This is a genomic window from Anaerofustis butyriciformans (assembly GCF_036289385.1).
Taxonomy (GTDB): Bacteria; Bacillota; Clostridia; order Eubacteriales; family Anaerofustaceae; genus Anaerofustis; species Anaerofustis butyriciformans.
Map to the genome: position 1 here is coordinate 518,200 of NZ_JAYFFH010000001.1, position 57,671 is coordinate 575,870.

Consider the following 57,671-nt stretch of genomic DNA (forward strand, 5'->3'; position numbering starts at 1 on the left):
CTGCATTATGAAATATATATCTTCAGGAGGATTATCATCTTCAAATACTTTTTTCATAATATCAGCAGTTATGTTAAATGGAATATTTGCACATACTTTATATGGTTCTTTTACTGATATTTTATATTTTAAAAAATCCATCTCTATTATTTGAACTTTTTTAGATTCTTTATACCTTTCAGATAAAGTTTTCGCTAATTTTGCATCTAACTCTATTGCTATAACTTTCTTGCTTTTTTTTGCAAGTTCATTGGTAATAATTCCTTTTCCAGGACCTATCTCAATTACAATATCGTCGTTACAAATATTACTCTTTGATAACAAGGTCGCTACAAGTTGTTTACTATGTAAATAATTTTGCGAATGTTCTATTCCCATAAATACCTCCTTTACAAATTACTATTTGTTAGTCAGTTTTTATATAAATAATTATACCATTTTTATTTAAAAATTTCTATCTTTTATAAAAAATATATAAATATGTATAAAGGTTACTTCTTAATTTTAGAAATAACCTTTTTTGTTTTTATTAATAATAATACAAACCCTAAAAATAATTTAATCAAACCTAATACCATTACTCTGCCTTAAAATAATTAAATTGTGAAGTCTTGCTAACTTCATAAGCATTCCACATTATAGTTTGACTAGAAGCCGGATCAACTATCATTACATTTATTGAATCAACTCCAGTTACTGCAACCCAATGCTGATTACCGGGAGTTGCTCCCTTTACTTCTGTCGTAATAAAATATCCTTGATTAAAATATTGTGTTATTAAGGCTAATTTTTCACTTCGTGTTTTTCCTCTTAAATTGACATTTCCAACATAACTAAATCCTGGAACTGCCTTATTGACTGCTACATATTGAAGATTACCTCCACTATCAAATCCATTATTTTTATTTAATGCTTCTACAAATGTGCCAGGATTAAACGGGCTTATTGTAGTATTAGCGCCTGACTTTTCAATAAGAATTGCTATTGAAGTAACCAAGCACCCTATCTTACCTATTGTACTATTAGTGTTACCTATTTTTATATTAGCCCAACTAGGGTCTGTTTGCCTCCAATTAACATATTCCCCAGAATTATTTACTCCATAAATTACTCCACTCCACAAATTAGCATATTTATCACTTGATAATTCTGCTAATTGTTTATTTTGTGCAGCATTAAAATTATATTGTAATTTCATATCTTCTACTGTTTTAGAAGTTATTTTTATGTGCAAAACTTTCTTTTGTACCTCTTTTGGCTCTTCATTAACATTTACACCTTGTTCTATTACTTTTTCAACTTTTACTTCAGAAGATAGACTATTCATATCCCAAAATATTTTTTTAAGAATACTTTTTTTATTATTGTCCATTGTGACAACATCAGTTGCATTTAGTCCATTTGATTGTTTAACCGTATAAATAAGTAATATATCTTTCCAAGAAGCCATACTACCATCTAAAACATAATCTTCGTGTGGGTTTGTATCCTGAATTGATTGGATTTTATCTGCAAACTCTTGATTACACTCTGCAACTACTTCATTCATAGTTACTGCATTAGCACTTGTTTTCTGATTAGAAAAAAATATTCCAAATATAGAATTAACTAATAATCCAACCAAACAAATAACTACTATTATTATTATTGCAACCCAGCCACCTGCAATTAATGCAGTAATTAAAGCCTTCGTTCCTGCAATTATTGCCTTTATTGCTGAAATAGTTGCCTTTGTTGCAATTCTAATACCTTGAGCAGTCTTTCTTGCAGATTCTCTCGCTAATTTTACTGCTCTTTGACTATTTTTTAATGCTTCTTGTGCTGTTTTCTTCGTGTTTTTTGCAACTTGTTTACTTGTTTTTATTGTATTTTTAGTATTTTTAATAGTAGATTTAACATTGCCTTTTTTCATTTTCTCTTTAAAGGCTTTAATCTTTACTTTTGTCTTTTGATAATTTTCTTTTGTTTTCATCATGGATTTTTGCCCTTGCTTATTAAATTGATGAATGCCCTCATCAACTGTTCTGTTAGTTGCAAATTTAATTTTATTACTAGCATATTCTACACTATTAATATCATCACTTACACTTTCTTCGGCTTTTTCTTTTGTTCTTACAATGGTATCTTTAAATCTTTCTGTTTGAATTGCTGCTTTGTTTAGTGTTTTTATACCTTTTTGGGCTACATCTTTGACTTTAATATTTGCCAAGATAAACACCTCCTATTCTCTAATTACCTTCTCCAGGTTTAGTTGTCATTAATTTATATAATTCGGTATTCGTAGGAAATTTGTTTATAAATGGAACAAGTGAACTACCTACTTTTAATAATCCTTGCCCTGCACCTACATTTGTTATATATCCCATCTGTAAATCAGATATATTTAATAATTTAGCAAGTTCCAATCTATCTGTACTTGCTTGATTAAGCATAACTATAAACTCTGAATTTGCTAACATTGTTCTAGCAGTATGACTTTGTAGTAAATCATCTACATTTTGTGTTATTCCGGTACAATATGCACCATATTTACGAACTCTTTTCCATAAAGTAAATAGAAAATTAGCAGAGTATTCGTGTTGGAATAACAAATATATTTCATCAATAAAAATAAAGGTATTTCTACCTTTACTTCTATTCATAGTTATTCTATTTAAAATACTATCAAGAACTACTAACATACCAATAGGAAGTAATTGCTTTCCTAAATCCAAAATATCATAACATAGTAATCTATTATTTGTATCTACATTTGTATTTTTAGCAAAAGTATTTAAACTTCCATCAGTGAACAATTCAATAGCAAGTGCAATTTCTTTTGCTTCTGGCTCATTTTGTTTTAAAAGTTCTTCTCTAAAATCTTGTAATGTCGGAGGTGTTCCTTGATAATTCCCTTGTTGAAAATGTCTATAAACCGAAGCAGTACATCTATCTATAATAGATTTCTGTTTTGGACCTAGATTACTTCCTCCAATAAGTTGCTCACATAAAGACAATATAAACTCTGATTTTAATATTACAGGATTTGCACCATCTCCATACTCGCTATTTAAATCCATAGCATTAATGTGATTATTACTTGTTGCTGATATATGGATTACTTCTCCACCTAAAGCATTTATTAATTGTGAATATTCTCTTTCTGGATCAATGATTATGACATCTGCATTTGGATCACGTAAAATTACAGATACTATTTCATTTTTACCTGTAAAAGACTTGCCACTACCAGAAACTCCAAGTATAAATGAATTACCATTTAGTAATTGTCTTCTATCAGCAATAATCATATTTTTACTTATAACATTTTGTCCATAATAAATACCATTTTCGTGATTTATTTCTTGAACTCTAAAAGGCATAAATACTGCAAGCGATTCGGTAGTAAGAGTTCTTAAAGTATCAATTTTTCTTACTCCAAAAGGCATTGCAGTATTTAATCCATCCATTTGTTGATATTTTAATATAGAGAATTGACATAAGTGTTTTCTTGCAGTAGTTAATAAACTTTCTGTATCGTTATCTAATTGTTCTTTACTATCAGCAGTATGCACCATAGTTAAAACGCATATAAACATTCTTTGGTCACGAGTAGTCAAATCATCTAAAAATTCTTTTAATTCTATTCGTTGTTGTTCCATATCGTATGGTATAACAGCACTAAAATTATTATTAGAATTTTGTCTTCGTTGCCAATTAGTTATGTTTGTTTCTACACCTAATCTTCTATTTTCTACCTCTCTTACGGCTTCATCCATAGGAACAGGAATTACATCAATACTCATCATCATATTTCTATTTAAGTCAGTTAGTTCTGCCACCATATTGTCTTTAATATAACTTGCATATTCTTTTAAAAATATAACTCTGCCATATTTGTTTCCCATTTTAAAATAATCTTTTTCAAATTCAAAATTATCTGGACATATAAAATCTTTAAAACTATGTCCTTTTCTCATATTTTGTATCATATCAAAAGTAAAAGCATTTTCCTCGCCTTGTCTATAAAAATCGTGTATCAAACGTAGTCTATCTTGTGCTTCTAATTCAATACATTTTGAACCTAATTGTGAAAAATGATTTATCAAATCAGCACTAATTCTTGTAAAATAGTTTCTTGCTTCTTCTACACTTTTTTTTATTAACAGATATTGTTAAAAACTTTTCTTGGGTAATTCCATTTGCTCCAGTTGCTTTATCTAAAAGCATTTTGTTGTATTCTTTTCTATATTCATCCAATTTATCATTTGCTAATGGTAGTAATATATTTTTTTCAAAGTCAATTTTATTTAATCTTCTATTTAATATAGTTATTTTTGTAGTGGCTCCTGTATCAAATGAATTAAGCAATTCTGAATATTCTAAAAACATACCCTCTTTGTCACTTCTACTTGCTACTGCATAATTTATATCTGTAAAACGATAACATTTTGAATATTTATTTTTTCCTACTTGAAATATACCATCTTGCCATATTCTTGTAATTGGAATAACATCTTGCACACCTTTTGGAACTATAAATGCTTCCTTGTCTTGCTTAAATAGTGTTTTTAATGTCTTCATTCTTTAAATCCTCCTTTTCTAACTTATCTTTTAATAATTCATAATAAAAATTAACTGGTTTAAAAGTTAATTTTTTTGGTATTAAAAATTCTGATTTTATATATGCATATATGAACTTCTCTGCCGGCATTCCATTATAAGTAATAAAACCTATTGCAGCGAACGGACTTGCTCCTAAAATACATACCCAAGATAAAGTTTCTATACCAAAATTATTTTTTAACAAAAAATAAAGTAATACTGCTACTCCACAAGCAAGTATAGAAAAAACGAACTGTCTTAATGACAGTCCGAAAAATATACTTTCTGTGTAATTTCGTATTTCTCTATTTATTTTAACTTCCATACTATTACCTACCTTTCTTTATCTTTTTTATTTTGTATAAATGTGTCTGCAAGATTTCCACCAGATATTACTTCTTTAAAATCTTCTTTTGCTTTTGTTAAATCATTATCATAGTAATAACCATAAGCCCAATCTATTTTATTGTCTGTAATTTTATAGTAAAATGCAATTACATATTCTTTATTGTCATCACTTTTTCTTTCAACTAAAGCAATAGGCTCATTTCTTCTATAACCAACATCAAGAACAATAGCATTTTCTAATTCTCTTGTTTTTTTAGAATCCATACTAACTCCCGTAAACTTTTCATATTCTTCATTGATTTTGTCTTTATTTTCAATTACCCATTCTTCAAGCATTTCATAGGCTGAATACTTTTCATTTTTATATTGCTCACTTTTTAAGAACTCCCCTGCAACCATACTACAAAAATCATAACTTATATCATTTTCTGGTGTTGAGGATTTTGAAAGCATATCGTTTAATAAATCATAACCTAAAACAAAAGTAAAATAGGATTTTTCACTTTCTACAACTGATTTATCAACATAAAATTCATCAATATAATCTCTTACATTTTGTTTTAGTCCTATTGTTTTTAAAGATACAGTTTCTATTTCTTCCCCGTTAATATAATCTTGTTGATTTTCGTAAATATGCACCAAATTCTCGTTGTCATTATCAAGATTTTTATCATCTGCCTCTATGACATATCCTTTATATTCCATAGTTTTATATAATGGTATTCCTTCAAAATATTTCATAACATCAGGTGTATCAAATCCTGTTTTATTATCCAAATATTCCTTTGTTATTCCATTATCTGCACAATATTGCAAATATTTTTGAACTCCATCTTTATATTCAATATCATTTGGATATAATTCATTGATAGAATTCCAAATACTATAATGAACATTGTCTGTCATATAAATAATTTTTTTACCTTCTTCTAAATAATTATAAATATAATTATCAAAGTTGTAATCCCATTCTGGAACATTTACATATCCACCTGTATATTCTTTTGAATATGACGTAAATTCTATTGCTTCATCTACACCATCACTTGCTAATATATAAGTTTCATTTTTTTCTGAATCAATTAATATATAATCAATTTTCTTATTTTGATGTTCCATTGATTCCATTAAAAAAGTTTCAATATTTTCTTTTATTTTTTGTATTCTTTCGTCCATTTGACACCTCCTATAATCCCATCATTTCACGAACGACTCTATCTGATAATTTTATTGTTCCTACAAGCACTAACATATTAAAGACTAACTCTCCAATATATTTCCATACTTGAGTAACTGCTGCTGCATTTGCGTCAACCACTGGTGGCGAACTTGCAAACAGTGAAAATATAATACAAGAAAGAACAATAATTGCTCCCTCTAAACAAACAGCACAGTAAGACTTGATAAAACTTTTACCAACGCTTTGTGTAGGCTCACCTGCAAATGTTGATAATGGTATTGGTGCAATCGCAGTATATAAATATAATTTAAAGAATCTACCATATACTGTTAATATCATTATGAAAGATAATACTGTTATAAATAGGCCACCTATCAGTGTTACTGCCCATAATGGAATAGACTCAAAAAAGCCACAATCTTCAACTGCTGTTATTATTGTTTGTGGCAATGTTGTACTTGTAGTTCCTCCTAAACCAGAAGCAGTAATTATAGTTGAAATTACACCTTGAACTATTTTGAATAATGAAAGCATTAAATCAAGTCCATAAGTTACAACTATTTTTGCTATTGCAAATCTAATAAATAGTTTTAATGCGTGTTCTGGCTTTTTTACTTCTGCAAACGAGCCACAAGTCTTCATAACACCTACTACAAAAAACAATACTAATAACGCAAGACCAATCGCTTGTAATGCTCCGTGAATATTCAGAATTACTTGCCATATAGTCCCACCTTTAAAAGTTTCTGGAGTTTGTGTCACTAATTGCCATATTTCACTTAATTTTGAATTCCAAGTATCTAGTGCATTTTGTAAATTTTGCACTACCCAATTATCACTCAATAACAACACCTCCTTGTATAAATAAGATGAGGGCAAGTAATAATACTCGCCCTTTGATAATTGTTATCCTGCAATCATATTTAATATTTCTTTTGCAAATGTGATTATTATTCCACCTGCAACAGTCAAAAATCCATTTGCTCTTTGGCTCGGATCGTGACTCTTTAAAGATAATCCTACTTGAACTATACCAAACCCAAGCAAAATCATTCCTATTGCTCTAATTAAGCCAAAAATAAAATCAGATAAATTATTAACAACTGACATTGGATCATCGGCTGCTAAAACATTCATACTTGTTCCAATAGTTAGAGCAAATATACATACACCTAAAACATAGGCTTTAAATATTTTTTTAACTTTATTACTCATTTTTAAACTTTCTTTTTTCTTTTTCATTATTTCTAATCTCCTTTTCTTTTAAAAAAATCTTCTATTTCTTCAGAAGTAATTAATTCATATTGTTCTGTTATTTCTTCAGTTTCATCAAAAGTATAATTATCTAAATTATCATCAATAATAATTGAAGCAATAGCATTTTCAGTTCCTCCGTGTAAATAAGGTTTTTCTTTTCCATCAGTAGTAAATGCAACATTTGGATGTTTTAAAATATCGTATTTAAAATCCATAATAGGTCTTTCGCCTCTAATAAACAAAATTGCATATTTATTATCAAGTAACCTTACTTCATCAGGAGTAAGTAATTCTCTACCACTAATCTGATAATTAGTTGAGTAATTCCCACCTCTACCACTACTTTTACCATAAGTATTGGTATCAATAGTTTCTTTACCTAATAACTCTGATACATATTTGTGCGTCGATTGTTCATTGCCACCAAGATACAAAAATTCATCACAATTTCCAACTATACTTTCCCATTGCTTTTCAAATAATGCTTTTAATTGTGCTAAGTTTTGTAAAATAATTGATACTGATACTTCTCTTGAACGCATAACTGATAAAATTTTATCAAAGTCATCTGGTAAACTTACATTAGCAAACTCATCCATAACAAAGTGGACGTGTACTGGAAGACTACCTCCATATTTGTGGTCTGCTAAAAAAAACAACTGCTGAAACAGTTGTGTGTATAAAATACTAACTAAAAAATTAAAACTTGTATCATTATCAGGAATCAAAGCAAATAATGCAGTTTTCTTTTCTCCTAAAGATGGTAAATCTAATTCATCTGTTGCAGTTAATGAAGCAAGACTTTCAAGATTGAATTTCTCTAATCTTGCTGCAAGTGTAATCTGAATAGATTTAAGCGTTTTTGCAGAGCCACTATGATAATCTCTATAATATTTAACTGCTATATTCTCTGGCTCTCTTTCTTCTAATCTATTAAATAATACATCAAGAGGACTAACATAACTATCATCATCTTCGTGTACTTCTCCTGCTCTTAACAATTCCATAACCATAGGGAAATTTTGTTCTTCTTCTGGTGCTTCATATTTCAAATAAAAAACCAATGCTAATAACAACATACTTGCAGCAGTATCCCAAAAAGGATCGTTGCTCTGGCTTCCTTTCGGTGTTGTTGATTTAAAAAGATTCGTTACTAATTTTTGAACATCGTTATCATCTTTTAAATAGACAAAAGGATTATAGCAATGGCTTTTTTCCATATTTATTAAATCTAAAAATTTTACTTCATATCCTTTTTTCTTTAATAATGCACCAACATCTCTTGCTATTTCTCCTTTTGGATCAAGAATAACCATAGAAGTATTACATTGCATAACATTTGGCTTACAATAAAATCGTGTTTTACCGGCACCACTACCTCCACAAACTAAAACATTTAGATTTCTTCTATGTTTTTTACCATTTAATCCTATAACTACATTTTGTGTTAATATTTTATTGTTTTCTATTGGGGTTTGCTTGTATTTTTTATTTATTTCGGTTGCATTACCCCATTTTGCAGAGCCGTGTTCTTCTCTCCTACGATAATTTTTTTTAGTAGATATATATAGTGTAATTGCCATTACATAAACAACAATAAACACTAGAATGACCTTTAAAGAATCATCACACCAAGTAAAATGAAAAGGATTACTTATAATATTGGAAAAATCCTTTATTATTTGTGGTAATCCTCCATTTATTGATGGTGCAATTAAAATTGCCAACCATATCGTAGGTATTAAACCTATACAATAAACCCACTTTGGATAGTTAGAATCTGTATTCATCTCTCCTCAAACACCTTGTGAGAACTTTTTTTTTAACTGGGGCATCTATTGCTCTTAATAAAACTTCATCTACATATTCTGTATCTTTGCCCTCTTGAATCAATTTATTTCTAAATGCATTTAAAGCATTGATAAGAATACCTAGTTCATATTTGTCAAGTTCTAAAACTTTAATTTCCTCTTTCATAAATTCCTCCTATCTTTCGTGTTCCTTATTTTTTTGAGTTTTAGAAATTGTTTCAAAATAAGCACTCATTCTTGTATTTATATCTTCCATAACACTACGCATAGAAGTCAATTCATTTCTTACTTCACTAGAACTCATATTTTTAAATGAATCTGGAATTGAAATGTTTATATTGGATACATCAATTCCATATTTTTTACAAAGCATATAGGCTGTAGAATTACACTTAAAGTTATCTAATTCTACATTACCACTTTCTTCAAGTCCTACTCTTGTTAATTCTCTGGCTAATTGTTTAAATATTTCTGGTGTTTCTCCACCTCTTTGGACATATAAAGCATTATCACTTTTATTCCATTCTACAACACTGTTATTACCATTTTGAATATCATCTACTGCTTTTATATCAACAGGACAATCTCTTAATAATGCAGTTAATTTAACTTTGTCATCATAATTAATTGATTTTGGTTTTTGATTAGAAGTTGTTTGTGAAATGTCAAACATCTTTTTTACATTATAAGAAATTCCAGAAGTACCATCTGCTCTTGTAAAAGAATCTCCTGGCTCTAATATTTTAATTCCATTTTCTCCTTTTTTTATAAAAGCACCTGCTTCTTTCCAATCATTAAATTCTTTTAATTGTGTTGCAGTAGGAAGTGTTGCAGTAATTACGAGTGCATTGCCAACAGAGTATTTATCTAATCTGCCTTGAACATCTAAATACTGTTTATATTTATTAACATCTGATTTAATTTCATTTGCCATTTTATCCATTAAATCGTATACTTCTTGTCTTTCTTGTTGTTTTTTTTCTATCCAAGCATTTTTATCAAATGGCTTTTTATTTTGAGTAGTTTTACTACCATTGGCTTTTGCCATTATTTCATCCAAATCATTCATATTTTATTACCCTCTTTCTTTTGATTTTTTCTTTTTTGATTTTGGTTGTTTATGTTTAGTTGTCTTATTTTTTTCAGTTTTTTCATTTTTAAGTTCAGACTTATCTAAATCTCTTTCTTTCTTCTGTTCTTCTTTAATTGATTTTATTTCTTCTCTAACAGAAGGTTTATCAGATTTAGTACCCTTGTCTAACTTGTTTTTGTTGTTTAAGGTAGGCTCTAACGGAGGGTTTTTTTCCGTTTTTGCCAATTGGGGGTTTGACATTTCATTTTCCTCCTTATTAATTGGTTTAGATAAAATGTCATCTACAAGTCTTTCTTCTACACTTTTTATAACAACTCCCTTGTCTTTGCTATCTTTTGTCTTTTGAATTTCACTTTTAATAGAAGCCTTATCATAAGTAGAAAGATTAAATCTATCAACAATACGATTTATTTTACTTGCATCTTCTGCACGTACCATAATATCTACCATACCATCTACACTTTTACCTTTACTCTTTAAAGCACAGAATAATACTCCATATCTTTTGGCTTCTTCAGTAAACTTTTTTAAATCTTCTTCTTTTACAGTAAATACTTTAAGTTCTTTCCCGGATTTAAGCATATTAGTAAGTCTTGTTTTTCCCTTTGTTTGTTGTTTGTCTTTTAATATTGCCACTAATAATGCTGCAATATTTTTTGCACCACTTCCACTTAATCTTACTGCTACTTCAAATCCTTGCAAACTCATTCTTACAATAGATTCAGCAGCGTCACCTGATGTGTTCATTTTTTTCTACCTCCTTTACTTTTATATTTCCATCAGATAATTCTTGAAGATTTTTTTCTATCTTCTTACTTCTCTCTAATATATCTTTACATAGCACCACCTCCTTTCGTAATGGAGTAATTTCTTTATTTAATTCATTAATTTGTTCCCTTATTTCATCTTTTTCTTGTTTAGATTTTGATTTTTTATGTTTGTACCAAAGTTTACTTCTTTGATCCATCAAATCATTAAGTTGTTTTTCCTTTTCTTCTTTAAACAAAAAAAACTGCTCATCAGTTTTTAAATTATTTCTGACAAGCAGTTTAGTTTCATTTGATATATCTTCCATCTTCCTAACATCAGCACGAATAGCAGGAGATAATTTTTGATAAGGATATTTTTTGGGAAAGACTTTTAAGAGATAACAATAATGAATATATAAAGCATAAAATCCCTTTGGTTTTCGCTTTTTATAATAATTAGCATTAATCTTTTTATTAATTCCATATTCTTCAACAAATGGAACTTTCTTAATGTGTTCTTCTTCAATTCTTTGCGTAATTCTTTCAATAGAATATTCACTACCAAAATATCTTTCAATGCGAATATTTTTTTTATATGGACTTCTTTTTATACTTAATTTATTGGCTCTATAAATAAGTTCATAATCCATTGCTTTCATTAAATCTTCAAAGTCATAATAAGAAGTAGCCATACCTATTGCCCTATCTAAATCTTCTTTTGCAATAGAATAATAATTAACTTTATTATTTAAATCTTTTTGATAATTAGCAAAATTTATTTTACTATTTCTACAGGGCTTTTCTTGTATAACTGATAATCCATATTCTTCACACAACGAATCAGATAATCTTCTTAATTCTGCATAAGTTTCTCTTTTATCATAATATCTTTTTCCATCTTTAAACGATACAGAATTTATAACAAAGTGATTATGATAATGATTTGTATTAAGATGTGTACTAACAACAACTTCAAATCTATCTCCCCACATTTCTTCAGCAAGTCTTACTCCAATAGTATGGCATAATTCTGGGGTAACTTCCCCCTCTGCAAAAGATTGAAATGCGTGAAATCCAAGTATTCCGTCTGTCTTTCCATATTGTTCTTTTGTAATACTCATTTCTTCAAGTGCTGTTTTAGGACTACAATTAATTCCTGATACCAAAAGTTGTTCCTCTGTTTTATAATCTGATTCTACATATTCAATCACATTGTGTAAATCGTAATAATTATTATTTTCATTATGTTTTGTCTTTTCTACATTTGTAGTATAATCTAATACATTATCTAATCTTTTTTCTATTTTCCATATACCTGTTGTTGCCATAATCACTCCTTTATTATATATATTTTTCTATGATAAATAAGTACATCACATACTTTATTATCTTCTTCAAAAACTCTATATCTGTGTCCCCAGAAATTAATCCAAAGTTTTCTTAATTTTTTCATTTTACCTCCCATAAAAAAAGAGCCTATCATTTCTGATAAGCCCATAAATTGTCTGCTTAATAAATTGTAATTTTAGTGAATAGTAACTTAATTTTCTTTTTTATTAAACATATGGCGTACTTTATCTATTCGATTATTTGGTCTACGTGATTGAATAACTGGTTCACAAGTAGCAATTTGATAATCTTTTAATTCTGTCAAAAAAACTGCTTGCCCATTTGTATATAGAGTTAAAGTATTACGATATTCATTAATACAACGTACAGGAATATGTCCTGTAAAAATAACTTCATCATTTTTTGATTGACTTGTTTCAATTATTGCACAATGTTTTTGTGCATCTTTATATGCACGAGAAAAGTATCCCTCTGGTGTAAAAAGTATAAACGAAAGATATGGCTCTAATAATTGCGTTCCCGCTTTTTTCAATGTTTGTTCAAGTACAATTGGGGCAAGAAAGCGAAAATCCGAGGGAGTACTAACAGGGCTATAATAAACACCATATTCAAAACATATTTTACAATCTGTCACTTTCCAACCATACAATCCTTGCTCCAGTCCATAATTAATACCTTCTCTTACTGCATTTTGAAAACTTTGATTTAAATAACCGAGTGAAACTTTGCTTTCGTACTGTATTCCAGTGCCAATTGGAAGTGGAGTTATTGATAATCCAATTGATGCCCAAAATGGATTTGGTGGTACTTCAATATGAATAGTATAATCTGCCTTTTGTAATGGCTTTTCCAAATAAATTACGGTTGGATCTTCGATTCTTATGTTTATGTGATATTTTTCAATCAACAGAGAACAGATAACTTCTAACTGCACTGTTCCTAAAAAAGAAATGATGATTTCATGTGTTATCGTATCAACATAATAACGTAAAAGAGGATCAGTATCTGCAATTTCTGTAAGAGCATCCAATAATTTTTCTCTCTCTTCTATTTTTATCGGTTCAATTCTTGTTCGTAGTATTGGTACAGTCTTGTCATTCCATACATTGCATGGCAAAATCTTTTCATTTCCTATAATATCGTTCAATCTTAATGTATTGTTAGGTATAATAAAAATATCTCCAGAACAAACTATTTTTGTCTGTATCATTTCCCCATTTGAAGGAATATATATTTCTGTAAGTTTCATTTTCTTTTTTTCTGGCAACATAATTGTATCTCGTAAGTGTAATGTTCCACTATAAAGACGCAAATAAACTAATCTTTGCTTATGGTCTGTATATTCAATTTTAAAAACTCTTCCACATAGTTCTGAATCATTCTCATTCATTTCAGAACAAAAAAGATTTGAAATAGCTTCGATAAGTTGTTGAGTCCCTATATTATTTCTAGCACTTCCATGGTATATAGGAAACAACGAACCTTTTTTAACACACCTATATTCTTCATACATTAATTCTTGTATAGTCAATTTTTCTCCTACAATATATTTTTCTAAAAGTTTATCATTTTTGGAAATTACAGGATCCCAATCATCTAAATCAATGATATTTTTAATTGATATTTCTGGAGTTAATGTTACATTTTGCATAACAATAATATCATTTGAAAGTTTTTCTTTGATATTTTGATAAATATTATTTAAGTTAATTCCATCCTGATCTATTTTATTTATAAAAATAATTGTTGGTATATTCATTTTTTGAAGTGCATGGAATAGTATTCGGGTTTGTGCTTGTACACCATCTTTAGCAGAAATTACTAAAATTGCTCCATCAAGAACAGATAAGGAACGATACACTTCTGTTATAAAATCTGTATGTCCAGGAGTATCTACAATATTGATTTTGTAGTCATTCCAATTAAAAGAAGTAACTGCTGCCTGAATTGTGATTCCACGCTGACGTTCTAAAAACATAGTATCTGTCCTTGTTGTTCCCTTATCTACACTGCCTAATTCTAAAATTGCTCCACTTGTATAAAGCAGACTTTCCGTTAAGGTCGTCTTTCCTGCATCTACATGAGCAAGAATACCAATGTTGATTATTTTCATGGAATTTCCCTCCCTACAAATTTATCTTTTAACTTAAAATCAATATTTGCTAATTTTGTTCTTTTAAACTATTCTCAAAATCAATTATCCACTTTTCTAATGTTTCTACTAATGCTAATTGTTGTTTGAACATTTGTTTTCCAACATTAGGAATATGTTGTCTATGAGAACGTCTTTCATTTAGTAATTCTTTTAATTCTAATATCTTTGATTTTATATTAGAAACAAGAATCTGTTTTTGTTCATCATCTACTAAATCTAAATTCGTGATAATAACATTAAAATCCAAATATAGACTAACATCAGAATTTGAAATATCATTCATAAGTTTATTAAAATAATCATTACCTTTGTTAGTAATAGTATATATTGCTTTATCTGGCATATTTCCCTCTTTCTCTTTATGGCTAACAATATATTCTTTTGATTCTAATTGTAATACTTTCTTATAAATAGACTGTTCACTAATTTTTACCCATCTTGGTATATTACGATATTCTATATTTTTTTTAATATCATAAGCACTTTGTGATTTTTGTTTAATAAGTCCTAATAATACCAAATCTATATTTGACATAATCTCTACTCCTTACTTAATATAATCTGTAACGCCAAGTCTATTTCCAAATGGATCTTCAAACTCGACTGCATTACCAGTTCCAATTTTAAAAGGCTCACTCAAAAATTTTATATCATTATTCAACATTTCTTTATAGAAGATTGCAACATCTTCTACTTCAAACCATATTGTAGGCTTTAAATTCTCAAATTTATTTTTGTCTTTTAAAATTATTGCAGGTTCTTCATTTCCAATATTATAAGCAACCATTCCCTTATCAGAGAAATCAAATTTCTTTTTTAACCCCAATATTTCCTCATAGTATCTTTTTGCTTCTTCCATATTATCTACAGGAAGAAAATAATTGTCATAATTTTTCATATATTTAATGTCCTCTTTTCTACTATAAACTACACTACTATATTTTATAGTAGTTATCGTTAAAAGTCAATATATAATAAAAAAATAGATTAGTTGCACTGAACTAATTTATTTGTATAACTGCCTGTCGTACAAAAAAGACTGTCATTACTGACAATCTTTTTGGTAAATTACTATTTATCATCTTAATTTCACCAGTAATTTTATAATAATATTATATCATTTTATTTTATTTTTTTATATAGTTCTACAAAAATTATTTTTATTTATCTGGACGGAGATATTTGTTTTTCATATCAACTATTAGTTCATCTAATTTATCTATTTCTTTTTTTAGATGAGGAACATCAATAACTTTTTTTGCATTAGCCATTCTTGCAATTTGATTTATATTGTTTCCTATTTTACGAATACCTTTCATATCTTCATAAAATTGTTCTGGTGGTTTTTCTTTTGGCTTATAACCTACAATTAAATGTCTAATATAATCAGAGGCATTCATTCCAACTGCCTCTGAATTACATTTCATTATATAATCTTCTTCTTCGCTAAGCCATATCTGTTTTTTTATTCTACGACTTCGCATTTTACTACCTCCGGTTCTTCTTCTATTTCATCTTTTAAAACTATTTGTCTTTCTAATTCATTTATACGATTTATTTGTAAGCAACACATCAAAGTAGTCATTCCAAGACCTCCTATTATAAAACCTAAAATAAAAAATAATAATTGACTCATAATTAATCATCTTCCTTTCTTTTTAATATCATTTTTCTAACAAGGGGATTGGGGATTTCCCCACAACCGAATTCGTACGGGAGTATGAATTCAGTGCTGGCTAGACAATAAATTTACTCCCCATAGGTACATTCGCCACAATAAGGGCAATAATATATACAACTTTCACAAGGACATTCTGAAGAAGATTCTTCATCTATTTCTTCTTCTATTTCATCTGAATTTTCTTCTTCTTCATCAAAAATTTCTACAACATCTACAACAATTTCTTGGCTAGAATCTAACTCAATAATTCCATTTTCTATCACAAATTTTGTAACAATAATTGCTGCTTCTCTTGGATTTTTTGCCATTATTTCAAAATAATCTTCATTGACATTTTTAATTTTAACCTCATATTTTTTTTCTTGTTCTTCTTCTAAAAGACCAACAGTTTCTAATAAAAAATTAACATCTAATCCTAATTCATTGCACATTTTTACGAATGGAATAAAATAAAAACTAGGCTTTAATCCATTCTCAAATCTAGATATTTCTGCGTGACTTACACCTATTTTTTCGGCAAGTTTTCTTGTAGAAATACCCACTTCGTTCCTCCTTGTTTTAATAATATTTGCTAATTTTAAATAATCAAATTTCATAATATCTCACCTTTCTTTTTCATATCTTTTTTTATAATTAATTCCTTTTTTAGCACACAAAAAGTCATTGAAATCCTTTCCTATTAGTGGTGGATCATCAATGACTTCATATTTTTTTGGAAGAATAGTTTTGAGTGCCATTGTTGCTATTCTTCCTGCACTATCATTATCAAAATGAAGATATATTTTTTCAATATCTTGATTCTGATTTAAATAATAATTTAATGCTAGTGGTATCTTACTTTCATCAATTTTTTTTGCAGGTTGATATACTCCTGCAAGAGATAAAAGGTTATCATTATACCACTCTTTATTTTCCATTTTCTTTAATGTTGCATACGATAATAAATCAATCGCACTTTCAAACAAATGAACTGAATCTGTTTTTTCTGTTGATTCTAGTTTAAAAGAAAATGCCTTATGACTACCATAAGCATCTTTCATATATCTACTACTATTTGTACCTCTAATTCCTGCATATCTTGGAACATTATTTTTATCATATCCAACAAAAACAACATTGTGATTTGGTAAATCTTCATAAATTAATCTATTATCTATACACTCATTTATTATGTCTTTGTCAATTCCACGACTAGACAAATAACTAATTATCTTATCAGTTGATTTAGACCTTTTTGGTAAAATAAGTCTAATATTTTGAACTTTTTTGGGCTGTTGATACATAGTTGGTGGTTTTACATTAGAATAACCTAAAATAGTTTCTACTGCTTGTATAAAAGTATAATCTCTAACTTTAATTAAATATTCCAATGCAGTTTTTCCTCCTATTCCTCTTGAAAACCAATACCACATTCCATTACTTATTTTTAAACTATCGTGTGTTCGAGTCATATAAGTTCCTCTACTAAAATATACTAATTCTTCTGGCTCATAGTTTTTTAAATAAGTATATAAATCCATTTCCTTTGCTCTTTGTATTTCTTCTGGTTGATAATATGCCATACTATTACCTACCTTTCTTTATCTTTTTTCTTTGATTGCTTTTCTCTATATTCATCTGCTAAATCAGACACAGTATCTCTAACACTATCTTCTAGTATTTGATTTATATTTAAGTCAGAATCCATCCATCCTTGATACAGAGTTTCTAATGAATTTTTTTCATTTTTTAATGCTTTAAGTTCGTCTATCTCAAATTGTTTTGACTCTGGATAAAAAAGATAAATGACTTCTTCTTTAACAGTTGTTTCATAAGATTTATCAATTATCTCCTTTGTAGTTAAAGTAGATAATTCCTGTTTATAAGAAGTAAGTTCTTGTTCTAATTTTTCATACAATTCTTGTCTTATTTTTTCTTCCATAATATCAATTCCTTTCTTAAAAATTTAAAAGAGCGATAATAGTTTTTATCTAAAATCGCTCTAATATAATAATAAAATTATCTTTCATAATCTTTATTAGGTGTATGATTATCACTAATTTCTTCGCCACCATCGTCAACAATTTCTTTATCTTTTTCATTAAGATTTAATTTAATATTAAGTTCATCTAATCGTTTAGATTTGGCTTTTAATTCTTCCTCTTGTGGAAATGGTTTTTTTATTTCTAATTTTGCATTTTCATAATTTTTTTTGGTATCTTCAAGATTGCTTTCTGCATTAGAAAGTTTATTTTCAATGCTATTTAATACATTGTCAATACGGGTTATATTTCCACTTGGATCACTTCCTAATTCTACTTTATATGATAAATTATTTTTCATTCCCATATAAAATTTCCTATCAAAAGTATCAAATGATAACATCATTTTAAACCCCTTATATTCTCCTATTTCTATTGGCTCTGGATTAGTCATTGATTTACATATTTCTATTATTTTTTCTCCTGCTTCTTTTCTTTCTATAAAGTCTTCGCCTCTAATAGTCATCTTCTGAAATGAATTATCTTCTGCATTATTAAATTTAAAATACTCTAAATCTTCTTTCATATCTTCAATTCTATTTTCTAATCTTTTTATTTCATTAGGATAATATTTAATAACTTTATCTTCTAATGCATATATTTCACTTAAATGAGTTTGTTTTAATAACTTTAATTTTACGACTTGTGTATCTAGTTCTGTCTTTTCAATTATATCTGGATTTCCTGCTGCAAGTGCTTTAATTTCTGCATAAGATAATGCTGTTTCATCAATATCTTCGGCAAATCTTACAGGAGTCTTTGAAGTCATTATTTGAGAAATAAATCTTTGTTTATTTTCTACTAACTGATATAAATATGCATCAAAAGTTCCCTCCGTTACATATCTATAAATATCTACTTCTGGATTTTTATTTCCCTGTCTAATTATTCTTCCACTCCTTTGAATTAAATCACTTGGTCGCCACGGACAGTCTAAATCGTGCAATGCAATTAATCTATCTTGACAGTTAGTTCCTGCACCCATTTTTTGAGTGCTGCCCATCAAAACTCTTACTTGTCCTCGCCTAACTTTATTAAATAATTCTTGCTTTCTTGCATCTGTATTTGCATCGTGAATAAATGCAATTTCTTCCTCTGGTATTCCTCTATCAATAAGTTTCTTTTTTAAGTCATCATATACATTAAACTTTCCATCATTATGTGGAGTTGATAAATCACAAAATACAAGTTGAGCAGATTTATTAGGACTTGTTTTGTTCCAAATATCATAGATATTATCTGCACAAGTTGCAACTTTACTTTTATCAAAATCGTCTAACATTTCATTAGATAATCTTTGGTCAAGTGCTAATTTCCTTCCATCATTAGTTATTTTTAACATATTATCAATAGAAGAATCTACCATTCTATTTCTTATTCTTTCTGCTCTTTCAGATAGTTCTTTTACAAGTTCTTTTTGAATCTCACTAGGCTCTATGACTATATTATGATAGTTTGCTTTTGGTACCGGAAGATTAAGCATATCAGAAGTTTGTATATCAGCAACTTCCTTAAACATTGCCATAAGTTCTGGTAAATTAAAGAACTTTGCAAATCTAGTTTTTGCTCTATAACCTGTACCTTCGGGAACGAGTTTGTCAAGATGATTTTTGTAAGTTTTCTAAATTCAAATATTTATCCGCTGAAAAATCTCCTAACATCTCGTGTCTGCATATCTCTTGAAACACCGTATTCAAAGGCTTCTTCGCACTTTCCGATTGCTTCACATTTACAATAAAAGTTGTTTTGCCTATTCGTGTTGTATAAGATAAAATATTCTCTTTCATATAATCATTTTCTCCTTTTCATAAATTGATTGTGGGGCATTCCGTTTGGAACACCCCACAAATACAGCCTGTTTCATCGGAACATATCAAGAAGTCATTAAGTCGTGAGTATAATGGAAAAGGTTATCTTTCCATACCTCGCTTGCTCTTTCGTGCCTTGATACGCTCCTGTCTTTCTTTTTCCCTTGCTTCTTTTTCGGCTCGTTCCTGTGCTTCCTTAAAAGAAAAAAGTTGCTTCACTTTTTCGGTAAAAAGTTTGGCAACTTCGGGGAAATGTTCCAACGCTTCAAGAAAAGGTCTGCACTTTTCTTTCAGTTCGTTGTATTTGGTTTTCATTCGTTCCAATGCGTTTGCACTGTCCATATACTTCTGTCGGTAAAAATTTGCACTCTGCTCAAATTTTTTGATTTCCGCACGACTTGTGATACCCTCTTTGGCAAGGGCAGTCAGCTCAGAATAGTCCTTTTGGGAAATTGCCATTTTGCCTGTGAATGTTTTCTGTCCCATACTGTCAATCTCGTTTAAGGTTTTGGAAATATGACGGGCAGGCTCATACTTAACCTGTTCCTTTTGAATACGCTTCTGCAACTTCTCCAATCGCTCTTTGTCCTGTTGGATTTGATATTGCAGGGAAGTCAAATGCTCTGCTGTACTTCCGTATTCGCCACGCTGAAAGCCTTTGAACCCTTGTTCCGTCATATAGTGAAACAATTCATCTTGCAGTATGCTGTACGAAGCTCGGAACATCGGTTTCCCGTTCTTTCTTAGCAACGGATTTCCTTTTTCATCGGTCATCGGAATATCCGATTTCCATTTCTTTGAATGGCTAATCTGATTAACCACTTCCTTAACTGTTCCTCGCAATTTCTCGTCTTTGCAACGCTTACTCCACAAGATTTCTTTCTCCACCACAGGCAGAACCATAGCGTGAAGATGATAGTGGTAAACCTCTTTTCCAAGTTCTTCGCTTGCGGCTACATTGATTTCATCAGCGTGCATTACCGCCGATATAACATTGTCCGCACCGAATTTTTCTTCAATAAAATGATAGGCTTCTTCATAAAACTGCTTTGCGTATTCATAACCGCCGTTACGCTCGAAGTACATCGTGTTCACATCAATCACAATCTCATTAAACAGCGTTGCGTCTTTCCTTAACCCACGAAGCGACACCTGACCGTCTGTTTCCATCTGCTTTAACTGTTCCATATAAGTCGGGGCAGTCGGCTTTTTGAAATGCACATTAAAGGGTATTCGCTCCGCAATCACATTCATATTTTCATAAGTTTCATTCTTGCGTTCGTTGTGCCTTTCCGCCTTGCTCACATCAGAAGCGGTGTACTGTTTTACCCTTGCACAACTCATATCCGCCTTATTGGTTTTTGCCATTTTACTCTCCTTTCTCAGCAGGGGGCGAAGCCATTACACAACATTCTTTGAATGTGTGTAACCCACTATGACACTTTCAGACTTCGTCTGCAAAGATGTCGTGGGCAAGGGAGTTCCCCCTTGACCTCCTTAGATACCTCCATCATAAAAACAGACTGTCCTACCATCAGACAGCCTGCATTTATTCTCTCGGTATATCGCCCATCGGCAAAGACCAGTACCACAGAAAGCCTCGTTTTCGGGAGATAACTCCTGCTTTCTTCTTTGCCTTTTTGATGGTCGATTTCTTGAACCCTGCGGCTTCAAGTCTTTCTTCGCAATCCGAAGAAAGCATTTCTCCGTCTTTCAGAATTTCCAAAAGAAATTCCTTCGCCTTGATTTCCTTTTCGTTCGGTCTGCCCATTTTAGGGGCAAGGGATTGGAACGCTTCTTCTGCGGTCATTTCCATTTCAGAAATAAAGTCCACTCCCTTTTCTGCCACCTCAAAAAGAATTGCCGAGCCTGTCGGGGCAAGGTTGGATTTCACTTGCACCATATATCGTTCCGCTGGTGCTTCTTTGTTCGGTGTGCGTGTGATTGCAAGAATACTTCTTGCAGCACCCGCAATATCAATCGAACCGTTGGTGCGATAAAGAGGATTTATATCTCTCATCTTGTTCATATGGGCGATAATCACGATGGCACAGCCAGTATTTTTTGCAACTGCAATCAAGTGATTAAACTCTGCCCTTGTTTCGTTGGCATTGTTCATTGAACAGTTCTCTCCGATATAGGAACTCATCGGGTCAAGAATTAAAAGTTTTGCGTGATACTTTTCGATTGCTTCAGCAATACGGTTATCTCCAAAGGATAAAGACTTTTCATCTTCCTTGATGAAGATAAGATTTTCTCCATTCCCACCGGCAGAGTTAAATCGGGGTACTACCGTATCGTCTGCATCATCTTCCGTTGTCTGATAGATGATAGTCATAGGTTCTATTTCTTCATCGGTAAAGGGTAAGGCTTCTCCCTTTGAAAGCAGGGCGGCAATGGAAAGCATTAACTTGCTTTTTCCATCGCCCGGATCGCCCTGCAACAGCGTAACCTTGCCGAATGGAATATACGGATACCACAACCATTTCACTTCTTTCGGTTCGATTTCACTTGCCTTGATAACTTCAAGAGGTACATTTACATTCATTTCATTTTCCGTCTGCTTCATTGTTCTTCGTTCTCCTTTTCGATAAATACTTCGGGCAAAGCACTACGATACAGCGGAAACTCTGCTTGCAGTCATTACTGCACTTTCTGCAAAGTTCGTTGTAGGTAATGCGATTTCTTTCATTCAGAAACAACGCCCACTCCTGTTTCCGTTTCTTGCTCATTCTCGGCATATCAATCCACCTTTCCGTCTGAAAATAAAAAACCACAGGGAAGATACTTACTGCCTTGTTTCTGTCATTTCTCGGGGGCGAAAATCGGGTAAAAAACCCTTGCTAAGCCTATCAAAAAATCACGCAAGGTATTTGTACTAACCTGTGGTTATGTATGAAATTGTGGGGTTTTGGGTAACAAAAAACACCGTATTTCTACGATGTTTTCTGTCACATATATTCTATTTAAGATACTGACAAACTGGGATTTTATTTATTCAGCAAGTCTTGTAATTCATCCAAAAAACGGCAAACATGAAAGCCGTCACAAACGGCATGATGCACTTGAATCGATAAGGGAATATAGTATTTTCCGCCCTCCTCATAATACTTCCCAAACGTAAATATCGGCAGTAGATAGTCATATCCTTTTTTTAGATTTAAGTTAAAGCCTTCAAAGCTTGTCCACGGTATCATAGAAACAGGGAAAGTGTTTTCCGGAGGATTAGGCTTTGCGGACATTCCCATTCGTTCACCAAAAGCGTCTATATCCTTTTGATAGTTCTGAAGAAACTCAGTATAGTCTGCTGTAAACTCAGTCCAAATACTCGAAAAGGTTTCAGTTTCCTTATGAAAAACTGTGTAGCAAGGCAGCATTTCTGAAAAAACGCCTACCTGTCCGTTTTCATCTAATGCGGTCCTGAACTCTTCATGTCGATTGATGATCGTTGTAACTCCATATAAAAGAGTTGGGTATAACTTTTTTCCATCCTTTTTCAACTTAGAAATATCGAGTTTTACCGTCATACTATATGTGCAGGGCGTATTGCCAAAATAGTGGTCGAAATACTCTTTTCGTGTCCAATTATTTATATCAATCTTTGTGAATTGCATCATTTATCCTCCGTAAATTAGGATTTAACTATCTAATCCTCAAAAACCATTGATTTTTCAAGGCTTCACGCCTGTTTTTCATTCAAACCTTATCTGTTTGCCCTTGTTTTTGCCCTTACGAGCCGAAACAAGGGCAACTTTTTATTCCCCGCCGACCACCTTATCCAGCAGCCTTGCGGAAGTGCGCTTCGCTTCCCTTGTAGAGTGAGCGTAGATGTTCATTGTGGTACTGACATCGGAGTGTCCGAGAAGTTCCTGCACATCTTTCGGCTTTGCGCCGCCGGAAAGCAGATTGCTTGTGTAGGTGTGACGGAGCGTGTGGAAATGGAAATCTTCAAGCCCTTTCACTTTCTTCTTTGCCGCCCTGCACATAATCCCTACCGTACTCGGCGCTTCATACGCCCCGTCTGCTCTCAGGCAGACAAAGGAGATTTCCTTGTAATCCTCCGGGACTTCCTCTGTCCTTTGCAGGCTGTAAACCTCATAATAGGTGCGCCCTTTTTCCTTTACTTCTTTGTAGTAGTTCAGGTGATAAAACTCCCCGTAGCGGAAACGGTTTTTGCGCTGTTCTGTTCTCGCCGCCCGCAGGATTGCCGCCAGCGTGTCGCAGAAATCAACGGTGCGGACTTTGCTCCGTTTTGTCGTTCCCACTTCGGTTGTGTGCCTTGTTCCGTTATAGCGCATGCTTCGGCGTACCGTGAGATATTGTTCCTCAAGGTTAATATCCTGCCAAGTCAAGCCGCATACTTCCCCGATACGAAGCCCCGTGTAGTACGCTATCTGCACAGGCAGCAAGGCGGGATTATCTTTTGCCTTGAGAAATTCCTCCAGCTTTTGGAACTGTTCATGGGTGATAGTAGGAATACTGGAAGTATCTTCCTCACTGTCCGAGAAAATATCCGTTTCCTGCTTCCTGCCCCTCAGCTTCACATACTGCATAGGGTTAAAGGTAATCAGTTTTTTCGGGAAAACCGCAAAGCGGAAGGAATTTTGCAACACCGCCGAGAACAGGAGCATATATCCTTTGCTCATGGGCTTTGAAGTTGTCCCGTCCGGGTTTGTCCCACCGTAGCTCAGAAAATCAATGAACGCCTGCAAATGGTCGGCGGTCACGGTTTTCAGCTTGCGTTTGCCAATGGGATATTGCTTGATACGGTTGACCGTTCCCTGATAGGACATGACCGTCCCGTTGCTTAAGTAGCCGGGTTTCAGTTCTTCCTCTACCCACATATCCAGCATATCGCCTACCGTGATGTTTTCCGCTTTCCCGACAAACTGCTTTTCCTCATAGTCCGCTATCGCTTTGCGGAGCATGGCTTCTGTTTCCGCCTTGCTCTCTGTGCCTGCAAACTCTTTCTGCACTTTTCTGCCGCTTTCATCTTCAATATAAAAGCGTCCGTACCACTTTTTGCCTTTCTTTCTTACAGAACCTTTTGCCATAGATAAAAAACTCCTTTCTATCCGTGGCAATCGGGACTGTGACATATGGTGTGCGTAAAGTAATTGTGTCACTTCCGCCAGTGAAAGTCAACTGGCGTCTTTACTTGTCAAGGTGCCACGGAATTTTCTTTTTCGGAAAGCCTTTCTTCGGCTTCCTCCACTATCCCGAAAAGTGCGCCCATCGACATTCTTGTGCGCCCCTCATCGTGGATATGTAAAATCCCGTCTAAAAACCGTTTCATATCCTCAATCGGTACTTCCATCTTCTTGCGGTATACCTGTTCCATGATTGCCCCGGACTCTATGGCGTACCGTCCAAGAGACTCTTTCAGCCCTTTGTCCTCCGCCACACGGTCAACTTCCTCCATAGCATCAGCAAAGTAGCAGGTCATAACCGTATACAGGTCAACCATCTTGCCGAGAAATGTCGTGAGAAGCTGCTGGTGCGGCTCGCCCTTTACTGTATAGGAAACTGTGTCCAGATATTTCCTGATGTGTTCCTCAATATCCCGCTGGCAAAGAGTATAGGTGTCATATTCCTTATCATCGGAAAGACCTGTCAGCCATTCGGGAGTTGTGAGCAACGCTTCCGCAAGACCGTTGATAACCATTGTGCGCTTCGGATCAACTCCGTCCGCTTCATACCGCTGAATGGTGGATTTGTTCACGCCTACACGCCTGCCAAGTTCCGGCATGGTAATGTTTAACTCTGTGCGGCGTTCCTTAATCCTCCTACCGACCTGTTTTGCGGTGAATGTGGTTTCTTTTTTCAAGGTGTTCACCTCCTGACTGGTATCAGTATAACACGCCGATACTTATTTTGCAACCTTTATCTCAATGAAAGTTGTAAATAAACTATGAATGGTTGCAAAATAGGTTGACAAGAGATGGCAGAATAAGTATAATGATAAAACAGTAGTTGCAAAATGAGTATTCTAAAAGGAGGTTGATAGAATGAGCGCAGTCAAAATGGGACTTACCATAGAGGAAGCCGCAGAATGTACGGGTATCGGCAGGAACACCATGCGGAAGCTGGTGGAATGGGGAAAGCTGCCCGTCCTCAAAGTGGGGCGCAAGACCATTATCCGCAGGGACACGCTGGAACGGTTTCTGACGGTCAATCAGGGAAGAAATCTTCTGAAGCCCGATGATGTCCGCAGAGTGGAATGACCATCCATTCTCTTTTCGGAAAGTAACCCTAAGCCCTCGGCGTTTGAGAGCGAAATACACCCCTCGCACAAATCTTCGATTTGTACTCTGGGTATTTCGCCCTTGCAGGGGGCTATGTATCACAGCTTCGGACAATGCACCGCCGCTATGATACAGAAGAAAACAGCACACTGTTTTCTTCGCTGTCCGTCTGCTTACGCCGCCGAAACAGCGGCAACCGATTTCTCGGTTGCAAAAAGAGTATGCCCGTCACGGGAGGAAGGAGTATATGGCAAGACATTCATTTATACAGATGTCGAAGCTACCCAATGTCAAGGGAAGAATATCCTATATCACAAGCCACGCAAGACAGGAAAATCTCTATGCCACCTACCGCACCGCCGACAATGAATTTTGGAGTAACCTTGCAAGGGAAAGCCAGCAGGAATTTAAGCGAAGCGGTACAGAGGGCAAATGTATTGAAGCAAGGGAATTAATTATCGCCCTGCCTGAAGTATATATAAGATATGAGCCGCAGGAAGTCCTTGAAGATTTTACGGAGGAGTTCCACAGGCGGTATGGTGTGGAGTGCGTGTCAGCCCTCCACCACAACAAACGCAAGACAAACTATCATATCCACCTTATCTTCAGCGAAAGAAAACTGCTTCCTGAACCTGACATCAAGATAGCCACACGCAGCGTGTTCTATGATGAAACAGGCAAAAGGGTACGCACCAAGAAAGAAATCACAGGGGAGGACGGGCAGATACGAAAAGGCTGCACCGTCATAAAAAAGGGAGAAATTTATGAAAGCCACCTCTTTACCGTAAAAGATGATAAATTCAAAAGCGAGCCTTTTCTTCGGGAGGTAAAGGAGATTTACACCGACCTTATCAATCGCCATATTTCCGATCCCGAACAGCAGTTAAAGGTCTTTGATAAGAACAGCGTTTATCTTCCCACAAAGAAAATCGGCAAGAACAATCCCAAAGCCGCCGAGATTGAAGCGGATAACACTGCAAGGCAGGAATGGAACAGGACAGCGGATATGGCGTTGTTATCAGGTATTTCCGAAGCAAAGATTTTAGAAGTCAAGCAGACCGAGATACACGAAAAAGCAAGCCAATCCATCAAGAGTAAAGGTTGGCTGCCTAATCTGTTCCGTGGGATTGTGGCAAAGGCAAAAGATTTTCTGCAAAACCTTATTCGGGAGAAAGATATGCCACCCAAGCCTACGCTTGACATTGATATGGCAGAGTTTCGCCATATGAGAAACCTGATGATAAAAGTACAGGATAGGGCAAGGGAAATCAAAACCTTGCAGGATAAAGTTTTGCCGCAGTTGAAACAGCAGCTTGCCAATACAAAGGGAATTTTCAAAGGCAAAGAACGAAAAGCGTTGGAGGTAAAAATCAAAGAAACCGAAACGGAAATTGCCGACAGGCTGGATAAAATCCCCGATACGCTCAAAGAGGACGGTTATCCCGATGTGCAGGTATTTATGCGGACTTTCCGAGAAATGGAAAGCGTTGTGGAACAGTATAACCATGACCTTGCCCAGTGGGAATATCAAGTCAGCAGGAAACCAACAGCCACCGCTAAAGAACAGCACAGACCGCCTGAAAAGCAGAGCGTGTTAAAACATCTGCGTGAGATACAGGAACGCAACAAGCAGAAACCTACGCAAAAACAGCGTAAGAAATCCATTGATAGAGATAGCAGATAGGCATTAAAAAACCGCCGTTATGGCGTTACCCATAGCGGCGGCATACATAATTATTTACTGACTGCAAGCGTGATTTTCATATCTTGAACATTGATGATTGTTTCTTTCTTGCACTTCGGACAGTAGAGAGGAAAGTTTTTCATCTCAGTATTTTCTTGTATCATTGTTCAGGTTTTATTGCCGCAGACAGGACAAAGCATCCATATACTTCATACACATACTTAAAGCTGCCTCTTGTTTATAATCGGAATACTTACAGCAACGCATACTATACACAAGAAAACAGTGATAACTATAGCTTTTATATATGCGTCTATTTCCTCTACATCCATCAAAAGTGAGTTGGTATTCATCAATATAGTAGGAGAATACCACTTTGCTTTCGGTATGATACTCAATAAATATGCCAATAGTACTGTCCCTCCGATACACAAAGAAACGCCTGTGTTATTCTTCAACAATGATGAAAATAGAGTAATAAGGCATATAACCCACACGCCAAATATCCACCACATAGTTGCTGAAAAAAATAAGTTATTCGCAATACTGTTATCCCAAAAATACTCATTGTATCCATAAGTAATGGTAAAACATATCTCATATCCAACTGTCCAAATTGACAGCAACAGCACAGTTTTTGCAAGTACAACTTTATATCGTGACAAGCCTTTTGTCAGCACAAGTAATAATGTTCCAGATTTGTATTCTTTAGTAAATATATCGCTAAATATAAGTACAAAAGCAATCAGCGCAATCGGAATGTTCTTAAAAAATTGTGTCCATGAAGTCAAAGCATCCACTTGAACATTTGTGACAATCAACCCACTTTCTGCCATTGAGTCAGATAGCATTTTCATCATCCATGGTGTTAGCTTCGCAACCGCAGGACTCATAATACCGAACAGTACAAATAGTAATATAATAATCATAATTTTACCCGTTCGTGTAGCTTCCATATATTCTTTTCTCATAAGAGCTAACAGAGATTTCATTTTGTCACCTCCAAAAACAGAGTTTCAAGCGTAGGCTCTAATCGTTCAATTTTTTGTATAGGAATTCTGTTTTCAGAAATATATTGCATCATATCAAAAAAACGATTCTCGTTTCCCTGAAAAATAAGCGCATTTTCCTCTGCATGTTGAAGTTCATTAAATGCCTCTGCAAGCATATCAGCAACTTCTTTTTTCTCTATTTCAATAATAAATCCGTTAGATGATTGCTTGTTTCGTAGTTCTGCAATAGTTCCTTGCATAGCAATTTTTCCGTCATTCAAAAAAGCTACCTCAGTGCAGATACGCTCTACATCAGAAAGAATATGCGTGGAAAAAAGTATTGTCGTCTGTTCTTTGGCTGCAAGAAGTATATCCAAAATCTCCTTGCGCCCTGCTGGATCAAGTGCTGATGTCGGTTCATCGCAGATTAAAAGTTTTGGACGATTTAGGAGTGCTTGTGCAATTCCCAAGCGTTGTTTCATTCCTCTTGAAAATCCTTTTATGCGCCGTTTTTCCTGACCAAGACCAACTAGTATAAAATAAATTAAATTTCTGCTGTATATTTTAAGGATAATATGTGGTAAAATAGTGTTATCTAAGAAAGGATGAACACTATGAGAAAAACATATCTTCCTCTGTCAGATGAAGACAGGAATTACCTTAAATCATTATCCAAAAAGAGAACCATTCAGGCACAAATTGTGGATCGTGCCAGAATTCTTTTATATAAAGCGGATGGAATGACATACCAGGAAATTGCCGATAAACTTGCAATCAGCACCGCAACGGTACGCCTTTGTATTTCGAAGTTTCATAAAGGCGGTTTAGATGCTGCATTGTTTGATGTTCAGCGTTCTGGCCGTCCATCAGAAATCACGGATGACGCAAAGGCATGGATGATCAGTATTGCGTGTCAGAGACCGGCAGAACTCGGTTATGCGCAGGAATTATGGACATTGACTTCTCTTCACAAATACATTCAGAAACACGCAGAAGAAGCGGGATATCCAAGACTTTCAACCGTTACGAAACCTTAATGTATTTTTCTGTCCAGATGTGCTGTACACGTTAATACTGTTCTCCAACTCCTGTGCATAGTTTTTTTCACCATGCTTCAAAATAGATTTGATTTTATACATAGCTGAATCAAAATCCTTTATAAATGATTCATCTCCATGGCAATTTAAAAATTTCCCTGCTGTAATCAATGCACCCACTTCCGCCGCTGTAAACATTACCGGCGGAAGTAGGAAGCCCTCTACAAGAAAATATCCTTTTCCGGCCTCAGATCCAATTGGTATTCCGGCTTCTTCAAGTGTCCGGATATCTCTGTAAACTGTCCTTAAGCTTATATTAAATCGCTGTGCAATTTCTTTGGCAGGAATTATTTTTTTTGATTGCAGCTGAATAAGAATAGAGGTTACTCTGTTAATCCTGTTCAAATTTTATTCCTCCTCTGTGACTTCCATAAAAAGTATATCCTATGCGTTCTTAAGCTAGCTGCTGTTAGTGCTTCTCATTGCACCCTGGTTATAAAAGCCATACTCACAAACCTCTTCACCAAAACTCTTTACATCTCTAATATAGAACTCTATCTAGCGAACTTTTAGAAAAGATATAAAACATCAGAGTATGGACAGTTGCGGATGTACTTCAGAAAAGATTAGATGTCTAAAAAGCTTGTAGTTAAAGCTTTTTAGACATCTAAATCTAGGTACTAAAACAATTCATCCAGTAAAATATAATATTTTATTTTCTCCCAATCAGGCTTGATCCCCAGTAAGTCAAAAAATAGCTCGACATACTGTTCTTCCCCGATATCCTCCCTGATCGACCGGACGCAGAAGGCAATGTCATACCACTTGTCCGCCCTGCCGCTTCTCCCAAGATCAATAAAGCCACTTACTTTGCCATCTTTCACAAAGATGTTGCTGTCTCCCAGGTCGCCGTGGGAAAAGACAAGTTCCTCTTCGGGCTTTTCCGTCTTTAAAAAATCATACAGCTCGCGCGGATCTTTAAATGGAGTGTCTTCTTCCCAGTTTTCGCAATCCACATCGGCCAGATCGTTATTCAGTAAGTAATCCAATTCGGCTAAGCGGCTGTCTAAGCTATTCGTATAGGGACAATCCGATATGTCGATGGAGTGAAAGAGCCTGATGCACTCCGCATACAGCTCGATAATCTTTTCAGGGCTTTGTTCATCTTCATACTCTTCCGAGCAAAGGACGCCATCGGCCTCACTCATGAGCAGATTGCTCCAGCCATCATGCCGTTCAAAGTGCAGGACCTTTGGAACAGGCAGCTTTCCTTCCAGCCATAGCATCATGTCCTTTTCCCGTTCCACATCATAGGTGGTCCCTTTATACCGGCTGTCCGTCATTTTTAAATATAGGTTTTCATTTTCTCCCACCAGCTTATATACCTTAGCAGGAGACATTCCTTCCGTATCTTTTACGCAGCGGTATTTTTCGATCAGTTTTTTCAATTCCGGTGATATTCTCATTTTAGCCATTTATTATTTCCTTCCTCTTTTCTACAGTATTTAAAGATACCATTTTCTTTTAACTCGCTGGGTGTTAGAATGTTACGGGTATCATAATACTGTACCGTTCTGACAGATACACCGCAGAGCTTTGCAATTTCTCCAGTTGTATATTTTGACATAGCCTCCACCTCCTTTCATCACTATCTTATTTCATTACGCAGCGTCATAAGCAATATGTTACGCAGGGGGATTTTTACAAATTTCAAAATTTATTCATTTTCAGTTCTTCTAATCTGTTTTTGTTTGCTTTCAGCCTTCTGTGCAATATTTTTTGAATTTTTAAGAACAGGACACTCTCGAATTATATTCAAGTATAATACCCCTTATTGCAGATTATATATATTTTATTCGCTTAAACAAAGAATATCAACTTTGTAATACGACATCACTCAATACAATTTTACAAATAAAGGCGACAGAAAGAAATCTCTGCCGCCTTTGTTTTATGCGTAAATAATTTCTATATTGACGATTTCTCTTGCCCTTGCTTGTATCTCGTTCATTCTTCCAACCCACAACATCGAGTTTTCTGCTTTGAGTTGTTCGGTTACCCCCTCCTTGCCAGCCATTTGCTCGACCAATCGAAACATCATTTCCGCTGCCTGTTCGTCAATATCAGCAAGATAACGGTTCAATTTTCCGCTTGTGAGTAGCGTGGTGTAAACCGCCCGTTTATGTTCCTGTAAGTAGCGTTTGTGCCGCTGCCCCCATAAGCCGATAGGTTTGTGTTCTTTTTCGGTTGGTAAAGTAAGGCAAGGGATATAATAATCTCCCTGCAACTCATACCATAAACCATTCTTTTTATCAAAAATGTACTTGTCCATATAATTAATCCTCCAGTATAATATATTCGCACATACATCACAGTTCTCCGATTGCCACACTCTGTTATATCTTGTTATGAGATTTTCTTGCCCTTGATTTTGCCCTTATAAGCAGTCAGGGAAAGAGTAAACTTGTGTGAAATCATATAAAGGAATAAGGCGAACATATTGCGATAAATCCTTTATTTTCAAGGCTTTTGGAGAATTTTATTGATAACCTATGGAGAGCAATAATCATTCATAATTTTATAGTTTTCAAATTCCGATTTGACTATCTCTTAACTCGTTTTGATAAATGAAGTTCATTATCATCTACATATCCAAGTTTATTATATACAGTTTGTGCAACAAGATTTTCTTGTCCTGTTAGAAGTTCATATTGGTGAAGTGGATAATTCTTACTACAATAAGCCTCTGCAAAAGTAATCATCTCACTCGCTAAGCCTCTTTTTCTGTATGCTGGTTTAACATACACTTCTGTAATTTCAGGCATATATTCATCATAGCAGAACGATTTTTTAAGCTGAACACAAACAAATCCAACTAACATATCATCTTCATCAGCAACGATAACAACTTCCTGTTTATTATTCATAAGGGAATTTCTAATATTGTCTATGCTTGTTTCGCTCTCACCATTAAATTCATCATTTAAGATGTTTAATTGCTCTGCATCATTTACTGTTGCAATTCTTACCATAATTACACCTCATCAAATTCCGATTTATCTCGCTGATTTAGACGTATTGTACCATATTTTTGTGAATTTGTCAACTTAGCCACTTCGATTATACTCACGACTTAATAACTTCTTAAATACTTCCCGAAAAAGAAAAACTGCCATCCGTTAAGACAGCAGTTCCTTTTCGGCTGGTATGCTATTAGGAATACACAATATCGTTCAATACAATCTCATCTGCACAGGCTCGGATATTGTTCATCAATCCTATCCATTTCATCATATCCTTTCCTTTCAGTTCTTCCGTCACACCCTGCTTTCTTGCCATTTCCTTTATCAGATACTCCGCCATATCACACGCCGAAGTATCAATATCGGCAAGGTGTTCATATAACTTTCCGCTTGTAAGCAGATTGATATACAAGATTTTCCTGTGTTCCCTTAAATATCTTTCCCTCATTCTTCCGTATTTTGTGAGAGTGGGCGGTTCTTCGTTTTCTATCGTCAAGCAGGGATAGTAATAATCTCCGATGAGTTCGTACTGGATACCAGTTCTTTCGTCTGTAATAAATCGTTGCATCCTGATTTCTCCTTTTGCTTCTTGTGGTAAAATTCCAAAGATTTCTCGTTGTGATTTTGTTTTTGACATTCTTCGGAACAGAATTTCTGCTGACTGTGTGTAGGCCAGTAGGTACTGCCACACACAGCACAGACACGCTGACGATAATAATGATTTCCTTTTTCTGCTTCTCTGTCGGCTTTTGTCTTGTCCTGCCTTGCCTGATAGCAACAATCCTTTGAACAGAATATCTGTCGGTTGCTTGTAGGCACAAACTCCTTTTGACAATGGGGGCATACCTTTGCTTTTACGATTTCTCCACCGTTTTCAGCGAGTTTTTTCGCCTTTCGCTTCTCTCGGTAGGCTTTTTCACGCTCACGCTGTTTTGCCAATCGCTCCATTTCTATCTGTTCTTCCTGTGCCTTTATTTCAGCAAGTTCTTCTTCTGTATAGGCAATATCGACCTGCCCCACATAGTTGAAATAAATATCAACCTTTTGTGTCCTTGCTTTTCCCACACCCTCTGCTTCATAAACCACAATCTTGTCAATGAGTTCGGCAAACATCAAATCGGAAATTTCTGTCGGCTCTTTGCACTTGCGTATCAAAGAAATGAAATGCTTAATATCAACCGTATTCGCCTTTTCTTCGGTCAGTTCCTTTTGCATTTCCTCAATTTTCGTTTCCAGTTCAGCCTGCTCATTATCATACTGCTTCATTAGTTGCTTATACTGTCTTTCGGGCAGTAATCCCGAAACAAGATTTTCATACAGACCACGAATAAGTTTGGAAAGTTCATCGTATCGCTTCTGAAAACGGAGCAATTCCGATTTATTGTGCTTTGGCTTTTCTGTCTGCTTCTCATTCCACAACGCTTGAAGCTCCTTTGCAAAGGCTTCTTCGTCATTCAGGACAAATCTTGATAATCGTTTGACAGTCGATAATATCAAGGCTTCAACATTATCAGCACTAATCGAATGGGCAGTGCAGGAGTTTACTCTGCTTGCATATCCACCGCAGCGGTAAGAATACTGCACCGAACGGTCTTTTTTGCTGTAATGTGTTTGCAGGGTCATTCTTCTGCCACAATCCGCACAGTACAGATAACCGCTTAAACGGTTGCTATGCGTACCTTTTGCCGCTGTTCTGTTCGCTCGTTTCTTTCGCTTCTGAACGCTGTCCCAAAGTTCCTGCGAAATGATAGGCTCGTGCGTATGATAAAATACATACTGTTCATCTTCATCGGTATTCTTCCTTTTGTGCAGTTTGAAATTCGTGCTGACCGACTTACGCAAAACGGTATGACCAAGATATTCCTGTCTGCTTAAAATCCCTCTTATGGTTGACATTCCCCAAAGATACGGGTCTGAAAACTTCATTCCGTTATACTGCTCGGGGTGATATTCCTTTGCGTGTGCAGCCGGAATTAAAACCTTTTCTTCGGTAAGCAATTCAGCGATTGCTCTCGGACTTTTGCCCTCGTTGGCAAGCAAAAAGATACGCTTTACCACCTCAGAAGCCACAGGGTCAACGACAAGCGTTTGTTTGTCGGTTGCTAATCGGTTATATCCATAAGGAATTGAACCGCTGCAACGCTTTCCGTCTTTCATACGGGCATCAAACACAGCCTTGATTTTATTGCTTGTGTCTTTGGCGTACCACTCGTTCATAATATTCAAAAACGGGGCAAAGTCATTATCAGAAGCATTGTTGCTGTCGATACTGTTGTTTATTGCAAGAAAACGGACATCTTTCTGTGGGAACAGAACTTCCGTATAAAAACCGACTTGCAGATAGTTTCGCCCCAATCGGCTCATATCCTTAACAATAATCGTAGCAACATTTCCAGCTTCTACTTCCTTAATCAACTCTTGAAAACTCGGACGATTGAAATTCACACCCGAAAAACCATCGTCAGTAAAATGGCGAATATTCGTGAACCCATTTCTGCGAGCATAATCTTCCAAGTATTTCTTTTGGTTGGTGATGGAATTTGACTCACCATTAAGGTCATCATCTCTTGATAATCGCTCATAGAGTGCTGTAATCTTTGAAGTCCTTGACATTCTCTTATCCTCCTTTCCTTATGTAATCTGTTTTGGTATTAAAAGTATTACTCCCTCTACCAATAGGAGAAAATAGGGATACAAAGCGGAACTGTTTTTCAAAGAATCAAAAAAATATTTTTTGAAATTCCGCAACCGACTTTGATAACCTATTTTCAATTTAGGAACGCATTATTTATCGTCCTACTAAAGTATAGCCCTCTGGGCTTAATTCTATTGCAGTAACTGTTTCGCCAAATGTTGAAGCCCAAGCGTCAAATTGTTGCAAATGTCTTTTTTCTAATTCTCCATATTGTAAATATCTTTGCATAGTATATAACTCTACCATTGAATTAGAAACCGGTGTACCTGTTGCAAAAATTACTCCTTTTCCACCTGTAAGTTCATCTAAATATCTGCATTTCATAAATAAATCTGATGACTTTTGTGCTTCTGTTTGTGCAATACCTCCAACATTTCTCATCTTCGTATATAAGAAAAGATTTTTGTAATAATGTGCTTCATCTACAAATATTCTGTCAACACCTAATTCTTCAAAAGTAATGACATCATCTTTTCTTGAAGTATCATTTAATTTTGCAAGTTTTGTTTCTAAATTCTTTTTTGTTTTCTCCATTTGCTTAATAGAAAATCTTTCGCCATTACTATTTTTTAAATCTTGTATTCCAAATGTTATATCATCAATTTGTTTTTGAATTATAGCAATTTGTCGTTCTACTGACATTGGTATTTTTTCAAATTGAGAATGTGAAATAATGATGGCGTCATAATCTCCTGTTGCAATTCTTGAACAAAACTTTTTACGATTGGCAGTCTGGAAATCTTTTTTTGTTGTAACCAAAATATTTGCACTGGGATAGAGTTGTAAAAACTCTTGACCAAATTGTTCAACAATATGATTAGGAACTACAAATAAAGATTTATTACATAGTCCTAATCTTTTTGATTCCATTGCAGCAGCCACCATTTCAAATGTTTTACCTGCTCCAACTTCGTGAGCAAGTAAAGTATTTCCTCCATAAAGAATTCTTGCTATTGCATTTACCTGATGTTTTCTTAAAGTTATTTCTGGATTCATACCATCAAAAGTTATATGACTTCCATCATATTCACGAGGTCTAATAGAATTAAATCTTTCATTGTATGATTTAACTAATCGTTCTCTACGCTCTGGATCTTTCCATATCCATTCTTCAAAAGCAAGTTTAATTTGTTCCTGCTTTGCTTGGGCTATAGCCGTTTCTTTTTTATTTAATTCTGCAACTTTTTTTCCGTTTTCATCTTCATAATAATCATATATTCTAGTATCTTTTAAGTTCAAACTATCTTCAATAATTTTATAAGCATTTGCTCTACTTGTTCCATAAGTATTAGTGGCTTTTACATTGTATCTATCATAACTTTTCCCATCTATATACCATTCAGAAGTAGATTCCATATAATGGACATTTATATTTCTACTTGCATAATAACTAGGATTTAAAAGATATTCTATAAAAACTTTTATATCTTCTGGTGGTATCCAAGTTGAGCCTAACCTTACACTAATTTCACTTGCACTTAAATCTTTTGGTTGAACTTCTTTAAGATACTTTACATTAATATTAAACCTATCATCAGTTTCTGCAAATTTTTCTGCTATTCTTAATTTTTCTCTTACATTTCCAGAAAGGTACTCATCTGCTGTCACCCAATGATTAGACTCTCCATATTCAGGAACATTAAATATTTCGCCTTCTAATTCTTTAAGCATTTCATCCATATTCTTATTACAAAGTTGTTGCATAAATTCTATATCAACTCTTGCTTTTTCAGAAAGTGAAACAATTAAAGCGTCGTTAGAATTATCTACTGATGTTATTTCTGTTTTAGGTTTAATTGTTCTTTTAGTAAACATATCTGCTTTTCTTGCAAGATTACCATTTTCATCTAAAATTTCAAGAGAGCATAATAGATAATAACTTGAATCATTAGAAAAAGCAGAGTTATTTCCTCTGCTATTGATTAATCCATATTTCTTTGTAAAAGTATCATATAAACGATTTAATTTAATCTGCTCTCTCTTTATATCTTCATCTGGATAGTCTTCTGTCTGATTCTCCAAAAGAGTTCTCACACAGTCCCTTATTTCAATAAGACCTTTTACTCTATTTTCAGTTGTCATAGCAAGTTCTTGTGGATACATTCTACTATTCTCTCTGAAATAAATTTTATCATCAATTAAGGTATATGAGAAGTTTCTAACAGTTAAATCTGCTTCAATAGAATTATCTTCTTCGCCTATATCATCTAGTTCATATTCCTTAACTTCAGCGTGAATATTTGAAGTTGCTTCATTAAGTTTTTCTTCTAAATTTAAGCCATCAGATATACAAGCAGAATCATAACCAAACCTAGTAGAAATCATTTCCATATTTCCCATTATCATTTCTGGATTATCAATGAAATATTGATTCATCTTAATTCCATTTTCATTTTCTCCTAAATATACCCAGTCTGGCTCTATATCAGTTATTGAATCTCTTTTTTGTAAGAATATAATATCTGATGTGACTTCTGTACCTGCATTTGCTTTAAAAGTATTATTAGGTAGTCTTATTGCTCCTAACAGGTCTGCTCTTTGTGCAATATATCTTCTTAGACTTGGATTTTCTTTATCTAGTGTACCTTTAGAAGTTATAAATGCAATAACTCCACCTGGTCTTACTTTATCAAGTGTTTTAGCAAAGAAATAATCGTGAATTAAAAAATTGTTTTTATCATATTTTTTATCTAATACTTTAAAATCTCCAAATGGAACATTTCCTATTGCAACATCAAAAAAAGAATTAGGAAGATTAGTATCTTCATATCCTTGTACTGCAACAGAAGATTTTTGATATAGTTGTCTTGCTATTCTTCCACTTATTGAATCAAGTTCAACACCATATAACTTACAATCTTTTAATGATTCTGGAATCATTCCTATAAAGTTTCCTATTCCACAACTAGGCTCTAATATATTACCGGTTTTAAGCCCCATATTCTCTAACGCTTTATACATAGACCTAATTACTATTGGGGGTGTATAAAATGCCGTTAAAGTTGATTCTCGTGCTTGTGAATACTCTGTTTCATCAAGTAAGTTCTTTAAAATATGATATTCATTACTCCAAGAAGAATCCATATCATCAAATGCTTGTGAAAGACCTCCCCATCCAACATATTTAGATAGTATTTCTTGTTCTTCTGGAGTAGCAAATCTATCTTCTTCTTCGCATTTTTTTAAAATCTTAATTGCATCAACATTATTATTAAATTTCTCTCTTGGAGTACCTTCTCCTAATCTATCATCAGATATTCTAAACTGACTACGATTGACAGTAGGTATTTCTGGGTGTATATCAAAACTTCTTATTCTATTACTTTTTTTCTTTTCAAATTCTGGAACAATTATTTCTTCTTTTTCTATATTTTCTTCAATAAACGTTTCTTTTTGTTCCTTTTTCGTATGTTCTTCAGCATTATTTTCTTCTTGTTTTTGCTTTTGAATTTCACTTATTTTAACTTTAAGATGGTCATTAGCAGGATTTTCTTTAACTTTTTTGTCAAAGTCTTCTTTTGACATTTCACGATTAAATAATGGGTATTGGTAATCATATAGAACTATATTAGAAATCCCAATATTTAGTATTTCATATTCATCTGCTCCAATATAAACCTTATCCCCTAAATGATATTGATACTCGTATTCTTCTTCAGTTTGTTCTAATAAAATGTTGTCTGCAAGGTTTTTACTTGCCTCTATAAACTCTCTTTCTTGTTCTTCTTTTTCAAGCCAATTAGGATATTCTTCTAATTCTTTTTTATTTAAGTATCTATCTTCGTGAATAAGCGTTTTTATTCTATTGGCAATATAATTCCACTTAAATAATTGTTCTTTAGCACTAGCATCAAAATAACCACGATTAAAACGCATTCCTTTTGCATCATAACTAACACCTATACCAGATCCTTTTACAGTATGAGTTGCTCCTCCCATACCATAAGAATTTTTAAGATAATTTATACTTTCTTCTGCTGATAAACTTTTTTGAAATACCTCATAAGTTCTGTACTTTGTTTCGGTATGTTGTTCAGTTAAATATTTATCTATAAATTCTTGAGTAAATTCTAAATCTGATACCATCTTTTCACTATTGTCATCAATAAAACTTAATTGGTCTGTTATACTTGGCAAAGGCTCAATTCTATCATTTAACTGATTTAGCAATATCATTGAATCATAATGATAAGTTAAATCTTCCCAACTTACTAAAGTTTCTGTATCTCTTGATAAAAAATTACCTTTCCAAAATAAAATACCGTTGTCAAAAGTTTTATAACCATACATCTGGTCATCAACTATAACACCGGTATAATCTGAATTAAACATTTCTTTAAGAAATTCTGCTCTTTTACTAATATCTTTCTCATTAGCAAAATAATCTTTTATTTCTTTGTTTGATTTTCTTATATGTGGGGTTGTACTTAATATTTGATTTATCTTTTCTTCTACTACAACATAAGGATGATGTTCTGTTGCATTATAAACATTTAAGCGTAAATCAATTCGTTCATTACTATCTCCTCTGCTGACAACTTCAAGTTGTTCATCATTTGTACCCACTTCATTTGGTCTTGTTGTTTCAAACTCTCTGTTATATTCTCTTTGGCTTTCATCTCTGATACTATTTGTTCTATCCTCTCCATTGCTGTTTGTTGAATATGCATTAAATGTTGTGGAAGTTGATTGCTCATTAGTAGAGTTGTGTATAGAGATTTCTTGTTCTCTTTCAAGTATCTTAACCTCATCATTGCGTATTTGCCCTCCACTTGAATCTTGTTTTCCGGTACTGTTAAGTTCGGTATCTCGTAATCCCCTTGACGTGTGTAAGTTATATTCATTATTATTCCTCCTTTCAATAGTATTTCTGCTTTCGCTTATATCATAAGATAAATTACTGTCTATATCAAATGTGCGAATTTTATTTATTTCATTAATTCGCAGATTTTTAATAGTATTATATATTTCACGAAGTCCCATTTCGGATATTTCACTTGTTGCTACACCAATTCTCGTTATTGTATCAAAACTATCAAAATTTAATAAATCACTAAAATCGCTACTTGTAAAATATTCATTTGGATTTAATCCACATCTTTTAATTATTGAAAATGCAATACTATTTTCTAATGCCTTTTGAAATAATACTTTTATATTTTCATTATCTAATGATTCAAGAGAACTATTTTCTTTATAGAATATTAAATCATCTAAATAATCTTGTATATTATCTTCAACAATTATTTTTGATACCGACTTAATTGCAAGTCCCAGAGAACTTTTATCAGCAAGTTCTCCGTACTTATTTTCTAATGACTCAATAATATCTAATTCATAAGGTTTTGAAACTGACCATAATCTAAAACTTTTACCAAGTTTACTATTGGTATCTGCAATATCAAATACATATCTTAAATTAGTATAACCATTTTCTTCAGACAAAAGAGCAATTCCTTTTGCACCACGATTAACCCATCTACCAACTTGTTTATTCCAAGCCTCTATTTTTGCACAGGCTATTGCCGTAGGTTTTTGTGCATAAATTAAAACTTGATCATTGAAAGGATATTTGTAGTTCATTGCAGCACATTCCAAAAAAGACATCCAATCTTCAGGAGAACTGCTTATTTTAGTTAAAGTTTCTCCATAAAGGTCTGTAATTAGTCTTAATTTACTTGCCATATTACACCTCCTATTCTAAATTAGACTATTTATTCATTTGCCATTTTTTCTTCTTTTATTTTTTCTCTTACTTGCATCAATACATCAAAGTAATTTGTTTCAACAGAAATCATATCCTCTATTCCATAAAATAAAATATAAAATAAATCTACTATTTCATTGTTATAAAGTCTAATATCTACTTTTGTTTCCTCATTTTCATTTTTTATTGGAACACTATATCTTAACAATTTTTCTTTTAATTTTGCTGATTTTTTTGAATAAAGTTCATTATCAGAATTTATTATATTTTCCAATATCTCATTAAGTTTATTAAACTCATTTATGTTTAGTTTTATTTTAATTGGTGGTATTCTTTTTGAATAAGCCATATCATTTTCCTCCTATCTTTCCATATCTTTATCTTGTTTTACCCTTTGATTTAAAACTATATTATTTCTATATTGTCCTATTGCCTCTTTTACAGAAGTATTTTTCAATATATCATCTACTTTTGCTTGGGCTTCTTTTCTATTTTTTGCCTCCACTTCAAAAGTAATAGTTCCATTTATATCTACATCTATTTCAAATTTTTTCATTCTTATCATTTCCTTTCTCTTTATAACCACTTAAAAAAGCGATTATTTGCTTATTTTTAATAGACCTTTTAAACTCTATTATTATCATCATCTCTGATGAAGTAAGATTGTTTATTTTTTCTAAATCTTCTAATTGCATTGCTAATATCTTTTTTTCAGTATTAAACCCTGCACCAAATAATTTATCCAATGTTTTAGTTATTTGATTAAGATAATTTTTTGTTTCCATTGTATAACCTCCTATATTTTTTCAACTAATTCACAAATGATTACAATTTGTTTATTAGTATTGTGACGACAAGTAATAAGAGTCAAAGTATTCTTTTGAGCGTTTCTTAAAATTTCTACTGTACCTGTTTTTTCTACATCATAAGTATTAACCATTCTGTATTTGTACTCATAACCATTGTAAAAAATACTAACTATATTATCTATTTCTAATTTATTTAAGTTCTTAAAGAAAGCATTTTTTCCATTACCACTATGTGCTGCTAATATTACATTCCCATTTTCTTCATCTGGCATATCAGATTCATCAAGTATCTTAATATTTTTATTAACATTATTATAGTAACTGTCTTTACTAACTAATCCCTTTTCTAAACCAATGCTTGGTATTTTTAAGACAGCAATATAATCTAATGGTGTTGTACTTTTTACTTCTTCTTTTTCAATATTTGTTTCTTCTTCCTTTTCGGAAGATATATTATTGTTTATTTCTTCTTGTTCTTCATAAAATTCTACTAATGCAATATTTTCTAAATTATCTGACCTTATATCAAAATATATTTTTCCAATTATTACACCTAAACCCAATAAGATAAGTAAAGAGCCAACTATTAAAAGTTGACTCTTTTTATCTTTGTTCTTATTATTTTCTTTTCTTTTTAACATAATAAGCAACAACTCCTATTCCACTTATAATTAAAATTCCTCCAATTAGTTCAATAATATGATAATCATTTATTCCTGTATTAGGAACTTCTACCACTACTTTTTCATTTTCCATAGTTGCTTTAACGATTTCTCCATCTTCTCTTATTTCAAAATACATTCTTTCTTCATTAAGAATATATCCTTCAGGTGCTTCCTTTTCTAAAATATAGTAACGACCATATCTCATATCTTTAACAATTATCATACCTTGTTCATTTGTTCTTCCTGAAAATACTAATTCATCTTTATCGTTATAGATTTCAATTAAAGTATTAGGTAGAGGAGTTCCAGTAGATAAATCAATTTTCGTAAATTCTAGAGTTCCTGTAATTGGCTTATTTTTCATTTCTGCTTTTACTACTTCACCATTTTCTTTTATTTCAAAAGATACTTTTTCATCTGTAATTAAATAGCCTGTCGCACTTTCTTTCTCTAAAATATAATATTTTTTACCTGCTACTAAATTTTTAATAATTATCATACCTTGTTCATCAGTTGTTCCTGTAAAAATTAGTTCGTTTGTATCTTCTGTATAAACTTCAATAGTTGTGTTTGGAATAGGTTCTCCATTAACTAAATCAGTTTTTGTAAACTCTAAATCGCCTTTTTTTAATTCATTCTTTAATTGTAAAGTTTCTGACACAATAGCAGTTTTATTGTCTATTTCAGTTAATTCAACAAAATGTTCTGTTGTATCTATAACATAATTATCTAATGTTTTAGTTTCTTTTATTAAATACTTTCCAAGATAAAGATCTGTAAATATTGCTATGCCATCTTCTCCTGTTTCAATAGATTTAATAAATTCACCTTTTTTATAATGGGTTACTCCATCTAATGTTGTAATATCTTCGTTAGCGTAAATTGAAAATTCTACACCACTTAATTTAACATCTTTGTAAGTGAATTTTCCATTTTCAATAGTAAATGCTTCTCCTGTTTTTTCAATTACAACTTCACCCATTATTTTATCATTAGCAAATTCTATTTCTATATATTTACCATATTCATCATCTTCAATAATTGAACTATTTTCATCAATTCTAAAAATAACACCATCTTGATTTAATAAATATCCATCAGGACTTGTTAATTCTTCAATTTTATAAGTTCCACTCATTAAAGGATAAGGAGTGATAAATACACCATTTTCATCTGTTTTAAATTCACATATTTCCTCTTTGTTTGGATATGTTACTTTTTGACATACATATTCATCTGTATCAACATTTTTAATTTTAAATGTTACATTTTGAAATGGTATAACTCTTCCAGATTCAGAATCTGTCTTTACTAATTTTAATTTTGCAGTAATTGGGGCATTTGATAATGAATATCTTATGGTTTGTGGTGAATTCCCATTAACAACTATTTTAAAATCCTTAACTTTTTCGTGACCTTCTGTTGTGTTCAACTGTTTTACTGTATAAGTTCCATATACAAGGTTTATTTTTGAATAACCTTGTTCATCAGTCTTAACTGTTGTAACGTGATTACCCTTACTATCATAAATACCAAACTCTATTCCAACTTCTGGTTTTAGAATTCCAGTTTCTGCACTTGCATAATATTTATTTATTTCTACATCTCTTTTGATAATTTGTTCATAGACATTTATAGATGGGTGTAAATCATCAACTGTAATTTCAAAATAATATTTATTTGTATCTAATTCATACCCTGTGCTTGGACTAATTTCTTTCAAATAAAAAGTTCCAATATCGGGTAAAATTGGACTTGTAACTTTTCCCTCACTATTAGTTGTTACCTTTTCAACTAACTCATCATTTAAATTATAAATTCCATATACTGCCCCCTCTAAAGTAGCCTCTACACCTTGTGGCTCATTTGTTTGAGTGTCATTATCATTTTTATTTACTGTCACATCTCCACCTTTTGTGTCAATTTTAACAGAAACAACTACTGGATCTGAAAATCTAAAATAACCCATTTTTTGTGAATTAACTCCATTACCTGTATATACGATAGTTGTATAATTATCATAGTGTTTTCTTACAACATTTAAAGTTTGAACTCCTACTTTTAAAGGTGTTACATAAATATTATTACCTTCTATTCTTACTGATAAATTATCAGAACTATACACTTCATATTCGCTTAAAACATTATTTGAATCTGTGATTTTAATTTCTTTTCCTATTATTGCATCTTGTGTAGTTCCATTAAAACTTGGCTTATTATAATGAGTATTTACTAATCTCATAATTTCATTTTTTTCTGCATCAATATTAATATAATCTCCCCAACCAGAGGCTTCAGTCCAAAACTCTACAATTTGTCCACCTGTTGTTTCCCAGATTAATGCTTGGGCAGCCATCCTATATCTTAATGTTTGGTGTCCTGGATAATCATATCCATAATGACCTATTAATTCAATTTTTTTACTTATTTCAGCACTATAAGGAGAGGCTTGAAGACCATCATATCCTAAATAACTGGTAGTAGTTATATCTATTCCTGGCTCTATACAATAAACTACTTTTCCGTCCATTGAATATGTTTCATATTGTGCTGACATATATGGTTTTCCTCCACCTCTTCTTGTGTACCATACATCTGGAACTTTTGGGTGAGATAAAGTTCCACTTGAAGCAGCATTAACTATTGTTGGAATAGCAAATGCAAATACTTCAAATAAGGTCAGTGCAATTAATAACACTGATACTATTTTTTTCTTTTTCATTTTTATCATTTCCTTTCTAAAAATTAAAAAAACAACCTTTTACGGTTGCTTTTATCAAAATAAATTATTCCATTGGATTTGTATAATCAATATGCAACTTATAACCTAAAACTTTACCTTTATAAATTACCTCTTGACAACTAAATCCTAAAATATTAACTGTGTCCGAAAATGCCTTTTCAAACCCTGCCTTTTGACATTCATCATAAGTAGCATATTCAACTTGTTTTTTTAACTTTTCTAATTCTTCATCTATCAGTGGTGGTTGTTCTTCTTTAGGCACTTCATTTGTTGTAGATTCTTGTTTTTCTTCTTGAACTTGATTTTTTTCATCATTTTGTTCTGCTTTAACAGGTTGGTTACTTTCATTTTTTTGAATATTAGAATTTTTTTCTTGTGTCTTTTCTTGAATAGTTTCATTACTTTCACCAGTATTTTCCTCTATTTCATCAATGATTTCACTTGTTTCTGTTTCTTGCTCTTTTTCAACATTCTTTTCATCATCAAGTTCCTGATTTTCTTCTACTACAACATCATTTACTATGTCTTTCTTTTCTACTTTTTCAATAAAATCGTTGAAAAGAAAAGATATTCCAACACTACTCAAAATAAGAATTATACTGACTGAAAAAAGTATTTTCTTGCCCATATCTATCACTCCTTTAGTGATATTATAATCTAAACTTTTTAATCTTGCACTTCTACAATTTTCTTTCAGTTAGTAAATAACAGTTAGTAATATATACTAGGGTGGATTGTAAGGAGGGATTTGTGGAATACAAACTCCCATTATCTTGCATCCATAGACTTTTGTCTTTGCAAGTGTTTGTTATAAAATTCAATCGCATTCACAACATAATCTTCAATTTTTTTATCTTCAATGTTTTTTGGGAGTACACTTCTTATTCTGTTTTCATTGAATTTCATTTTGGGAATCTGATTAGGCTTATCTTCTGACATTATACTATCAATAATTTCTTCTGTAAGTTTTCCATCTTGACTTAATTTTTTCATTTTAATTGCCTGTGCGTGAGATGGAGTGCAACTATTGTAGTCTATGCAATCCAACAAAAAGTATTGTTCTTCTTTTGTTAGATAAGACAATTCTATTGCAGGAAGAAAAGCAATATCTTTATTATCTACTTTATCAAGTAATTCTGGTACTAATTCAGTTAGCCTAATATATCTTTGAACTTGTCTGCCACTTTCATTATACTCTTTACCTACTTCATCAGCAGTAGTCAACTTCTCGACAGCCTGTCGAGAAGTTAAATCATTTCTTTTTCCTTGATGACTAAGTGCTTCTAATTTCATTTTGTATGCAAAGGCTTTTTCACTAGGCAAAATTTCTTCTCTTTGAATATTGCTATCTACCATTATAATAGTTGCTTCATCATCTGTTAATTCTCTTACTATACAAGGTAAGGTATCTTTATTGGCTAATTCACTTGCCCTTTTTCTTCTATGTCCAGAAATCATTTCATATCTTCCATTAGGCTTTGGTCTTACTAAAGCAGGAACAAGAACTTTATTTTCTTTAATGCTATCTCGCATTTTTTCCATATCTTCATTGTCTATAACCTTAAATGGATGATTTGGAAAATCGTCAATATCTGTAATTTTTATATCAACTACTTTTTCTAAACTAGCAATATTTCTTTCTTCTTCTGTCGTAAAAAGGTCATCTAACTTTGGTAGTGGCATTTTTGATAGGCTCTTTGCCATCGTTAAGCACCTCCTTTGCGAATGAAGAATATGCTTCTGCTACTAATCCATTTTTATCATAAGAGAAAATGCTTTCTCCTTGTGAAGTAGATTCAGCAGTTTTAATAGCACGAGGTATTTGAGTATTATATAACTTTAACATACTCCCATAATTTTCTGTTATCTGTTTCTCTATTTCTTTTGAAAGATTAGTTCTTCTATCAACTAATGTTAATAATGCTCCATCAATTTTTAATTCTGGATTAATTTGTCTTTTAACTTTTGAAATAGTTTTTAATAACTGTGTCATACCTCTCGCTGCAAAATATTGACTTTGAACTGGTATTATTACACTATCTGCACTTGCTAACGCATTTATCGTTATCATTCCTAAACTAGGCATACAATCTAAAATTATATAATCATAGTCTTTTTTTACTTCTGATAAACAATTTCTCATAGTATATTCTCTGCTCATTGCATTTACTAAAGACATTTCTAATGCAGATAAATCCAAACTAGATGGTATTACATCAACATTTTCTTTATGATGTAAAATAGCCTCTTTTATTTTTATTGGCTCATCATTCATTGATTGTTCCATTAAATCTGGTAGTGTAATATTTAACTTTTCTGGTTCATACCATCCACCATAAGTAGTTAAATCGCCTTGTGGATCTGTGTCAACTAACAACACTTTTTTACCTTGCTTTGCTAATGCTACTCCTAAACTAAAAGCAGTAGTTGTTTTCCCAACTCCACCTTTTTGATTAGCGATTGCAATTACTTTGCAATGTGACATCTATTCTCCCTCCTTTCTATAAATTTAGCCACCATAAATAAATATGATGGCTATGTACTCCATTTCTGGCATAAAAAAAGAACTGACTTATTATCAGTTCAAAAACATTATTTTTCTAATATATCAATATATTTTAAAAGTAATTCATCTATAACTTCAGTATTTTTATTTTCATTTATTAATTTCGTTCTCATAACATTTAAGGCGTTTATAATTATTTTTAATTCATAGTCGTCCATCTTTATTTTTCTCTTTTTCATAATGACACCTCCATTAACTATTAAATAATATTATTGTTTAAATTATGTAGTTGAATTAGTCAACCAATACCACTAGACCTTGTATGTGGAAACATATACTACTAAAACAACCTACCATATTTTTGAAGTGTTTTTTTATAAATTTTTGCTATTTTTGACTATTTTTTTGACTTTTTTTAGCACCCTATGTATAGTTGGTTTTCCCTTATTTTATAAGGGTTTAACGCAGTTTTAACAAGCACACACATTCAACGTGCCCTGTCTGAGGGAACATATCAACAGCTCTAACTTTCTTAACTTCATACCCTGCTTCAATAAAGAAAGGTAAATCCCTAATTAGAGAAGTTGCTTTACAGCTTACATAAACAAACTTCTTAGGTTTAAAAGAGATTATTTTGTCTATTGCCTTTGGATGAATTCCCGCACGTGGTGGGTCAAGAATTATAAGATCTGACTCTACATCAATTTTATCAACTTCTTCCAAAACATCACCACATATAAATTTACAGTTATCTATTCCGTTTAATTTTGCATTTACCTTTGCTGCTTCAATCGCCTCAGCAACAATTTCAATACCGTAAACTTCTTTTCCTTTATCGCTTAAAATTTGAGTTATTGTACCTGTACCGCAGTAAAGGTCAAGTATTACATCGCTTTTATCTTCACCGATAAAGTCTTTTACAACACTATATAATTTTTCGCTGCCAAGAGTATTTGTTTGGAAGAATGAAAATGCAGAAATTTTAAAATCAAGCCCCAAGCATTTTTCCATTATATAATCTCTGCCATAAACAATATTTATTTCATCAGCTAAAACAGCATCTGAAAAAGAATCGTTTATAGTATGCATTATTCCTACAATCTCTCCCTTTAAATCTAAGTTTAAAAGAATATCTTTATATTCATTTGTATCGATTTTATCCTGTGATGTAGTAACTAAATTTACAAGTATTTCTCCAGTATATGATGCTTTTCTTATTACTAAATGTCTTAAAGTTCCTTTTTTAGAAAATTTATTGTAATGTTTTATATTTTTTTGAGTGAAATAATTTAAAGTATTAAATAATATTTTTCTGTAATCTTCATCAACAATAAGGCAATTTTCTGTTGAAACTATATTATGATGTTTCCCTTTTTCATGCATTCCAAGACATAACGGTCCGTCCTTTTCCATATCCCCAAAAGAAAACTCCATTTTATTTCTGTATTCTGTCTCTTTTGGAGATGCAATAATAGGAAGAAACTCTTCGTATTCTATACCTGCCTTATCAAAAAGTCCCCTTACATAATTTTCTTTTAATTCAAGTTGCTTTTCATAAGAAATATTTTGGAAAGAACATCCTCCGCATATTCCAAACTTTTCGCACATAGGCTCAATTTCATAATCAGCCTTCTTAATTATTTTGTTAATATTTCCTTCGGCTCTGTTTTTTCTTACTTTCTTTATGAATACTTCAGCAACCTGTCCGGCAAGTCCTCCTTTAACAAGAACCTTTTTATCTTCATAATACCCCATGGATTTTTCCATTGATACATTTTCTGTTATGTTAAGTTCAATTATATCTTTCTTTTTCATATATACCTCTTTTATTTCAATTTAACATCTTTATTTTACATTATAAGACGTAAAATGTAAAATAAAAAACACAGGTTATTTACCCCTGTGTTTTTCTTTCTTCTTTCTTTGTTTCATAGAGAAAAGTTCCTTTTGTCTTTGTCTTGCTTCTAACTTCATATTTTTCTTTACATTAGTTTTTCTTGATTCATATTGTTTCTTTAGAAGCTCTTGTGATTTGGTGGAAATACTTTTCCTATTCATTTCTTTACTAATCATTCTCTTAATTCTTTTAGGATTAGTTACTTTTTTAATGTTACTTTCAAAATTGTAAGCACGATAAAATTTTAATTTAGGATAATGAATGTTATAAAACTCATAAATTTCATTATCTGTAGGCTCTTTTCCAAATGTAGTTTTACAAATTTCAAAAGTCTTATTAAAACGTCTTTCCACTACTCCCACATAAAATGGACTTTCAAAATATACCGTAAGTTTTACCCTTATTTCATCCAAAGAAATCCCTCCTTTTGTTTATTAAACAAAGAACGGACAACCAAGGAGGCAGGTTACTTATAACTATAGTTATGCCCGGACTACCAACCGCGCTGTGTTTTTATCTTTGCAAATTTTATATTATACTTATATATTTTACTTGTCAACAAAAAAAAAGAGGTGTTTTACCACCTCTTTAAATTATTCAGCTTTCAATTTACCAAGAAAAGCTTTCATTCTTTTATTTTCAGAGCTAAATACTTCTTCAGGAGTCCCCTGTTCTTCAATATAACCATTATCCATAAATATTATGTAATCAGCAACTTTCCTTGCAAAATCCATTTCGTGAGTTACAATGACCATTGTCATATGTTCACTTGCAAGGTCTTTTATTACCTTAAGTATTTCTCCAGTAAGTTCAGGATCAAGTGCAGAAGTAGGTTCATCAAAGAATAATATGTCAGGGTTCATTGCAAGAGCTCTTGCAATTGAAACTCTTTGTTGTTGTCCTCCGGATAGTTCGCAAGGATATGCATTTTCTTTATCCTCAAGCCCCATCTTCTTTAAAAGCTCTCTTGCTTCTTTATAAACTTCTTGTTTATTTCTTTTTTGTACTTTAATAGGTGCGTTTGTTATGTTTTTCATAACTGAGTGATGAGGGAATAAATTAAAACTTTGAAATACAAGTCCAAATGTTCCATCATATGAAATTGTACCGCTGTCTTCTTTTTCAAGATTTGTGGCACATCTAAGTAATGTGGATTTACCAGACCCCGAAGGTCCGATTATACAAAGAACTTCTCCTTTATCAACACTTAGAGAAATATCTTTTAAAACTTCAACACCATTAAAACTCTTCTTTAAATTTTTAATTTCAAGTAAACTCATGATATTTCTCCTTATCTATAATAGCTTAATTTCTTTTCAATATATTCCATTACAAAAGCAACAACAAAGTTAAATATATAATAGAAAATTCCTGCTGCTATAAATGCCGCAACTGAAGATTGAGCTGCTGCAATTTGTTTTGCAACGGTAAACATTTCCGGTATTGCTATTACAAATGATAATGAAGTATCTTTTACAAGAGTAATAACTTCATTCGTTGTTGCAGGAAGAATTCTTTTTATTACCTGAGGGAAAATAATAATAAAGAAAGTTTGAACTTTATTATATCCTAGAAGTTTAGCAGCTTCATACTGTCCGTCAGGCATAGATTCTATACCCCCTCTATAAATTTCCGCAAAGTATGCGGCGTAATTTATCGCAAAACCTATTAGTACCGCAACCATTCTATAACTGCTGGAAATCTGCATACCAAATATATAATAAGGTCCCCAAAATACAACCATTAATTGAAGCATTAAAGGTGTTCCTCTCATTATTGATATGTATATTTTAAATAACCATCTAATTGGTGTTATTTTTGACATTCGTCCAAAAGCTATAATTAAACCCAAAGGAAGAGAAAAAATCAAAGTTAGGACAAATATCTCAATAGAGGTTATCATCCCACTGCTTAATTCACTAAACATTGTTCCTAAATCCATACAGTCATACTCCTAATAATTTTAATCTATGTTATTTACCGATACAAAGTGAACCAGGTACACCGAAATCAGCATATTTTTCTGCTATTTTATCTATAGTACCATCTTTTGCCATTTCATCTAATGTTGCTTGAACTTTATCTCTAAGTTCTGTATTGCCTTTTTTAAATCCAACTGCGTATTGTTCAGAAGAAATAATTTCATCTAAAATAATAAATTCAGATGCTTTTCCTCTTGAGTTAATTTGATAATTTGCTACGCCAATATCCATTGCTATTGCGTCACAAGCACCTGCTTCTAAATCCATAAAAGCAGAATTATAGTCTGCAACTTCTGTAAGTGTTGCAAAAGTTGCTGCTAAATCTTTTTGATCTCCTTGTAATGCTGCTAAAGCTGAAGAATCTTTTTGTGTTTCAACTGTTTTACCTTTTAGTCCAGCAAAATCAGTAATTCCTGAGCTTTTTGAAACAACAACTACTTGTTTATTATCTATATAAGGTTCAGTCCAAGTATAATCATCTTCACGACCATTCATTGTAAAACCATTCCAAATACAATCTATTGTTCCAGAATCAATTTCCATATCTTTTGAATCCCAATCAACAGGTTGTTTTACAAGTGTCCAACCATTTCTATCACAAACTTCTTGTGCTAAATCCAAGTCAAAACCTACATAATTTCCATCAGAATCTTTATATCCATAAGGTGGAAATTCTGCATCAAAACCTACAACAAAAGTATTCTCATCGTTTTTTACTTCTGATTCCTTGCTTCCACAACCTGTTAAAGTCATGCCCGCAATTAAAATCAAAGCAAGTAATACTACAAATTTTTTCTTCATAATAAGTACCCCTTTAAATTTAATTTATTATATAAAAATAGTTATTTTATTTTAACATAATTTCAGATTGTTTGCAATATTCAAACAATTTATATTGCAATATAAAAAAGAACAAGAAGGATTAATCCAACTTGTTCTTTTTATTTTTTTCACTTATTTCTTATTAGTTTAATTTATTCTTCTTAATTAATACAAAACTTATTGTTACAGAAGCAATAGCTGAAAGAACAAATAATGAAGTCCATAAAGCTATATTATTTTCATCAGCTGTGTTAACTGTTTCAACACTTCTGCTTTGAGCATTATTATCACTACTTTGACTTTGTGAAGCTATAGCAGAATCTTCTGATTTACTTACTTCTACATTACCTTTATCATCTGATGAACCGGTATTATCATTATTATTTGATATAACATTATTACTATTACTATCATTATCGTTTGTATTGTTAGCATCATCTTTTGGATCATCTGTTGTAGATGTACTATTGTTATTATTATTGTCTGCATCGTTTAATGCAATAACATAAGGAGAGAATCCATCAACATCTATTTTTACTTGACCATCTTCTACTTTAGCTTTAAATGTTTCTGTAAATACTACGCCATCAACTTCAGCAAAATGAAGTACAACAACCTCTTCATTATTGTATTTTTCATCTACATTAAAACCAAGTGAAACACTTTGTCCTTCTTCTAATTCATTACTTAAAGAAATATCATATACACCTAAAATTGTATTATTTTCTACTCCTGCAGTTAATTGATCATAATGACTATCTTGTTCGTTAATTTCTTCAACTAATAACTCTGTATCAGTAGGTAAAACACCATCAACAAAGATACCTGTATCTTTATCTTCAAGTTGTTGTTCTATAACTTCAACTTTATTATCTTCATTACCGTTATTAGATGAACCGTCTGTATTTCCTTGATTATCACCTTCTTCAGGTTTTGTAACATCTCCGCCATCACCTGATTGATCTCCATTGTCAGGATCAGTCACAGATGAACCAGAATCACCACCGCCTTGAGAAGTGTTGTCATCTTTATCAGGATTAGTAACTTCACTATTATCATTATCTTCTTTCACAACAACATTAACTGTTGCAGTAGCACTCTTTGTAGAATCAAGAGTTGAAACGGCTTTAACTGTTATTGTTTTAGCTGTTTCATCTGAAGCAATTTTTAATAAACCTGTAGAACTTATTTTTGTATCAGAGCTTTTTTGTCCGCTTATACTCCATTTTACTGTTTGAGCAGGACTTCCAGTTCCTGTTACAGAAACACCAAAAGTTTTACTACTTCCTTGCTCTAAATCAATAGTTGTTGGATTAATAGCAACTTTACTTACAGTTACAGGGTCTTTTACTGTTATTTTTTGAGTAACATTTTTTGTAACTCCGTCATATGTATAGCTAATTGTTATGCTTGTTGTTCCTGTTTTTAAAGCAGATGTTGAATATTTTACATTTTTTGTAACATCACTTGTACTTCCATCACTGAATTTTGCCTTTACAACCATTCCTGTTGCATCAAAAGTTTCTCCAGCTGTGTATGTTGTTTTCTTTGGTGCAGTTGAAATTGAAATTGATGACAATGTTTTACTTACAGTCGCGCTTCCATTATTTACAATAGTAACATAATCAGAAGAAATATAAGCATACATATTATCAAAATCATATTTACCACTACTGCTTATTGCTGTTCTACCTGAATTTAACGCAGGTTCACTTTGAATTTTGTAGAATGAATTTGTAGCTTTTGAATTTAAAATTAAAACAGCATAATTTGAATATGTATCAGTATTATATAATACTTTACCTGATGTGCTTGCACTGTTTCTTACATTAACACTATTATGAACTGTATTAATTGTATCTTTTATACCAATCGTATATTTTCCTTCGTCTTTTCTTCCACCATTTTTATCTAAAGAATATGCCATATTTGCAGCTTTTTCACCCCAATATGGGTCAGAAGCATAGCTCACGTTAATACCGCTTCCTTTATTACCTAAAAATCCACCTTTCATTCTCCAGTCATTTGGATTAAGATAACCTTTTGACATATAAGATTCAGTAAATTGTTTTATACATTCATCAATACTTGCATATGTATTAGCACTTGTTCCAGGAGAACTATCAACGGCATTTAAACCAAATAAGTTATTTTTTTCTTTACAAATTGTACTTGTTCCCCATGCACTTTCATTACCGGCTACACCAATAGATAAAAGAGCATTTACACCATATGTATTTTGATATTTTAAGAATGTACTTGCAGTATTTTTCATCTTTGAAGAAGATGATGTATAATCACTTATTCTTACATTTAATAATGTATTTAATGAACTTGAACTATATGATGTTTCACTTCTTAAAGGAAGGTATTGAAAATAATTATAGTATGGATTACTTTTATTTACAGAATTTGTACGTACACCTTTAGTATAATCATTAAGCATAGTACTATAACTTGTATAGAAATAATGTCCATCATAACTATAATAAGTCGTTCCGCTCTTCAAATATGATGGAGCTTTGCCATTATCCAAAGATGTAGCATGTCCAGGTGTAGTCATATCACATGTAATATAATGAATAAGTCTTCCACCTGATACTTTATAACAACTTGAAGATTTTGCACTAGAAAAATCAATAACTTGTACATCATCGGCATCTACCCAACCAACAACACCTGAAAGCATGAATTTAACTTTTCCGTTACTTGTTCCTAAATAAGCCGCATCTGCACCATAAGCACCATTAGTATATCCGGAAACGCCAGTTGAAACTTCTGTATAATTAGTTACTGCATTACCTTTTGTTCTAAAGTTTACAATTTTTACAGAAGAACTTCTTGCACTAAAAGTTGAAACTCCGTTACTTTCAACTTTTCCACTATCGTCGTCTTCTACATTAAAAACATCCCCATCAGTGTCTACACCAGTAGCCTGATCAAGTTTTGTTTGGTTTTCGTCTTCTAATCCCGAAGCAGCATTTACAACACCGAAATTTTGAAAACTAAAAACCATTAATAAACATAAAATTGTTAAAATAAAAGTTCCTAAATTTTTTCTTATTTTTGTCACGGTCGTACCCCCCTTAAAGCTTAATCCTCTTTAGACAATAATCTACAATAAATATATCATTTTTTCCATTTTTTTTCAATTAAAAGTTACATAATACACACAAATTTCACATAAAAAAATAACTATATACTATATATTGTACATATATTACATACAAACACAATCGTAAATATAGTTATTACATTTTTATATATTGTTTGTAACATTATTTTTATATAAAATATTTGTTATATATAAAAATAATGCAAAAACCTCCTTACTTTTTAGTCATTTTAAAAGATATATAACTTTATATTCTGTAAAATTTTTATTTCATTAAAACTTACTATTCGTTAAATATTAATATATGTATACTATCACCTACCCTATCTTACTATCTGAAATATCATATAAGCTTATATATATTTCAAACATATAATTATTTTTAAATAAAAAAAAGCATCATTAAATGATGCTTTTTATTGTATTTGAAATATTTTTATTATTTATTTTTAGTTATATTCTTTATAGCATATAAAACAGCTACCATTAGTACTATACCAATAGGAAGTGATACCCATGCTGTTTGAACAAAACCTGCAATAATGTATGTTACAAAGGATACGGCTGCTACAGTCATAGCATAAGGAAGCTGAGTCGATACATGATTGACATGATCACATCTTGCACCGGCTGAAGACATAATTGTCGTGTCGGAAATAGGAGAACAATGGTCTCCACATACAGCACCGGCCATACATGCAGAAATTGATACGATCATTAGTTGAGGATTTGAATTAGCAAATACAGAAACTACTATCGGAATAAGTATACCAAACGTTCCCCAAGATGTACCCGTTGCAAAAGATAAAAAACATCCAACCAAAAATATGATTGCCGGCAAAAAGTTCATTAAAGAAGCTGCGTTATTTTGCATCATACCTCCAACAAATTCAGCAGCTCCCAAACTATCTGTCATAGCTTTCAATGTCCAAGCAAAAGTCAAAATCAAAATAGCAGGAACCATAGCTTTAAACCCTTCTGGAATACAATCCATACATTCATTGAATTTCAAAACTTTTCTTGCAACATATAAAATAACAGTTATAAACAAAGCAAATATACTACCTATAGATAATCCCACAGATGCATCACTGTTTGAAAAGGCTTCTATAAATCCTGCTCCGGAAAACAAACCGCCAGTATAAACCATTCCAATAATACAACATATTATAAGAGAAATTATAGGAATAACCAAATCTATTACTTTGCCCTTTTCATTTACATCACTATATTCTTCTTCAACAAACCCCGAATTTAAAATAGAATGCAAATCTCCTTTTGATGCATTTTCCTCATGTTTTTTCATAGGACCATAATCAAATTTGAGTAAAACCAAAGAAATCATCATTGTAATTGTCAAAAATGCATAAAAGTTAAAAGGAATTGCCTGAATAAATACAGAAAACCCATCTTCCCCCGGAACAAATCCAGTCACAGCAGCAGCCCATGAAGATATAGGAGCAATAATACAAACAGGAGCTGCCGTAGCATCTATAAGATAAGCAAGCTTTGCTCTTGATACTTTATGTTTATCTGTTATTGGTCTCATAACGCTACCAACAGTCAAACAATTAAAATAATCATCTATAAAAATTAATACACCTAATAAAATCGTTGCTAGTTGAGCACCTGCACGTGTTTTTATTTTTTTACTTGCCCAGTTACCAAAAGCAGCAGAACCGCCTGCTTTATTCATTAAGGCAACCATTCCT

Annotated in this window: 55 protein-coding genes and 4 pseudogenes (2 of these 59 only partly in view); 3 read left to right on the forward strand and 56 right to left on the reverse strand. The window is 32.4% G+C overall.

Features of this window, described 5'->3' with window-relative positions:
- The 29 genes and pseudogenes from V2W16_RS02550 to V2W16_RS02690 form a co-directional block, all read right to left on the reverse strand.
- Positions 1 to 378 carry the 5' end (the start) of a ribosomal RNA small subunit methyltransferase A gene (locus V2W16_RS02550; RefSeq protein ID WP_329381053.1) on the reverse strand. It extends 534 nt beyond the left edge of the window, so only the first 378 of its 912 coding nucleotides appear in the window; the start codon lies at positions 376 to 378; its stop codon lies beyond the left edge, outside the window.
- A gap of 199 nt (positions 379 to 577) precedes the next feature.
- A complete protein-coding gene (locus V2W16_RS02555) occupies positions 578 to 2,218 on the reverse strand; it encodes a hypothetical protein (protein ID WP_329381056.1) in 1,641 nt (546 codons plus the stop codon).
- A gap of 10 nt (positions 2,219 to 2,228) precedes the next feature.
- Positions 2,229 to 4,563, reverse strand: a pseudogene (locus V2W16_RS02560) (VirB4-like conjugal transfer ATPase, CD1110 family).
- The gene (locus V2W16_RS02565) at positions 4,538 to 4,909 is read right to left on the reverse strand and encodes a PrgI family protein (protein WP_138268525.1); all 372 of its coding nucleotides are present in this window, start codon (positions 4,907 to 4,909) and stop codon (positions 4,538 to 4,540) included. The pseudogene V2W16_RS02560 and the gene V2W16_RS02565 overlap by 26 nt, the downstream one beginning before the upstream one ends.
- An 8-nt stretch (positions 4,910 to 4,917) precedes the next feature.
- Positions 4,918 to 6,108 carry a hypothetical protein gene (locus tag V2W16_RS02570; RefSeq protein WP_329381061.1) on the reverse strand — a complete coding sequence of 397 codons (1,191 nt, stop codon included), beginning with the start codon at positions 6,106 to 6,108 and terminating at the stop codon, positions 4,918 to 4,920.
- Between the two features lie 10 nt (positions 6,109 to 6,118).
- Entirely contained in the window at positions 6,119 to 6,955 is an 837-nt protein-coding gene (locus V2W16_RS02575; RefSeq protein WP_138268533.1) for a VirB6/TrbL-like conjugal transfer protein, CD1112 family, read from the reverse strand.
- Between the two features lie 63 nt (positions 6,956 to 7,018).
- Positions 7,019 to 7,354 (reverse strand): glutamyl-tRNA amidotransferase, encoded by a 336-nt coding sequence (locus V2W16_RS02580; protein ID WP_138268534.1) that lies wholly within the window; start codon positions 7,352 to 7,354, stop codon positions 7,019 to 7,021.
- Positions 7,355 to 7,359: 5 nt separating this feature from the next.
- Positions 7,360 to 9,159 (reverse strand): VirD4-like conjugal transfer protein, CD1115 family, encoded by a 1,800-nt coding sequence (locus V2W16_RS02585; RefSeq protein ID WP_329381068.1) that lies wholly within the window; start codon positions 9,157 to 9,159, stop codon positions 7,360 to 7,362.
- Complete coding sequence (locus V2W16_RS02590; protein WP_138268536.1) at positions 9,143 to 9,346, reverse strand: hypothetical protein; 204 nt, start codon at positions 9,344 to 9,346, stop codon at positions 9,143 to 9,145. The genes V2W16_RS02585 and V2W16_RS02590 overlap by 17 nt, the downstream gene beginning before the upstream one ends.
- A 9-nt stretch (positions 9,347 to 9,355) precedes the next feature.
- Positions 9,356 to 10,249 (reverse strand): ArdC-like ssDNA-binding domain-containing protein, encoded by an 894-nt coding sequence (locus tag V2W16_RS02595; protein WP_329381072.1) that lies wholly within the window; start codon positions 10,247 to 10,249, stop codon positions 9,356 to 9,358.
- Between the two features lie 6 nt (positions 10,250 to 10,255).
- Positions 10,256 to 11,020: a PcfB family protein gene (locus tag V2W16_RS02600; protein ID WP_211964693.1), complete on the reverse strand. Its 765-nt coding sequence runs from the start codon at positions 11,018 to 11,020 to the stop codon at positions 10,256 to 10,258.
- Positions 11,004 to 12,350, reverse strand: a complete 1,347-nt coding sequence (locus V2W16_RS02605; protein ID WP_329381078.1) for a relaxase/mobilization nuclease domain-containing protein — start codon at positions 12,348 to 12,350, stop codon at positions 11,004 to 11,006. The genes V2W16_RS02600 and V2W16_RS02605 overlap by 17 nt, the downstream gene beginning before the upstream one ends.
- Before the next feature lie 2 nt (positions 12,351 to 12,352).
- On the reverse strand, positions 12,353 to 12,475 hold the full coding sequence (locus tag V2W16_RS02610; RefSeq protein ID WP_329381081.1) for a hypothetical protein: 123 nt from the start codon (positions 12,473 to 12,475) through the stop codon (positions 12,353 to 12,355).
- Positions 12,476 to 12,562: 87 nt separating this feature from the next.
- Entirely contained in the window at positions 12,563 to 14,485 is a 1,923-nt protein-coding gene (tet(44), locus tag V2W16_RS02615; protein ID WP_087302314.1) for a tetracycline resistance ribosomal protection protein Tet(44), read from the reverse strand.
- A 49-nt stretch (positions 14,486 to 14,534) separates the two neighbouring features.
- Positions 14,535 to 15,062: a PadR family transcriptional regulator gene (locus V2W16_RS02620; protein ID WP_087302312.1), complete on the reverse strand. Its 528-nt coding sequence runs from the start codon at positions 15,060 to 15,062 to the stop codon at positions 14,535 to 14,537.
- 12 nt (positions 15,063 to 15,074) lie between these two features.
- Complete coding sequence (locus V2W16_RS02625; protein WP_087302310.1) at positions 15,075 to 15,425, reverse strand: VOC family protein; 351 nt, start codon at positions 15,423 to 15,425, stop codon at positions 15,075 to 15,077.
- A 262-nt stretch (positions 15,426 to 15,687) separates the two neighbouring features.
- On the reverse strand, positions 15,688 to 16,011 hold the full coding sequence (locus tag V2W16_RS02630) for a MobC family plasmid mobilization relaxosome protein (RefSeq protein WP_211964702.1): 324 nt from the start codon (positions 16,009 to 16,011) through the stop codon (positions 15,688 to 15,690).
- Positions 15,993 to 16,163 (reverse strand): inseCt neurotoxin 1c, encoded by a 171-nt coding sequence (locus tag V2W16_RS02635; protein ID WP_243112215.1) that lies wholly within the window; start codon positions 16,161 to 16,163, stop codon positions 15,993 to 15,995. Before V2W16_RS02635 ends, V2W16_RS02630 begins: the two co-directional genes overlap by 19 nt.
- 113 nt (positions 16,164 to 16,276) lie before the next feature.
- Positions 16,277 to 16,804, reverse strand: a complete 528-nt coding sequence (locus tag V2W16_RS02640) for a helix-turn-helix domain-containing protein (RefSeq protein WP_329381099.1) — start codon at positions 16,802 to 16,804, stop codon at positions 16,277 to 16,279.
- A 6-nt stretch (positions 16,805 to 16,810) separates the two neighbouring features.
- A complete protein-coding gene (locus tag V2W16_RS02645; RefSeq protein ID WP_211964703.1) occupies positions 16,811 to 17,770 on the reverse strand; it encodes a DUF3991 and TOPRIM domain-containing protein in 960 nt (319 codons plus the stop codon).
- A gap of 8 nt (positions 17,771 to 17,778) precedes the next feature.
- Positions 17,779 to 18,105 carry a DUF3848 domain-containing protein gene (locus tag V2W16_RS02650; RefSeq protein WP_329381104.1) on the reverse strand — a complete coding sequence of 109 codons (327 nt, stop codon included), beginning with the start codon at positions 18,103 to 18,105 and terminating at the stop codon, positions 17,779 to 17,781.
- 101 nt (positions 18,106 to 18,206) lie between these two features.
- Positions 18,207 to 19,826, reverse strand: a pseudogene (locus V2W16_RS02655) (helicase-related protein); the annotation flags it as partial.
- 1 nt (position 19,827) lies between these two features.
- Positions 19,828 to 19,956: a hypothetical protein gene (locus V2W16_RS02660; RefSeq protein ID WP_262753295.1), complete on the reverse strand. Its 129-nt coding sequence runs from the start codon at positions 19,954 to 19,956 to the stop codon at positions 19,828 to 19,830.
- A 183-nt stretch (positions 19,957 to 20,139) separates the two neighbouring features.
- Positions 20,140 to 21,405: a plasmid recombination protein gene (locus tag V2W16_RS02665; RefSeq protein ID WP_044906495.1), complete on the reverse strand. Its 1,266-nt coding sequence runs from the start codon at positions 21,403 to 21,405 to the stop codon at positions 20,140 to 20,142.
- A gap of 181 nt (positions 21,406 to 21,586) precedes the next feature.
- Complete coding sequence (locus tag V2W16_RS02670; RefSeq protein WP_044906493.1) at positions 21,587 to 22,606, reverse strand: AAA family ATPase; 1,020 nt, start codon at positions 22,604 to 22,606, stop codon at positions 21,587 to 21,589.
- On the reverse strand, positions 22,587 to 22,778 hold the full coding sequence (locus V2W16_RS02675; RefSeq protein WP_044906491.1) for a hypothetical protein: 192 nt from the start codon (positions 22,776 to 22,778) through the stop codon (positions 22,587 to 22,589). The genes V2W16_RS02670 and V2W16_RS02675 overlap by 20 nt, the downstream gene beginning before the upstream one ends.
- 249 nt (positions 22,779 to 23,027) lie before the next feature.
- Positions 23,028 to 23,651 carry a type A-13 chloramphenicol O-acetyltransferase gene (locus tag V2W16_RS02680; protein ID WP_040564913.1) on the reverse strand — a complete coding sequence of 208 codons (624 nt, stop codon included), beginning with the start codon at positions 23,649 to 23,651 and terminating at the stop codon, positions 23,028 to 23,030.
- Positions 23,652 to 23,792: 141 nt separating this feature from the next.
- On the reverse strand, positions 23,793 to 25,091 hold the full coding sequence (locus V2W16_RS02685; RefSeq protein WP_329381134.1) for a tyrosine-type recombinase/integrase: 1,299 nt from the start codon (positions 25,089 to 25,091) through the stop codon (positions 23,793 to 23,795).
- A 107-nt stretch (positions 25,092 to 25,198) separates the two neighbouring features.
- The gene (locus V2W16_RS02690; RefSeq protein WP_225363674.1) at positions 25,199 to 25,873 is read right to left on the reverse strand and encodes a helix-turn-helix domain-containing protein; all 675 of its coding nucleotides are present in this window, start codon (positions 25,871 to 25,873) and stop codon (positions 25,199 to 25,201) included.
- A 172-nt stretch (positions 25,874 to 26,045) separates the two neighbouring features.
- Between V2W16_RS02690 and V2W16_RS02695 the strand changes: the two genes are divergently transcribed.
- Positions 26,046 to 26,261, forward strand: a complete 216-nt coding sequence (locus V2W16_RS02695) for a helix-turn-helix domain-containing protein (protein WP_002586623.1) — start codon at positions 26,046 to 26,048, stop codon at positions 26,259 to 26,261.
- Positions 26,262 to 26,529: 268 nt separating this feature from the next.
- A complete protein-coding gene (locus V2W16_RS02700; protein WP_032534613.1) occupies positions 26,530 to 27,966 on the forward strand; it encodes a MobA/MobL family protein in 1,437 nt (478 codons plus the stop codon).
- A 50-nt stretch (positions 27,967 to 28,016) separates the two neighbouring features.
- On the opposite strand, the gene V2W16_RS02705 is transcribed toward V2W16_RS02700, so the two are convergent.
- From V2W16_RS02705 to V2W16_RS11165, 3 genes and pseudogenes are all read right to left on the reverse strand, one after another.
- Complete coding sequence (locus tag V2W16_RS02705; RefSeq protein ID WP_228775907.1) at positions 28,017 to 28,130, reverse strand: cysteine-rich KTR domain-containing protein; 114 nt, start codon at positions 28,128 to 28,130, stop codon at positions 28,017 to 28,019.
- Positions 28,131 to 28,187: 57 nt separating this feature from the next.
- Positions 28,188 to 28,958, reverse strand: coding sequence for an ABC transporter permease subunit (locus V2W16_RS02710; protein ID WP_005816193.1), 771 nt, complete (start codon positions 28,956 to 28,958; stop codon positions 28,188 to 28,190).
- A gap of 286 nt (positions 28,959 to 29,244) precedes the next feature.
- Positions 29,245 to 29,467, reverse strand: a pseudogene (locus V2W16_RS11165) (ATP-binding cassette domain-containing protein); the annotation flags it as partial.
- Positions 29,468 to 29,572: 105 nt separating this feature from the next.
- Here V2W16_RS11165 and V2W16_RS02720 point away from each other — a divergent pair.
- Positions 29,573 to 29,995, forward strand: coding sequence for a helix-turn-helix domain-containing protein (locus tag V2W16_RS02720; protein ID WP_005816189.1), 423 nt, complete (start codon positions 29,573 to 29,575; stop codon positions 29,993 to 29,995).
- Here V2W16_RS02720 and V2W16_RS02725 read toward each other — a convergent pair.
- From V2W16_RS02725 to V2W16_RS02845, 24 genes and pseudogenes are all read right to left on the reverse strand, one after another.
- Positions 29,975 to 30,400, reverse strand: a complete 426-nt coding sequence (locus V2W16_RS02725; protein WP_005816187.1) for a helix-turn-helix transcriptional regulator — start codon at positions 30,398 to 30,400, stop codon at positions 29,975 to 29,977. The genes V2W16_RS02720 and V2W16_RS02725 overlap by 21 nt on opposite strands.
- Positions 30,401 to 30,675: 275 nt before the next feature.
- Positions 30,676 to 31,470, reverse strand: a complete 795-nt coding sequence (gene aph(3')-IIIa / locus V2W16_RS02730; protein ID WP_001096887.1) for an aminoglycoside O-phosphotransferase APH(3')-IIIa — start codon at positions 31,468 to 31,470, stop codon at positions 30,676 to 30,678.
- The gene (locus V2W16_RS02735; protein ID WP_329381162.1) at positions 31,458 to 31,622 is read right to left on the reverse strand and encodes a MerR family DNA-binding transcriptional regulator; all 165 of its coding nucleotides are present in this window, start codon (positions 31,620 to 31,622) and stop codon (positions 31,458 to 31,460) included. The genes aph(3')-IIIa and V2W16_RS02735 overlap by 13 nt, the downstream gene beginning before the upstream one ends.
- 324 nt (positions 31,623 to 31,946) lie before the next feature.
- On the reverse strand, positions 31,947 to 32,327 hold the full coding sequence (locus V2W16_RS02740; RefSeq protein ID WP_005816155.1) for a TnpV protein: 381 nt from the start codon (positions 32,325 to 32,327) through the stop codon (positions 31,947 to 31,949).
- Positions 32,328 to 32,598: 271 nt separating this feature from the next.
- The gene (locus tag V2W16_RS02745) at positions 32,599 to 33,027 is read right to left on the reverse strand and encodes a GNAT family N-acetyltransferase (RefSeq protein ID WP_052776518.1); all 429 of its coding nucleotides are present in this window, start codon (positions 33,025 to 33,027) and stop codon (positions 32,599 to 32,601) included.
- 181 nt (positions 33,028 to 33,208) lie between these two features.
- Positions 33,209 to 33,514, reverse strand: coding sequence for a TnpV protein (locus V2W16_RS02750; RefSeq protein WP_004452870.1), 306 nt, complete (start codon positions 33,512 to 33,514; stop codon positions 33,209 to 33,211).
- Positions 33,511 to 35,631, reverse strand: coding sequence for a recombinase family protein (locus V2W16_RS02755; protein WP_044906486.1), 2,121 nt, complete (start codon positions 35,629 to 35,631; stop codon positions 33,511 to 33,513). Before V2W16_RS02755 ends, V2W16_RS02750 begins: the two co-directional genes overlap by 4 nt.
- Before the next feature lie 175 nt (positions 35,632 to 35,806).
- A pseudogene (locus V2W16_RS02760) lies at positions 35,807 to 38,998 on the reverse strand (DEAD/DEAH box helicase family protein); the annotation flags it as partial.
- A gap of 2,429 nt (positions 38,999 to 41,427) precedes the next feature.
- The gene (locus tag V2W16_RS02770; protein WP_329381175.1) at positions 41,428 to 41,769 is read right to left on the reverse strand and encodes a hypothetical protein; all 342 of its coding nucleotides are present in this window, start codon (positions 41,767 to 41,769) and stop codon (positions 41,428 to 41,430) included.
- A 12-nt stretch (positions 41,770 to 41,781) separates the two neighbouring features.
- A complete protein-coding gene (locus V2W16_RS02775; protein WP_211964709.1) occupies positions 41,782 to 41,976 on the reverse strand; it encodes a dsRNA-binding motif domain-containing protein in 195 nt (64 codons plus the stop codon).
- On the reverse strand, positions 41,963 to 42,205 hold the full coding sequence (locus V2W16_RS02780; RefSeq protein WP_211964711.1) for a hypothetical protein: 243 nt from the start codon (positions 42,203 to 42,205) through the stop codon (positions 41,963 to 41,965). Before V2W16_RS02780 ends, V2W16_RS02775 begins: the two co-directional genes overlap by 14 nt.
- A gap of 11 nt (positions 42,206 to 42,216) precedes the next feature.
- On the reverse strand, positions 42,217 to 42,870 hold the full coding sequence (locus V2W16_RS02785) for a sortase (RefSeq protein WP_329381180.1): 654 nt from the start codon (positions 42,868 to 42,870) through the stop codon (positions 42,217 to 42,219).
- On the reverse strand, positions 42,848 to 45,616 hold the full coding sequence (locus V2W16_RS02790) for a SpaA isopeptide-forming pilin-related protein (protein ID WP_329381183.1): 2,769 nt from the start codon (positions 45,614 to 45,616) through the stop codon (positions 42,848 to 42,850). The genes V2W16_RS02785 and V2W16_RS02790 overlap by 23 nt, the downstream gene beginning before the upstream one ends.
- A gap of 64 nt (positions 45,617 to 45,680) precedes the next feature.
- Positions 45,681 to 46,265, reverse strand: a complete 585-nt coding sequence (locus tag V2W16_RS02795) for a hypothetical protein (RefSeq protein WP_329381186.1) — start codon at positions 46,263 to 46,265, stop codon at positions 45,681 to 45,683.
- 140 nt (positions 46,266 to 46,405) lie between these two features.
- Positions 46,406 to 47,341 carry a ParB/RepB/Spo0J family partition protein gene (locus tag V2W16_RS02800; RefSeq protein ID WP_329381189.1) on the reverse strand — a complete coding sequence of 312 codons (936 nt, stop codon included), beginning with the start codon at positions 47,339 to 47,341 and terminating at the stop codon, positions 46,406 to 46,408.
- Positions 47,298 to 48,122, reverse strand: coding sequence for a ParA family protein (locus V2W16_RS02805; protein WP_329381196.1), 825 nt, complete (start codon positions 48,120 to 48,122; stop codon positions 47,298 to 47,300). Before V2W16_RS02805 ends, V2W16_RS02800 begins: the two co-directional genes overlap by 44 nt.
- 107 nt (positions 48,123 to 48,229) lie before the next feature.
- Positions 48,230 to 48,382 carry a hypothetical protein gene (locus V2W16_RS02810; RefSeq protein WP_211964717.1) on the reverse strand — a complete coding sequence of 51 codons (153 nt, stop codon included), beginning with the start codon at positions 48,380 to 48,382 and terminating at the stop codon, positions 48,230 to 48,232.
- Between the two features lie 220 nt (positions 48,383 to 48,602).
- Positions 48,603 to 49,958: a 23S rRNA (uracil(1939)-C(5))-methyltransferase RlmD gene (gene rlmD / locus V2W16_RS02815; RefSeq protein WP_329381199.1), complete on the reverse strand. Its 1,356-nt coding sequence runs from the start codon at positions 49,956 to 49,958 to the stop codon at positions 48,603 to 48,605.
- A gap of 75 nt (positions 49,959 to 50,033) precedes the next feature.
- Positions 50,034 to 50,453, reverse strand: a complete 420-nt coding sequence (locus tag V2W16_RS02820) for a YjdF family protein (RefSeq protein ID WP_329381202.1) — start codon at positions 50,451 to 50,453, stop codon at positions 50,034 to 50,036.
- Between the two features lie 180 nt (positions 50,454 to 50,633).
- A complete protein-coding gene (locus tag V2W16_RS02825) occupies positions 50,634 to 51,320 on the reverse strand; it encodes an amino acid ABC transporter ATP-binding protein (RefSeq protein ID WP_138269189.1) in 687 nt (228 codons plus the stop codon).
- Positions 51,321 to 51,331: 11 nt separating this feature from the next.
- The gene (locus tag V2W16_RS02830; RefSeq protein ID WP_138269190.1) at positions 51,332 to 51,982 is read right to left on the reverse strand and encodes an amino acid ABC transporter permease; all 651 of its coding nucleotides are present in this window, start codon (positions 51,980 to 51,982) and stop codon (positions 51,332 to 51,334) included.
- Between the two features lie 31 nt (positions 51,983 to 52,013).
- Complete coding sequence (locus V2W16_RS02835) at positions 52,014 to 52,823, reverse strand: amino acid ABC transporter substrate-binding protein (protein ID WP_329381208.1); 810 nt, start codon at positions 52,821 to 52,823, stop codon at positions 52,014 to 52,016.
- A gap of 163 nt (positions 52,824 to 52,986) precedes the next feature.
- Positions 52,987 to 55,917, reverse strand: coding sequence for a glucosaminidase domain-containing protein (locus tag V2W16_RS02840; RefSeq protein ID WP_329381211.1), 2,931 nt, complete (start codon positions 55,915 to 55,917; stop codon positions 52,987 to 52,989).
- A gap of 481 nt (positions 55,918 to 56,398) precedes the next feature.
- Positions 56,399 to 57,671 carry the 3' portion of a Na+/H+ antiporter NhaC family protein gene (locus tag V2W16_RS02845; RefSeq protein WP_329381215.1) on the reverse strand. It continues 338 nt past the right edge of the window, so the window shows 1,273 of its 1,611 coding nt (coding positions 339-1,611); its start codon lies beyond the right edge, outside the window; the stop codon is at positions 56,399 to 56,401.

Excerpts from the sequence above, each read along its gene's own strand:
- V2W16_RS02695 (WP_002586623.1), top strand. The coding sequence starts at position 26,046 with ATGAGCGCAGTCAAAATGGGACTTACCATAGAGGAAGCCGCAGAATGT.
- V2W16_RS02620 (WP_087302312.1), bottom strand. The coding sequence starts at position 15,062 with ATGTCAAATATAGATTTGGTATTATTAGGACTTATTAAACAAAAATCA.
- V2W16_RS02585 (WP_329381068.1), bottom strand. The coding sequence starts at position 9,159 with ATGAATACAGATTCTAACTATCCAAAGTGGGTTTATTGTATAGGTTTA.
- V2W16_RS02680 (WP_040564913.1), bottom strand. The coding sequence starts at position 23,651 with ATGCAATTCACAAAGATTGATATAAATAATTGGACACGAAAAGAGTAT.
- V2W16_RS02720 (WP_005816189.1), top strand. The coding sequence starts at position 29,573 with ATGAGAAAAACATATCTTCCTCTGTCAGATGAAGACAGGAATTACCTT.
- V2W16_RS02700 (WP_032534613.1), top strand. The coding sequence starts at position 26,530 with ATGGCAAGACATTCATTTATACAGATGTCGAAGCTACCCAATGTCAAG.
- V2W16_RS02830 (WP_138269190.1), bottom strand. The coding sequence starts at position 51,982 with ATGGATTTAGGAACAATGTTTAGTGAATTAAGCAGTGGGATGATAACC.
- V2W16_RS02570 (WP_329381061.1), bottom strand. The coding sequence starts at position 6,108 with ATGGACGAAAGAATACAAAAAATAAAAGAAAATATTGAAACTTTTTTA.
- V2W16_RS02805 (WP_329381196.1), bottom strand. The coding sequence starts at position 48,122 with ATGTCACATTGCAAAGTAATTGCAATCGCTAATCAAAAAGGTGGAGTT.
- V2W16_RS02780 (WP_211964711.1), bottom strand. The coding sequence starts at position 42,205 with ATGGAAACAAAAAATTATCTTAATCAAATAACTAAAACATTGGATAAA.
- V2W16_RS02665 (WP_044906495.1), bottom strand. The coding sequence starts at position 21,405 with ATGGCAAAAACCAATAAGGCGGATATGAGTTGTGCAAGGGTAAAACAG.
- V2W16_RS02790 (WP_329381183.1), bottom strand. The coding sequence starts at position 45,616 with ATGAAAAAGAAAAAAATAGTATCAGTGTTATTAATTGCACTGACCTTA.
- V2W16_RS02625 (WP_087302310.1), bottom strand. The coding sequence starts at position 15,425 with ATGAAAAATTATGACAATTATTTTCTTCCTGTAGATAATATGGAAGAA.
- V2W16_RS02755 (WP_044906486.1), bottom strand. The coding sequence starts at position 35,631 with ATGTCAAGGACTTCAAAGATTACAGCACTCTATGAGCGATTATCAAGA.
- V2W16_RS02785 (WP_329381180.1), bottom strand. The coding sequence starts at position 42,870 with ATGTTAAAAAGAAAAGAAAATAATAAGAACAAAGATAAAAAGAGTCAA.
- V2W16_RS02580 (WP_138268534.1), bottom strand. The coding sequence starts at position 7,354 with ATGAAAAAGAAAAAAGAAAGTTTAAAAATGAGTAATAAAGTTAAAAAA.
- V2W16_RS02675 (WP_044906491.1), bottom strand. The coding sequence starts at position 22,778 with ATGCCGAGAATGAGCAAGAAACGGAAACAGGAGTGGGCGTTGTTTCTG.
- V2W16_RS02745 (WP_052776518.1), bottom strand. The coding sequence starts at position 33,027 with ATGGTAAGAATTGCAACAGTAAATGATGCAGAGCAATTAAACATCTTA.
- V2W16_RS02605 (WP_329381078.1), bottom strand. The coding sequence starts at position 12,350 with ATGGCAACAACAGGTATATGGAAAATAGAAAAAAGATTAGATAATGTA.
- V2W16_RS02795 (WP_329381186.1), bottom strand. The coding sequence starts at position 46,265 with ATGGGCAAGAAAATACTTTTTTCAGTCAGTATAATTCTTATTTTGAGT.
- V2W16_RS02825 (WP_138269189.1), bottom strand. The coding sequence starts at position 51,320 with ATGAGTTTACTTGAAATTAAAAATTTAAAGAAGAGTTTTAATGGTGTT.
- V2W16_RS02685 (WP_329381134.1), bottom strand. The coding sequence starts at position 25,091 with ATGGCAAAAGGTTCTGTAAGAAAGAAAGGCAAAAAGTGGTACGGACGC.
- V2W16_RS02610 (WP_329381081.1), bottom strand. The coding sequence starts at position 12,475 with ATGAAAAAATTAAGAAAACTTTGGATTAATTTCTGGGGACACAGATAT.
- V2W16_RS02600 (WP_211964693.1), bottom strand. The coding sequence starts at position 11,020 with ATGAACACATCAGGTGACGCTGCTGAATCTATTGTAAGAATGAGTTTG.
- V2W16_RS02800 (WP_329381189.1), bottom strand. The coding sequence starts at position 47,341 with ATGGCAAAGAGCCTATCAAAAATGCCACTACCAAAGTTAGATGACCTT.
- V2W16_RS02635 (WP_243112215.1), bottom strand. The coding sequence starts at position 16,163 with ATGAGTCAATTATTATTTTTTATTTTAGGTTTTATAATAGGAGGTCTT.
- V2W16_RS02590 (WP_138268536.1), bottom strand. The coding sequence starts at position 9,346 with ATGAAAGAGGAAATTAAAGTTTTAGAACTTGACAAATATGAACTAGGT.
- V2W16_RS02740 (WP_005816155.1), bottom strand. The coding sequence starts at position 32,327 with ATGGACAAGTACATTTTTGATAAAAAGAATGGTTTATGGTATGAGTTG.
- V2W16_RS02670 (WP_044906493.1), bottom strand. The coding sequence starts at position 22,606 with ATGAAGCAGACGGAAAATGAAATGAATGTAAATGTACCTCTTGAAGTT.
- V2W16_RS02640 (WP_329381099.1), bottom strand. The coding sequence starts at position 16,804 with ATGAAATTTGATTATTTAAAATTAGCAAATATTATTAAAACAAGGAGG.
- V2W16_RS02630 (WP_211964702.1), bottom strand. The coding sequence starts at position 16,011 with ATGCGAAGTCGTAGAATAAAAAAACAGATATGGCTTAGCGAAGAAGAA.
- rlmD (WP_329381199.1), bottom strand. The coding sequence starts at position 49,958 with ATGAAAAAGAAAGATATAATTGAACTTAACATAACAGAAAATGTATCA.
- V2W16_RS02705 (WP_228775907.1), bottom strand. The coding sequence starts at position 28,130 with ATGATACAAGAAAATACTGAGATGAAAAACTTTCCTCTCTACTGTCCG.
- V2W16_RS02770 (WP_329381175.1), bottom strand. The coding sequence starts at position 41,769 with ATGGCTTATTCAAAAAGAATACCACCAATTAAAATAAAACTAAACATA.
- V2W16_RS02565 (WP_138268525.1), bottom strand. The coding sequence starts at position 4,909 with ATGGAAGTTAAAATAAATAGAGAAATACGAAATTACACAGAAAGTATA.
- V2W16_RS02775 (WP_211964709.1), bottom strand. The coding sequence starts at position 41,976 with ATGAAAAAATTTGAAATAGATGTAGATATAAATGGAACTATTACTTTT.
- V2W16_RS02595 (WP_329381072.1), bottom strand. The coding sequence starts at position 10,249 with ATGAATGATTTGGATGAAATAATGGCAAAAGCCAATGGTAGTAAAACT.
- V2W16_RS02835 (WP_329381208.1), bottom strand. The coding sequence starts at position 52,823 with ATGAAGAAAAAATTTGTAGTATTACTTGCTTTGATTTTAATTGCGGGC.
- V2W16_RS02710 (WP_005816193.1), bottom strand. The coding sequence starts at position 28,958 with ATGAAATCTCTGTTAGCTCTTATGAGAAAAGAATATATGGAAGCTACA.
- V2W16_RS02735 (WP_329381162.1), bottom strand. The coding sequence starts at position 31,622 with ATGTCAAAATATACAACTGGAGAAATTGCAAAGCTCTGCGGTGTATCT.
- V2W16_RS02645 (WP_211964703.1), bottom strand. The coding sequence starts at position 17,770 with ATGGCATATTATCAACCAGAAGAAATACAAAGAGCAAAGGAAATGGAT.
- V2W16_RS02810 (WP_211964717.1), bottom strand. The coding sequence starts at position 48,382 with ATGAAAAAGAGAAAAATAAAGATGGACGACTATGAATTAAAAATAATT.